Raw genomic sequence first — 57,671 nt, forward strand, 5'->3', positions numbered from 1 at the left:
ACGGGCCGTCGTCGACGGTGGTGTCGGGTGATCCGCGGGCGTTGGACGAGTTCCTGGCCGGTTGTGAAACGCAGGAGGTTCGGGTTCGGCGGATCGCGGTGGATTATGCGTCGCATTCGGCGCAGGTCGACGATGTCACGGACGAGTTGACGGCGGCTCTGGCCGATATCACCCCGCGGGTGCCGGAGATTCCGTTCTTCTCGACGGTGACCGGTGAGCCGGTGGACGCGGCGGTGTTGGATGCCGGTTACTGGGCGCGCAACCTGCGGGAGCCGGTTCTGTTCGAGCCGGTGGTGCGGGGCCTGGTCGAGGGCGGCCGTCGTGTTTTCGTCGAGGTCAGTCCGCATCCGGTGGTGACGGTCGGCATACAGGAGACCATCGACGCGGCGGATTCGGGTGCGGTGACCATCGGGACGCTGCGCCGTGATGACGGGGGTCCCCGTCGCTTCCTCGCGAGTGTGGCCGAGGCGTTCACGCACGGGGTTGCGGTGGACTGGGCGCCGGCGTTCGGGGCGTCGCCGCGGCGGGTCGATCTGCCCACCTATGCCTTCCAGGAACAGCGGTACTGGGTGGACGTGCCCAGCACCACCGCGGTGCCCGAGATCACGGCCGGGGCGCCGGCGGATCCGGCCACCGCCCGGTTCTGGGCCGCGGTGGACCAGGAGGACCTGACCGCGCTGACGGCCGCCCTCGACGCCGATGCCGCGATCGAACCACTGCGGGCGGCCCTGCCGGTGCTCTCGTCCTGGCGCCGTCGCGAGGCCCGGGCGTCCGTCATCGACACCTGGCGCTACCGGGTCACCTGGCGCCCGATCGAGGCCACGACGTCGGGCGCCCTCACCGGCTCCTGGCTGCTGGTACACCCCGTCGGTCACGGTACGGACCCGTGGGTGGTCGGCACCACCGACGGCCTGCGCCGGGCGGGCGTCGACGTCATCCCGGTGGAGCTCGCGGACGGCGCCGCCGACCGCGCCGCGGTCGTCGCCGCGCTGACGAACGTTCTGGCCGGCACCGACGTTCTGGCCGGCACCGACGTTCTGGCCGGCACCGTGCGACCCGTCGGAGTCCTGTCCACCTTGGCGTTCGCCGAGACCGCCCACCCGGCGCATCCGGGGTTGCCGGTGGGGCTGGCGCTGAACCTGGCGCTCGCCCAGGCCCTGGGCGACCTCGACGTGACGGCGCCGCTGTGGATGCTGACCCGGGGCGGTGTGTCCCTCGGCCGGTTCGAGCCGATCGATGCTCCCGTCCAGGCGGCGGTCTGGGGACTGGGCCGGGTCGTCGGCCTGGAACATCCCGACCGCTGGGGTGGTCTGGTCGACCTGCCGGAGGGGTGCGACGAACGCGCCGTGGCCCGGCTGCTCGCGATCGTCGCGGCCGACCCGGTGGACGGTGGCGAGGACCAGCTCGCGATCCGGCCCGCGGGAACGTTCGCCCGCCGGCTGGTCCGGGCGGCCCCCGGCCAGCGAGAGACCGCCCACCAGACCAACCAGACCAACCAGACCAACCAGACCGCGCGGGACGACCAGGGCGGCGGCACGGGCTGGCGGCCGCGCGGCACCGTCCTCGTCACCGGTGGCACCGGCGCGCTCGGTCCCAGGCTGGCCCGCTGGCTGGCCCACGCCGGCGCCGACCACGTCGTCCTGGTCTCGCGACGAGGCGCGCAGGTCGCCGGGATGACCGACGTCGCCGCCGACGTCATCGCCGCGGGCGCCCGGCTGACCGTGACGGCCTGCGACCTGCGGGACGCGGACGCCGTGGCCGGCCTCGTGGCCGATCTGGCCGCCGCGGGCTCGCCGGTGCGCGCGGTCGTGCACGCCGCCGCCGTCATCGAGCTGGCCCCGCTCGCCGGCCTCACCGCGGCCGATCTCGCCGCTGTCCTCACCGCGAAGGCGGTCGGCGCGCGCACCCTGCACGACGCGCTCGGAGACACCCCGCTGGACGCCTTCGTGCTGTTCTCCTCGATCGCGGGAGTGTGGGGCAGCGGTGACCACGGCGCCTACGCGGCCGCGAACGCCTATCTCGACGCGTTCGCCCAGTGGCGCCGCGACCAGGGCCTGGTCGCCACCTCGATCGCCTGGGGGGTCTGGGACAGCTCCGAGGTGTGGGCGAGCACCGCCACCCCGGACGGCCTCGATCTGGACCGGGTCCGCCGCCAGGGCCTGCCGTTCCTCGACCCGCAGCTGGCGATGACGGCCATGGCCAGGGTTCTCGCCGACGACGAGACGCACATCGCTGTCGCCGACGTCGAGTGGGAACGCTTCGCACCGGTGTTCACCTCGGCCCGTCCCAGCCCGCTGCTGAGCGAGATCCCGCAGGTCCGGCAGGCACTGGGTGCCGACGCCGCGGATGGTACCGGCGCCGACCGCCCGGCCGTGACGTCGTCGGCGTCGGCACTCGTCGACCGGGTGCGGGGCCTGCCCGCGGCCGAGGCCGGCCGGGTGCTGCTGGAGCTGGTCCGGACCGAGGCGGCCGCGGTGCTCGGGCATCGGGGCGCCGGATCGGTCGACGCCGCCCGCGCGTTCCGTGAGCTGGGGTTCGACTCGCTCACCTCGGTGGACCTGCGTAACCGGCTGGGCGCGGCCATCGGCCGGCGCCTGCCCACCACCCTGGTCTTCGACTACCCGAACCCGACGGCGCTGGCCGAATTCCTGCGCGTCGACCTCGTCGGTGCCACACCGACCGTTCCCTTTGCCGCCACGACCGGTTCCACACCCGGTGCCGCGGAGGAGCCGATCGCGATCCTCGCGCTCGGCCTGCGCTTCCCCGGTGGGGTGCGGACCCCGGAGGACCTGTGGCGGGTGCTGGCCGCCGGCGAGGACGTCATCGGCGACTTCCCGACCGATCGCAACTGGGACCTCGACGCGCTCTACGATCCCGACCCCGACCATCCCGGCACCTCGTACACCCGCCGGGGCGGTTTCCTGCGCGACGCCGGGCACTTCGACCCCGACTTCTTCGGCATCTCGCCCCGGGAGGCCCTGGCGATGGACCCGCAGCAGCGGCTCCTGCTCGCCACCTCGTGGGAGGCGTTCGAGCGGGCCGGGATCGAGCCGGGTTCGCTGCGCGGTGCCCCGGTCGGGGTGTTCGTCGGCGCGAACTACCAGGACTACGTCCTCGGTGCGGCGGCGTCCCCCGACAACGCCGAGGGGCATCTGCTCACCGGGGGCGCGCCCAGTGTGCTCTCCGGCCGGCTCGCCTACACCTTCGGCCTGGAGGGTCCGGCCGTCACGATCGACACCGCCTGTTCGTCGTCGCTGGTGGCCATGCACCTGGCGAGCCAGGCGCTGCGGCGCGGGGAGTGCTCGCTGGCGCTCGCCGGCGGTGTCGCGATCATGGCGACTCCGGGGGCGTTCGTCGGTTTCAGCCGCCAGCGGGGCCTGGCCGTCGACGGCCGCTGCAAGGCGTTCTCCGCCGCGGCGGACGGTATGGGCATGGCCGAGGGTGTCAGCATGCTGGTGCTGGCCCGGCTGTCCGACGCACGCAGCGCCGGGTATCCCGTCCTCGCCGTGATCCGGGGCTCGGCGGTCAACTCCGACGGGGCGAGCAACGGCCTGACCGCCCCCAACGGACCGTCCCAGCAGCGGGTGATCCGCCAGGCGCTGGCCACCTCCGGTCTGCGCGCCGACGAGATCGACGCGGTCGAGGCGCACGGAACCGGCACGACCCTCGGGGATCCGATCGAGGCCCAGGCCCTGCTCGCGACCTACGGCCAGGGACGGCCGGCGGACCGGCCGCTGTGGCTCGGATCGCTGAAGTCGAACATCGGGCACACCCAGGCGGCATCGGGTGTGGCCGGAGTCGCCAAGATGGTCCTCGCCCTGCACCACGGCGTGCTCCCGCGGACCCTGCACGCGGAGGAAGCGTCCCCGCACGTCGACTGGACGGCAGGCGCGGTCCGGCTGCTCACCGAGCCCGTCCCCTGGCCCGCCCGGCAGCGGCCACGCCGGGCCGGGGTGTCGTCGTTCGGCATGAGCGGCACCAACGCCCATCTCGTCCTCGAGGAGCCACCGGCACCAGGGCCTGGAGCAGCGGGTGGTGAGGTCGATCCCACGGCTGACCCGACCAGTGCCGTGGCCGATGGCTCTGTGGCCGGCGAACCTGTGGCCGGCGAACCTGTGGCCGGTGAGCAGGATCTGCCCGCGCTGCCGTGGCTGATCTCCGGCCGCACGCCGGTGGCGCTGCGCGCGTCGGCCGCCGCGCTGCGCACCCACCTCGCCGACCATCCCGAGCAGGCCCTCGCCGATGTCGGGGCGGCGCTGCGGCGGCGATCGGCCTTCGAACACCGGGCCGCGCTGCGACCGGGCGGCCGCGGGAGCCTGCTCGCTGGGCTGGACGCGCTGGCCGCGGGCGCTCCCACGGCCGAGGTCCGCGAGGGCGTCGCCCGCTCCGGCCGGTCGGTCGTGTTCGTCTTTCCCGGCCAGGGCACACAGTGGGCGGGGATGGCGACCGGCCTGTTCGCGGACTCGGCGGTCTTCCGCGAGCGCATCGAGCAGTGCGCCGAGGCGCTGGCCCCGCAGGTGGACTGGTCGCTGCCCGACGTGCTGCGCGGCACGGCAGGGGCGCCATCGCTGGACCGGGTGGACGTCGTCCAGCCGACCCTGTTCGCCGTGATGGTGTCGCTGGCGGCGCTGTGGCGTTCCCACGGGGTGGAACCGGCGGCGGTCGTCGGACACTCGCAGGGCGAGATCGCCGCCGCCTGCGTCGCGGGCGGACTGTCCCTGGCCGACGCCGCGCGGGTGGTGGCGCTGCGGGCGAAGGCGCTCGGGGCACTGGCCGGGCGGGGCGGCATGGTCGCGGTGGCGTTGCCGGTCGAGGAGGTCCAGGCGCGGCTGGCGCCGTGGGCGGCGGATCTGTCCGTCGCCGCGGTGAACGGCCCGCGCTCGACCGTGGTGGCCGGCTCCACCGACGCGCTCGCCGCGCTGTCGGCCGACTGCGTGGCCGAGGGGGTCCGCATCCGTCGCATCCCGGTCGACTACGCCTCGCACTCGGCCCAGGTCGACGAGATCGGGCCGCGGCTGCGCGAGCTGCTCGCGCCGGTGCGCCCGCGGACGGCCTCGGTGCCGTTGTACTCGACGGTCACCGGTGGCCTGCTCGACACCGCGACCATGGATGCCGAGTACTGGGTGACGAACCTGCGGCGGACGGTGCGCTTCGACGAGACCACCCGCGCCCTGCTCGCCGCCGGACACGATGTGTTCGTCGAGGTGAGCCCGCACCCCGTCCTGACGGTCGGCATCCAGGAGACGATCGACGGGACACCGGTGGAGCCGAACGCGGACGCCGGCGATCCGGTCACCGTCGCGACGCTGCGCCGCGACGAGGGTGGGGCACCCCGGATGCTCGACGCGCTGACGGAGGCCTACCTGCACGGGGTCGACGTGCGCTGGCCGGACGCCACCGGTGACGGTCCGCCACCGGTCGACCGGCCGGACCTCGCGGCGGTGACGACCAGCCTGCCCACCTATCCCTTCCAGGAACGGCGCTACTGGTGGGCGGCGACGTCCCCCGCCGCGGTCGGCGACGTCGCCGCCGCCGGGATCGCTCCCGCCGACCATCCGCTGCTGGGCGGGGTCGTCGAGCTCGCGGACGGCCACGGCCACATCCTGACCGGCCGGCTGTCCCGGCGAACGCATCCCTGGCTCGCCGACCACATGTTCGCCGGTTCCGTCCTGCTGCCGGGCACCGGGTTCGTCGAGCTGGCGCTGCGCGCGGCCGAACAGGTCGGCTGCGACCGGGTCGAGGAGTTCACCCTCGACTCCCCGCTGATCCTGCCCGAACGGGACGCGGTGGACCTTCAGCTGCGGATCGACGGTCCCGACGACCGTGGGAACCGTGCGCTGACCCTGCACGCCCGCCCCGCGGGCGACCCCGGCGCCGACTGGGTCAGGCATGCCGGAGGTCTGCTCGCCGGTGAGGCGACGGCCGGCGCGACGGCCGGGCCCGATCCGGCCGACGAACCCGCGTTCGCCGAGCTGGCGGGAAGCTGGCCGCCACCGGGCGCCTCGGCGGTGGATCTCGACGGCGTGTACGAGCGGTTCGCCGCCGCCGGCTACGCCTACGGGCCGGCCTTCCAGGGTCTGCGGTCGGTGTGGACCCGCGGTGCGGACGTCTTCACCGAGGTCGCGCTGGCATCGGACCTCCAGGGCACAGCCGGTTCGTTCGGGCTGCACCCGGCGCTGTTGGACGCCGCGTTGCAGAGCCTGTGGGTCGCCGCCGCGGCCGACGAGGGCGCCGACTCCGGTGGCCAGGCCGCCCGGCTGCCGTTCTCCTGGGACGGGGTGTCCCTGCTCGCGGCGGGCGCCGGCCGGCTGCGAGCCTGGCTGAGCCCGCTGGGTCCAGACCGGACCCGGATCGTCCTCGCCGATCAGGCCGGAAACCCGGTCGCCGTGGTGGACTCCCTGGTCACGCGGCCGGTGGGAGACCAGCCCGTGGGACTCACCGGTGTCGGTGACCGGCTGTTCGCGCTCGACTGGGCGGCGTCGGCCACCGGCCAGACACCGCGAACGGTCCAGCCCTGGGCTGCCCTTGATGTCGGGCAGCCGGCGACGGACGGGGGCCTGGGGCTGCCGACCCGCTCGTATCCCGACCTGGACGCGCTCGCGGCCGCCCACCCGATCGCCGCTCCGCCCGCGGTGGTGCTCCTACCCCTTCGCCCCGTCGCGGCCGAGGCGCGGGACGTGCCCGGCGACCCGCCGGGCGAGGTGCGGCGGGCGACCCACCGGGCGTTGGCCTGGTTGCAGACCTGGCTTGCGGACGAGCGTTTCGGGTCGTCCCGGCTGGTGCTGGTGACCCGGGGGGCGGTGGCGGCACGCCCCGGGGAGGACGTGCGCGATCTCGCGGGCGCCGCGGTATGGGGCCTGGCACTGTCGGCACTGGCGGAGGCTCCGGACCGCTTCGTGCTTCTCGACCTGGATCCCGGCGATGCCCCGGATGCCGACATCGCCGGCGGTATCGGGAGGGCTTCTGACGGTGCGGTGTCGACCGACGCCCTGGTCGCCGCGGCGCTGGCGAGCGGGGAGCCGCGGCTGGCGATCCGGGACGGCGCCACCCGGGTCGCCCGGCTCGTCCGGGTCCCGACCACAGCGCCGACCGACGAGACCGAACCCGCCCGCTGGCGGCGCGACGGAACGGTCCTCGTCACCGGTGGCACGGGTGTCCTCGGTGCACTGGTGGCCCGGCATCTGGCCCACGTCCACGGGGTGCGCCGGCTGCTGCTGGTCAGCCGGCGCGGCAGCGCCGCCGAGGGCGCGGCCGAGCTCGTCACCGACCTGGCGGCCTGCGGCGTCGAGGTGTCCGTGCGGGCCGGTGACGTGGCGGACCGGGCCCAGCTCAGCGATCTGCTCGCCGCCATCCCGGCGGACCATCCCCTGACCGGTGTCGTCCACTGCGCCGGTGTCCTCGACGACGCGGTGATCCCGGCGCTGACCCCCGAACGGCTGGACCCGGTGCTGCGCCCCAAGGTCGACAGTGCCTGGCACCTGCACGAACTCACCCGCCAGCTTGACCTGTCGGCGTTCGTGCTGTTCTCCTCGGCCTCGGGCGTCTTCGGCGGGCCCGGTCAGGGCAGCTACGCCGCGGCCAACGCCTTCCTCGACGCCCTCGCCCATCGGCGGCGGGCGGCGGGCCTGCCGGCGACGTCGCTGGCCTGGGGGCTGTGGGAGCAGCGCAGCGAGCTGACCGGACGGCTCGGCGACCCCGACCTGCGACGGCTGGAACGAGCGGGGGTGCGGGCCCTGACCTCGGCCGAGGGGCTGCGGCTGTTCGACGCGGCCCTGGCCGCGGACCGGGCCCTGCTGGTCCCGGTCCGCCTGGACCTCGCCGCCCTCGGTGGTCGGGCCGGACCGGGTGGTGTCCCGCCGCTGCTGCGCGGGCTCGTGCGGACCCGTCCGCGCCGCGCCGCGGCCGTGGACGCGGTGGGCGACGGCGGGCCCGACACCCTGCGGCGGCGGTTGCTCACGGTGTCCCCCGAGGAACGGGACGAGATCCTCGCCGAGCTGGTGCTCGGCCAGGTCGGGGCTGTCCTCGGGCACGACCCGGGGTCCGCGGCGGCAGGGGGGCGAGCGTTCCGTGACCTGGGCTTCGACTCGTTGACCGCGGTCGAGCTGCGTAACCGACTGGGCGTGGCCACCGGTCTGCGGCTGCCCGCGACCCTGGTCTTCGACTACCCGACCCCCACGGCACTGGTGGGTTACCTGCGTGACGAGCTCGCCCCTGCCCCGGGCGAGACGGCCGCTGCGGGCGGGCCGGCCGGACCTGGAGTACCAGGCCAGCGGGGGGCGACGTCCGGAGCGGGCGGGACGGCCGAGCCGGCGGATGCCGTCGGGTCGGCCGCCGCGCTCGGGCGCCAGGCGGCGATCGCGTCGATGGACCTCGATGATCTTGTGCAGCTCGTCCTCGGGGACCAGGGGGCGCCCGCCGCCGGCCGGCCCGAGGTTTCCGGATCGGACGGAGCCGGTGACGCCGATGTCGCGTCCCGGCCTGACGGGTGGAGTCAGTGATGGCCACGTCGACGGAGAAGGTCGTCCAGGCACTGCGGACGGCGTTGCTGGACAACGACGCGCTGCGCGAGCGCAACCGCGACCTCGCGGACGCCGCGGGTGAACCGATCGCGATCGTCGGCATGGGCTGCCGGTATCCGGGCGGGGTGCGGTCCCCCGAACAGCTGTGGCGCCTGGTCGCCGACGGCGTCGACGCGGTCGGGGCCTTTCCCGCCGACCGCGGCTGGGACGTCGACGCACTGTTCGACCCCGACCCGGACCAGCCGGGCACCCTGTACACGGCCGAGGGCGGCTTCCTCGACGACGCCGCCACCTTCGACCCCGACTTCTTCGGCATCTCGCCGCGGGAGGCACTCGCGATGGACCCCCAGCAGCGGGTCCTGCTGGAGATCGCCTGGGAGGCGGTCGAACGGGCGAACATCGATCCACGCGGTCTGCGGGGCTCCGCCACCGGAGTGTTCGTCGGCGTGATGGCGACCGACTACGCCGCGCGCCTGCCCGCCGTTCCCGCCGACGTCGAGGGTTTTCTCGGCACCGGCACGGCGTCGAGTGTGGCGTCCGGACGCATCGCCTACGAGCTGGGCCTGGAAGGTCCGGCGCTGACCCTGGACACGGCCTGCTCGTCGTCACTGGTGGCCCTGCACCTGGCCTGTCAGGCACTGCGCCGCCGGGAGTGCGGGCTCGCCCTCGCCGGGGGTGTCACGGTCATGGCGAGCCCGGGGCTGTTCATCGGGTTCAGCCGGCAGCGCGGGCTGTCCCGCGACGGCCGGTGCAGGTCGTTCGCCGACGCGGCGGACGGCGCCGGGTTCGGGGAGGGCGCCGGCCTGCTGCTGCTCGAACGGCTCTCGGACGCCCGCCGGGCCGGGCGGCCGGTGCTCGCGGTCCTGCGCGGCTCGGCGGTGAACTCCGACGGGGCCAGCAACGGGCTGACCGCGCCGAACGGCCCGTCCCAGCAGCGGGTGATCCGGGCCGCGCTCGCGGACGCCCGCCTCGACCCGGCGGAGGTCGACGCCGTCGAGGGACACGGCACCGGGACGACCCTCGGTGACCCGATCGAGGCCCAGGCGCTGCTGGCGACCTACGGGCGCGACCGGGATCCACGGCGACCGCTGTGGCTCGGGTCGCTGAAGTCCAACATCTCCCACACGCAGGCCGCCGCCGGGGTCGGTGGCGTCATCAAGATGGTCATGGCGATCCGCCGCGGACTGCTGCCGCGGACCCTGCACGTGGACGGGCCCAGCCGCACCGTCGACTGGTCCGCGGGCGCGGTCCGACTGCTCACCGAGGCGATGCCGTGGCCGGCCGAGGACCGTCCGCGCCGCGCCGGTGTCTCCTCGTTCGGAGTCAGCGGGACGAACGCCCATCTGATCGTCGAACAGGCACCGGTGGACACCCCGACGGACGGCCCGCCCGACCCGCCCCCCGTCCGCGGCACCGACGGGACCGGCAGCACCGACGTCGCGCCTCCCGTCCCGCTGGTCCTGTCGGCGAACGACCACGAGACGCTGCGGGCCCAGGCCGAGCGGCTACGGGCCCAACTGGCCGACGCGACGTCCTGGCGCCCGGCCGATGTCGGGCACACACTGGTGACGGCCCGGGCACGCCACCCACACCGGGCGGTCGCCGTCGGCGCGGACCCGGGCGGGCTGCTCACCGCGCTTGCCGCGCTCGCCGAGGGGCGGCCCACCCCCATGGTCGCCACCGGTGTGGCGGACGCCAGCCGTGCGCCGGTGTTCGTCTTCTCCGGCCAGGGCAGCCAGTGGGCCGGAATGGCGCTGGAGCTGGCGGAGTCCTCGGCGGTGTTCCGGTCCCGGCTCGACCTGTGCGCGCAGGCGCTCGCCCCGCACGTCGACTGGTCGCTGTGGGATGTCCTGCGCGGCGCTGCCGGCGCACCCGGTCTGGACCGGTCCGACGTCGTCCAGCCGGCGCTGTTCGCGGTGATGACGGCGACGGCCGAGCTGTGGCGGACGTTCGGGGTCCGACCGGCGGCGGTGGTCGGACACTCCCAGGGCGAGATCGCCGCGGCCTGCGTCGCCGGGGCGATCAGCCTGCCCGACGCGGCCCTCGCCATCGCGCGCCGCGGCGCGGCGTTGGCGGCGGAGCTCGGCGGACAGGGCGGGATGGTCACGGTGGCACTGCCCCGGGCCGAGGTCGAGACGCTGCTCAGGCCCTGGGACGGGCGGCTCGCCGTCGCCGCGGTCAACACGTCCGACTCGGTCGTCGTCTCGGGGGAAACCGCCGCCCTGGCCGAGCTGCTGGAACGCTGCGCGACGGAGGGGACGCGGACCCGGCGGATCGCCGTCGACATCGCCTCCCACTCCCCGGCGGTCGACCGGGTCCGCGACCGGCTGCTGGCCGGGCTCGGGCCCGTGCGGCCGGTCTCCGCCGCGACACCGTTCTACTCCACGGTGGACGGCGAACGGATCGACACCGCGACCCTCGACGCCCCCTACTGGCTGCGTAACACCCGCCAGACCGTGGAGTTCGAGCGGGCGGTGCGCGCCCTGCTGGCCGACGGGCACCGGACGTTCATCGAGGTCGGCCCGCATCCGGTGCTGACCGCCGCGATCGGACAGATCGCCCTGGACGCCGGACTCGACCTCGCGGGCGTGGCCGGAGCCGGTCCGGACGCCGTCCTGACCATCGCCTCGGGGCGGCGCGACACGGGTGGTCTCGACCAGTTCCTGCTCGGGGTGGCCGCCGCGCACGTCCACGGGGTACCGGTGGACTGGAGCGCCGCGTTCACCGGCACCGGTGCGCGGCTCGTCGACCTGCCGACCTACCCGTTCCGGCGGCGCCGCTTCTGGCTGGAGGCGGACCGCGGTGTCGGCGGCGACGCCCCGTCGGTCGGTCTGGCCGCGGCCGATCATCCCCTGCTGGGGGCGGCCGTCGACTGGCCGGACGCCGGCCCGGTGGCGCTCACCGGCCGCCTGTCCACCCGCAGCCACCCGTGGCTCGCCGACCACGCGGTCACCGGCGTCGTGCTGCTACCCGGGACGGCGCTGGTGGAACTCGCGATCCGCGCCGGTGACCAGGTCGGACTCGACCAGGTGGCGGAACTGACCCTGGCGGCACCACTGATCATCCCGGCCGATACGGCGATCCACCTGCAGGTTCTCGTCGGTGCGGCCGACCCGTCGGGGCGGCGCGGCATCGACATCCGGTCCCGGGTCGAACCGGCCCGCTCCAGGTCGGCGCCCGGCTCCGCCGACCTGGACGCGCAGGAGCACATCCCGTGGACGACGCACGCGACCGGGGTTCTGTCGAGCCGGGCCACCTCTCGACCAGGCACGGATCGACCGGGCCCGGACGAGATCGGGGTGTGGCCACCGACCGGCGCGCAGCAGATCGACCTCGACGGCTGCTACGAGCGGTTCGCGGAGTCCGGTTTCGGCTACGGTCCGGCCTTCCAGGGCCTGCGGGCGCTCTGGCGCCGGGACGAGGAGCTGTTCGCCGAAGTCGTCCTGCCCGCGGAGCAGCACCCCGACGCCGGCCGGTTCGGTGTGCATCCGGCGCTGCTCGACGCGGCGTTCCAGGCCGTCGGCTTCCTCGGTGGGCCGGTTCCCGCCGGGGCACTCGGCCGGCTGCCGTTCTCGTGGTCCGAGGTGCGGCTGCACGCCACCGGCGCCACCACCCTGCGGGTCCGGCTCACCCCGCAGGAAGGCGACGCGGTGTCCCTGCTCGCCGCCGACGTCGCCGGCCGGACGGTCGTCTCCGTCGGCGCGCTGACCCTGCGCCCGGTGCCCGCGGGGGCGCTGGCGCGGGCGGCGGACGACACCCGCGCCACCCGGTTCAGGGGAAGTGACTGCCTGTTCCGGATCTGGTGGGCGCCGGTGACGGCGGATCTCGCGGTCCGGGCTGGATCCGGCCCACCGTCCACCGCGGTGCTCGGCCCCGCGCAGGACAGCCTCGTCGAGGGCCTCCTCGCCGGGCTCGTCGCCACCGGCACGCCGGCCCGGCTGACCGAAACGCTCGCCGATGTGACGGCACCGGACGTTCCCGGCCCGGATCTGGTGTTCACCCTCGTGCCCGGCGGCGACCCGGACACGGATGTTCCGGGTGCCGTACGGGCGGCCACCGCCGCCGCGCTGGCGCTTGTCCAGCAGTGGCTGGCCGACGAACGGTTCTCGTCCAGCCGGCTGGTGTTCGTGACCCGGGAGCTGATCGCCGCGGACGGCGACCCCGGGACGTCGGGGCGGCCCGGGCGCGATCTTGCGGCCGCCGCGGTCCGCGGTCTGGTCCGCTCGGCCCAGTCGGAGCACCCGGACCGCTTCGTGCTGGTCGACCTGGACGATCACGTCGAGTCGTACGCGGTCCTCCCGGCGGCGCTGAGGACCGACGAACCGCGGCTCGCGGTGCACACCGGGATGGTCCGCGCCGAACGGCTGGTCCGGCTCACCACCCCGCCCGGTGTGGCGGACGACGCCGTGGCGGGGGACGACGCCGTGGCGGGGGACGGGACCGCGGGCAGCGCGCCGGTCTGGGCGACGCACGGAACGGTGCTGGTCACCGGGGCCACCGGCACGCTCGGTCGGCTGGTCACCCATCACCTCGCCACCGCCCACGGGGTGCGGCGACTGCTGCTGCTCAGCCGGCAGGGTGCCCAGGCGGCCGGCGCGGCGCAGCTGCTCGCGCAGCTTGGCGCCCTCGGGGTCAACGCCACGCTCACCGCCTGCGACGTCGCCGACCGGGAGGCACTCGCCGGCGCGCTGGCGTCCATCCCGGCCGAGTTCCCGCTGTCCGGTGTGGTGCACACGGCCGGTGCGGTCGACGACGGGGTCATCGCCGCGCTGACCCCGGCGCGTATCGACGCGGTGCTGCGACCGAAGGCGGACGCCGCCTGGCACCTGCACGAGCTGACCCGCGACGCCGACCTGACCGCCTTCGTCCTGTACTCGTCGGCGGCGGGGGTCTTCGGCAGCGCCGGGCAGGGCAACTACGCCGCGGCCAACGCCGTCCTCGACGCCCTGGCGGTCCAGCGCCGGGCGGCGGGCCAGCCGGCGACGTCACTGGCCTGGGGAATGTGGGAGCAGCGCAGCGCGCTGACCGCCCACCTGGGCGCCGCCGACCTGACCCGGATGTCGGCCAGCGGGTCACGACCACTGTCGAGCGAGCAGGGGCTGGCCCTGTTCGACGCGGCCCTGGCGACCGCCGTGCCGGTGGCCGTGCCGATCTGGCTGACCCCCGTGGCCCTGCGCGTACGGTCCGGCGGATCGGCCACCGGGAAGCGGGCCGTAGGGGCAGGTACTGTGCCGCCGTTGCTGCGTGGCCTCGTCGACGGCCCGGGACCCACCCGCCAGGGCTCCACCCGCCGGGTCGTCGACGCCGCCGTCGAACGCGATGCGTTCGCGCGCCGGCTTGCCGGGCTCGGCGGGCCCGAGCGGGAGGCGACGCTCGTCGAGCTGGTCCGCGCCGACGTGGCGTCGGTGCTCGGCCATGCCAGCACCGACGAGGTGGCGGCGCACCGCAGCTTCCTGGAGCTGGGATTCGACTCGCTGACCGGCATCGGCCTGCGCAACCGGCTGGCCGACGCCACCGGGCTGCGGCTGCGGCCCACCGTTGTGTTCGACCATCCGACCCCCGTCGAGCTCGCCCGGTACCTGTCCGCCGAGCTGGCCCGGGCGGCCGTGGACGACGAGCGGACCGCCGGGGTGAGCACGCCGTCGTCGGAGCTCACCGACCCCGGATCGTCCGATCCGGCGGCGCAGGCCAGCGCCGAACCAGCCACCGCGCTGTTTCGCCGGGCCACCGCCAGCGGCAAGATCAAGATTGGGCTGGACCTGCTGCGGGACGCGGCGCTGCTGCGGCCGATGTTCACCGGCGTCGACGACCTCCCCCGGATTCCCGCACCGGTGCGCATCGCCCGCGGGCCCGCCCGTCCGCCGATCATCTGCTTCTCGTCCTTCGTCGCGCTCGGTGGGGTCCACCAGTTCCTGCGGTTCGCGTCGTTCTTCCGCGGCGAACGGGACGTGTCCGTGGTGGCGCTGCCCGGCTTCGAGGACGCCGAGGCGCTACCGACCAGTGTCGACGCCCTGATCGACCTGCTGGCCGAGACCGTCGCCATCCACGGCGGCGGGGTACCGCCCGTCCTGCTGGGCGCGTCGTCCGGTGGCCTGCTCGCCGTCGCCGCGGCGCGGGCACTGGAGCGCCGGGGACTCGACCCGGCGGCTGTCGTCCTGCTCGACACCTACCTGGCCAACGACCAGGCCATCGCCCAGTTCCAGGACGTGCTGGTCGGTGGGATGTTCGAACGGGAGGGGGCGTTCGTCGCGATGAACGACACCCGACTGACGGCCATGGGCTGGTACTGCGACCTGTTCGCGGACTGGGCACCAGCGCCGATGTCGACGCCCGTCCTGCTGGTGCGGGCCGCCGAACCGCTGGTCGACGTCGCACCCGAGGACCTGGCGACGGACTGGCGTTCCTCCTGGCCGAGCGCCCACACCGTCCTCGACGTGCCGGGAAACCACTTCACCATCGGCGAACAGCACGCGGAGGTCACCTCCGGCGTCGTCCGGGACTGGCTCCAGAACATCCTCGGCGAGCAGGTGGGACACACCCGGGTCGAGTACTCGTGAACGGTGTCGACGACCGTTCTCCGACGACGACGAAAGGCCGACCATGACCGACATCGCTGTCCTCGAAAGCCTGTGGTTCCGGCGGTTCGCCGCCGCGCGGAACACCGGTATCCGCCTGGTCTGCTTTCCGCACGCCGGTGGATCGGCGACGTTCTACCAGCCTTTCGCCCGGGACCTGGAATCCGTCGCCGACCTGTGGGCGGTGCAGTATCCGGGCCGCCAGGACCGGCGGTCGGAGCCGCCCTTCGAGAGCATCGACGACGTCGCCGACCAGGTGGCCGGGCTGCTCGGATCCGCCGCCGGCCCGCCGCTGGCGTTCTTCGGCCACAGCATGGGCGCGGTCGTGGCCTTCGAGGTGGCCCGCCGGCTCGACCGGGCCGGCCGACCCGGCCCGGTCGCCCTGTTCGTCTCCGGCCGCCGTGCCCCCTCGGTGCCCCGGATCGAGCTGGTCCACCAGGGAACCGACGCCGACATCCTGCGTGCGCTGCACGAGCTCGCCGGAACGGACCCAAGGATTCTCGGCGACGAGGAGATCCAGCAGATGATCCTGCCCGTCGTGCGCGGCGACTACCGGGCCGTCGAGCGTCACCGCCACGTTCCCGGACCCCCACTGACCTGTCCCGTCGTCGCCTTCGGCGGGGACGACGACCCGCACGCCTCGGTCGCGGACCTGCGCGCCTGGGCCGACCACACCACCGGCCCCTTCGAAGCGCACATCCTCCCCGGCGGCCACTTCTATCTGGTGAACGAGCGCGAGGGTGTCACGGCCGCCATCGCGGAAAACCTGGCTGCCCTCACCGGTCCGGTCAGTGGTAGCCGGAAATAAGAACGGATCTTTCATTGACGCCGCCTCGGGTGGCGCCGAACGAAAGGATGGAAAGATGAGCATCGGTTACATTCTTGGTGGCGGAATCAGCCACGATCCGGGCGCCGGATCCGAGCTGTACGACGCCTTCGAGGTGATGCGCGCACTCTACGCGGACATCAGCGGATGGACCGGTCTGACACCGGCGCGGATCCGCACCGAGGAGCTGCCCGAGGAGCAGGAGGCCCGGCAGTCGATCGGCGCCATCCGCCAGGCGGCGCTCGCCCTGGGCATCCACGACATCCTCGCGGAGCAGGGAATCCATCCCAGCGCGGTGGGCGGGTTGAGCCTCGGCGCGATGAGCAGCAGCTGCCTGGCGGGTTCGATCGACCGGGAGGCGTTCTTCGGCCTGCTGTGGCAGACCCGGCTCACGCCGCCGCCGGCACCGGACGCCCCCGCCCAGGGCCTCGCGCTCGCCTTCGTGCCGATCGAAGAGGACACCCAGAGCTACCACGAACCGGCCCGACCCGGTGTCCATCTCGCCGGCGACTTCGGCACCGCCTTCGACGGCACGAAGGCCATGCTGATGCTCGCCGGCTACCGGGATGCCCTGGAGGCGTTGTCCGCGCAGGTTCCCCCCGGGACGGTGGTGGTCCTGCCCGGCGTGACGACGGCGGTGCACAGCCCGCTGCGGCAGGCGGCCAACGACTACCTGGCGCCGTACATCGAGGCGGTCGAGTTCCGCGCGCCCACGATCCCGCTGGCGTCCTGTCTGGAGGAGAAGGCACTGACCACCGGCGACCAGGTGCGTGACCTGTTCCTGCGCAACGCCGTCACCCCGATCAGCATGGTCCACCTGATCTCGGGCCTCGCGCTCGGTGGCACCCGGCTCGGCGTGGTGATCGGCCCGGCCGTGCCGGAAGGCGTCATCGCCTTTCCGTTCCCGGTCGTGCACGTGGAGAAGCCGGAGCACCTCACGGATCTGAGCACCGCCATCTACGACCTCGGCATCGACCTCACGCTCCCACAGGGAGCCTGACATGCCCGCGGCGCCGGGGTCGGCGGTGCGGTCGCGGTACGCGGCGCTGACCGAGCAGTGGCTGGCCGAGGACCTCGACGCCTGGACGGCGCGGGTCGTGCGGCGCCACTTCGACCCGCAGGGGGGCAGCCCCTACTGGCTCGCTCGCGCCACCGACCTGCCGTTCGACCCGCGTGACATCACCCGCTACGACGAACTGACCAGTTTCGGGCCGTTCCCCCTCGACGTCCTGCGCGAGGCGGATCCGACCGGGTTGGTGCCCCTATCCGTGCCCAGGCCGCTGAGCGGGCGGATCTGGGAGTCCGGCGGCACGACCGGCAGCCCGTGCCGGGTCTTCTACACCCCGCGGATGATCCTGCACCGGGGAGTGTGGCGGCGCTGGTCGTTCGTGACCGAGGGCTTCGAACCCGAGCGCCGCTGGCTGCACGCCACCCCGACCGGCCCCCACCTGATCGGCAACGGCGCCTGGGAGATCTCCGAGCTCTACGCCTCGCTGGTCTACGGCATCGACATGGATCCCCGCTGGATCAAACGCCTGATCCGCGCGGGACGGCTCAAGGACGCGGCCGACTACACCGATCACCTGCTCGAACAGATCAGTACGGTGCTGGCCACCCAGCCGGTCGACTACCTGAACACCACCCCGGCGCTGTTCGCGGCGCTGGCCCGCCGCCACCCCGACCTCGCGGGCCGTCTGGCCGGGGCCCGGCTCAGCGGCACCCAGCTCAGCGGGGACATGTACCGCGAGTTCGTCGCGGTTCTGGGCGGCGGTCCGTGCGGGGTCAGCTACGGCAACACCTTCGGCAACGCGGCCAGCCTTCCCGTCGAGCGCGACGGCGATCTGCTGCCCTACGTGCCCAACTATCCGCAGGTCACGATGGCGGTGGTCGACAAGGCCGACTGGCGGCGGACGGTCGGTTACGGCGAGGGCGGCCAGGTGCGCCTCACCGTCCTGCACGACGACCTGTTCCTGCCGAACGTGCTGGAACGCGACCAGGCCGTCCGCTACGACACCGGCGACGGCTGGCCCTGTGACGGCGTGGCCAACGTCCGTCCGTTGCAGATCGCCCAGTCGGCACCGGAGGGACTGTACTGACGAGTCCACGCAGCGCTGCCGCCGGCGGCATGATCCTCTCGCGTGCCATCGCCGGGACTCCTACAGTGACGTCGCACGGTGTCATCTTGTGGTGGCTCCGTGTCGTCGCGCCGAGGCCCGCGCGGATCCTGTTGTCCTGACGGAACATGGTGCTCTCCGGTGCCGGGTCGTGGCCACCGGGTAGCGCCTGTCCGGCCTGACAAGCTCCTTCGACCACCTCGGATGGTGCGATGAACGAGGTCGGCAGCACGGCACGGACCGCGTACCTGGACCGGGACCCGGTGCACGCGACGGTGCACGTCCGCGGAGCGCGGCTCGCGTACAGCGACGAGGGTTCGGGACCCGCGGTGGTCCACGCCCATGGGCTCCTCCAGAGCCGGGCCACCGAGCGGGCGTCGGGGATGTTCGACTGGACACCGGTCGTCGCCGCCGGACGGCGGTTGGTGCGCTACGACGCCCGCGGCCACGGCGCGTCGACCGGTACGCCGACCCCCGCGTCGTACACCTGGCCGCAGCTCGCCGGCGATCTCCTGGGCCTGCTCGACCACCTCGTCGGCCCGGAGCCGGTCAGTGGGATCGGCTGCTCGCTGGGCACCGCCACCCTTCTGCACGCCGCCGTGCGGGAACCGGGTCGCTTCGATCGGCTGGTCCTGACCGCTCCACCCACCGCCTGGGCCTCCCGGGCGGCCCAGGCCGACCTGTACCGGCTTGCGGCTGACCTCGTGGAAACACGCGGATCCGGCGCTCTCGCGAAGCTCGCCGCCCGGTCCCTCGCCGCTCCGGCGTTCGCCGATCTCCCTGATCTTCCCGGACCGGCGTCGGCCCCCGCCGTCGGCGAGGAGCTCCTCCCCGCGGTCCTGCGGGCCGCCGCGGCCTCCGATCTTCCCGCCGAGCAGGACCTGGCCACCCTCGACCTGCCCGTGCTGATCCTCGCCTGGGCCGGTGATCCCGGGCATCCGGTCTCCACGGCCGAACGACTCGCCGAACTGATGGCCGGCGCACGGCTGCACGTCGCCGAATCAGGGGCTCAACTGCGACAGTGGGGCGTGACGGCGGCCCGGTTCCTGACGCCCGCCGCCAGGCTGCGGGCACCTGTGGGGCGTCCGGCCCGGTAGGGCTCCAGAACCCCGTATGTGGATGATGACCTGCACGTCTGCCGGACGAGGCATGCGTCGGGCAGGCTGGATGGTTGCGTTGTGGCCGCTGCTCTACGTTCCGACACGGAGCGCTTTCAGGCGGATGTTGTCCGGGGTACATGGAAGGCTCTGTTGTATCCGTGCGGGCAGGGTCTTGTGCTGACGGCCGGGCATGAGCGCGGGCTACATGGTGAGGCGGACCGGCTCGGCATCGGGCATCTCGTCCAGAGCGGCGAGGTGTCCGACGATCAGGATGTCGGCGCTGAGCTTGCACGGGGACGGGACGGCCCGCGTTCGTCCGCGTTGGGCGCGGAGCTGGCGAGCTGATCGCGACCGTGGACGAAGGCCGGGCGTGAACGGCACTGGAACGTATGAGGAATATGATGAGAGGTGATTGCCGGACCGGGTTGGTGTCGGTCGTTGCGCGGCGGTGCATGTCACCTGCCCGGCTTGGGGCGCGGGTGCGTGGCTGATGTCCTGGGGGAGGAAGAGGCCGTAGATGGACCCGTATCAATGGTGGCAGGATCGGCTTACGGTGGAGTTCTTCGGACCGAGCGCGGCCGGACGGCCGGTCGTCCTCTACGTCGACAACGACAAGGCGAAGGCGCTACGCGGACCGGACGGCCCGGATCTCGTCGAAGCCGTCCAGTCGCGGCTTGACTGGTACCACCAGAACGACATCTTCGATGGTATCTTCCGTACCGTGCCGCCCTGGCGGCGGGGAACACGTGCACAGCCGCCGCCCTGCCTGCCGCTTCTCGCCGTCTGCGTGCTCGCCGGCACCCTGATGCGCCGCGAAGGTCGGGTCTGGTCCAGCAACTACTATCAGCGGCTCGTCGAATGTCTGCCCATGCCGCGCGGCACCGACCAGGAGAGCCTGCAGCGGCTGCAGACAAGCTATGAACAGATCCCCGCTCACTGGGAGATCCTCGGCGAGTGGATGCGCGAGCAGGACGGCGCGCGGGGCATCGTTACCTTTCCCGACGACGGGCGCCGTAAAGGCAACCAGTCGCGAATCGTGTTCGCGCTGTCCCAGGCCATCGTCCGGGAACGTGACCTGCCGGAGCTGGAACGTTTCTTCCGTTCACCGCTCGGGCGGTCCGCGGTGACGGCGGCGGAGCCGGTGGAACTCGTGTCGGCCCTGCGTCGCTGGGAGGGACTCGACACAAGGCGGCTCTCCCCACCGCTACAGGAAGCGCTCCTCACCGCCCGGTCAGACCAGGACAGGATTCTGGGCGGGATTCTCGTGGCGGTGGCGGGCTCATCGCACCGGCCGGCGGCTCTGGTCCAGATTCCCGGCCAGGCCGCGGCACAGGGACGACTCACACTGGTCCTGCAACCGAAGTTCGTCGACGCCGACTGGGGGAACTGGGAAGCCGGCTGGCATGCACCGATCGTCGACGGTGTCGACGGCGACGCCCTGACCGGTGCCGGTTGGAACCTCACTGTGCGCGCCGAGCCTGGTCTGACCTCCTACACCCTCACCGGCGATCCGCCTGCGGTGGAGACCGCGCTGGTCCAGGGCATGACGGCGACCGGCACCCGGCTGCGTGTCGCCCAAGGCCCCCGCAACCTGCTGGTCGCGGCTGAGGACGACGCGGCCGGCGCCTGGGTCGCTGGTGACGCGGTTGACACCGACGAACCGCTGCTGTTCGTCGTGCGAGACGATCGGCTTGGCCCCGTGGTGGACGCGGTGAGCGCCGCGGTGGGCGACGTCGACCCCGAGCCGGGCCCGTTCCCGGGTTGGCATGTGCTGCGGGACGTGTTGTTCACCGACGCCGTGGCGGCAACCGCCGTCTTCGACCGGCTCGGAATCGGCGTGGCGGTACGGTCCGCGCCGCCACTGCGCCTGGTCGGCGGGCTGCGCATCGGTCGGGACAGTGGCGAGGGCGCACGCGGATCCCGCTATCTGCTCGACGGCCCCCCCGACGTTGCGCTGCCCGCCGGGTTCGACACCGCGACTGCGGTTCTGCTCAACGGGCGACGCCTACGCCCGCCGCGGATCGGCCGCGTCATCCGGCTCCGGTCGCTTGGTCTCGCCGAGGGCACCTACACCGTGCGGGCTGGCGAATTCACCCGGCGGTTCACACTGCACCCGCCGCGACGTCCGACCACCGTCGGCGGCATCGAGGAGCTGCCGGCCGGCTCGGGCCGGTCCCTGCCGGTCCCGCACGGAGCGAAGGTGTATTTTTTCCGCGCTGATGGGCACGCCACCCCGGTCGGAGAACCGACCGCGCCCCGGTGGTGGAAACGGCGGGGCACCACCCTGCAGACGTTTAGCTACCGAGTCATCCCGCCGCGGGACGCGGTGTGGCTGGCGGCAACCGGACCGAGCACGATCGTCCACCAGTTACGTGACGACTCCCCGAAAATCGACCGCCTCACCGCCGCCGACACGCAGGCGTGGGCGCACTTCGTGCTGGCGAGCCAGGCCGGCCAGCCGCACGAAAAGGCCTGGCGTCGCTACCAGAAGGCGGTCCTCAACCATCAGAGCGTCCTCACCCACGAGGCTGGCTGGAAGACACGGTGACGTTCGATCCGGATGTTCTTCTCACCTGGTTGGCAGATCGTCGAGGCGGGTCGCTTGCCTCGCTCTACCGGACCATCGCCTGGTACGCGGACGACCGGTTCGACGCGGCGGACCTCATCCCCGCGCGCCGGCTGGTCCTGACCATGAACGAGCTGGGTGTTCTCACGATCGACTGGCATCGGCGGCAATGGGAGGCACAGCCGTCGGGGTTGGCCACACTTCCCGGTCGCGAGAGCGTCGCCCTGTTCACGGGAGTGGTCCGCGAGGAGCAGCTCGAGGCCACCACGGGAACGGGTGTACGAGTTGTCGTGCACCGCAACGACGACGGTCAGGAACGGCTCCCCGTACCGTCCACGTGGTGGCTGGTCTACGAGGACGACCGGCGACTGTCTGCGGCGGCAGCCCGTGGCGGTCTTCCTCTCGAGCCCGACGCGGCGCTCCGTCGCAGCGCGACCCTGCGCGCGGTGGAACCGGGGAAACCGGCGGAGCCGCCGGGACGCCAGGGACCACCGATGGCCCGCTGGAACCGTCGAGCGATGACCTTCCAGACGGTCGACCGTCGTCACTTCGGCGAGGGCCTCTACCGGCGGGAGACCCACGGCACAGCCAGGGAATACCTGCTCTGCCGCGGCGACCGGTGGTTCTGGACCACCCCGGCCGAAGGTCGGTATCTCGTGGGCGGCGAAACGATCCATCCACTGCGCTGGGAGCGCGACGAAGGCAAAGGCGACGGTGCGGTCGGAGTGCTGTCCGTCGACAGCAGGATGCCGCTGCCGCTCGCGCACCGGCGGATCGCCGTGCTGTGTACGGGGCTTCCGCCCGTCCACGAATCCGGCCAGACCAGGTATGACGGCGTGCCGCACCGCGTCGCCGACCGCATCGCGACCTCGCTCTCGTCGGCTCTGAAGGTGGATGCATGACCGGCGACCAGCCCGCAGGCCTTGACGTCCACGGCACGTTCGACGCGCTGCGCAACGCTTATCTGCGGTACTACGACACGCCGTTCGGTCTGGCCGACGACCGACTGACACGCGAGCGGCGGGCCCTGCTCGACCGGCCCGGCGGCGTGTACACCGAGCCGCTCATCGAGCTGCGGCCGGAATATGTGACGACCGGCTACTCGCCGGTGGAGTCGGGCCGTCGAGTCGGCGCGCCGCCGGAACTCGCCGAATTCGCTGCCTGCGGCCTGCTGCCGCCGGGCCGCAGCCTCTACACCCACCAGGAACAGGCGCTGGCGGCCGGGCTTGGACCAGACCGGAACATGGTTATCACCGCTGGTACCGGTTCCGGGAAGACGGAGTCCTTCCTGCTGCCGGTGATCGCGAGCCTGCTGGTCGAGTCGCGGGCCTGGACCGGCGGCCCGGTGCCGCTGGTGCCCTGGTGGCGGACCTCGGGGCCGTTCCAGGCTCAGCGACAGGGCGAGACCGGTCACCCGGCAGCGGTGCGTGCCCTTGTGCTCTACCCGATGAACGCTCTCGTCGACGACCAGCTGGTGCGGCTGCGGCGGGCGCTCGACAGCAACGAGGCCCGCGACTGGCTGGATCGCCACCGCGGCGGCCACCGGCTCTTCTTCGGCCGTTACACCGGCGCCACCCCCGTCACCGGCGAGCCCGGTGAAAATCGGCAGCTCTCCGAGCTGCGGGGATATCTGCGCGCCACCGAGCGACGTGCCCGGCAGGCCTGGCGCACCGACGGCGATGCCCGCCACTTCGTCCCCCGGCTCGACGGCGCCGAGATGCGTTCGCGCTGGGACATGGCGGCGGCGCCACCGGACATCCTCATCACCAACTACTCGATGCTCAACATCATGCTGGGCCGGGCGCGGGACCAGAACTTCTTCGACACCACCCGGGACTGGCTCACGCGACAACCCGAAAACCGCTTCACCCTGGTCGTCGACGAACTGCACCTCTACCGCGGCACCGCCGGCACCGAGGTCGCCTACCTGCTACGCAACCTCCGACATCGGTTGGGGATCGCCGGCCGGCCGGAGAAACTGCGGATCCTCGCCGCCTCGGCCTCGCTGGACCCGGAACGGGACCGTCGTTTCCTTTCCGAGTTCTTCGCCGTCGACGCGGACACCTTCGACTTCGTCGCCGGAACGGTGATCACGTCATCGCCCGGCACCATCAACCTCAGCGGTGCCGCCGCCGAGTTCGGCGTCGCGGCCGGTCCGGACGATCTCACCCCGCAGGACGCGTCTCAGTTGCTCGGACACACCGGCGCCCCGGCCGCACTGCGCGCCGCGTTGCAGGACCCGGACCACGGTGGGTCAGTAACCCGGACCGCATCCGATCTCGCCGCCCGGTTGTTTCCCGGGGTGGCCCTGTCGCAGGGTCGGACGGCGCTGCAGGGGCTGCTCGAGGCCCTGCGCACGGCGGGCGCCGCAGACGAGGCTGACGCGCTGCCGAAGATCCGCGCGCACCTGTTCTTCCGTAACGTCAGCGGCATCTGGGCATGCACCGACCCAGCCTGCTCCGCCGTCGATGACCCCACAGATTCGGCCGGCCCGGTCGACACGGCCCCCGTCACGGGCGGCGGGCGGGCACGCACCGTCGGCCGGCTCTACGGCCAGCCGCGGGACCGGTGTCGCTGCGGCGCTCGCGTGCTCGAACTCGTCTTCTGCCAGAGCTGCGGAGACGTCATGCTCGGCGGGTTCACTGTCGCGGCCGAGACCGAACGAGCCACCTTCCGTGGCGAGCTGTTCCCGGACGTCCCTGAACTCACCCGGCTGCCGGAGCAGGCCGCCGTTGATCGCACGGCGGCGAACTACATCGTCTACTGGCCCTCCACCCAGCCGCAGCAGGCCGACGACGATGCCTCCTGGAGGCGCGGAGAGCTGACCTTCACCTTCCGGCGTAGTGCGCTTGACCCGGCCACCGGCCGAGTGACCAATGGAGAGCACGGTTTCACCGGCTGGAGCTTCCACGTCTCGGCGAAGCGAGGATCGGGCGTCGACCGCGGCGCGATCCCGCCGTTTCCCACCCGCTGCCCGGCCTGCGGCGCCGACTGGGAGATCATGTACAGGAAGGGCGCGTCCCGAACACGTCCGCTCGCGCCCACCGACCCGCTGCGCTATCGGTCCCCGCTGCGACTGATGCGTACCGGCTTCGAAAAGATCAACCAGGTGCTCGTCACCGAGCTGGCCGGCCAGCTCGGTGAACGGGAGCGCAAGGTTCTGCTGTTCTCGGACAGCCGGCAGGACGCTGCCAAGATGGCTGCGGGCGTCGGGCTGCGCCATTACCAGGACCTGGTCCGATTGCTCCTCGTCGAGATCCTCGCGCAGGACGACAGCGCTGCGGTGGACATCGAGGCCGCTCGCCGGTGGACCCAGGGTGCAAGGACACCGGAGAACAAGGCGGCCTACGACCGCTTGAGCCAGCGTTTCGACGCCACCTTCCAGACGCTGGTCTTCGCGTGGATCAGCGGCGAGGAATCGGCGGCGGTGGAGGCCCAGCTCGTCGAGCCTCCGACGTTGCAGTCGCTGGTTCCGAAGATCCAACAGCGGCTCGTCCGCATGGGGGTGAATCCCGCCGGGCCGCAGCCGTCCCGGCACAGATACGGCGACGACGACTGGCACGAGTTCTACGACTGGTCGGGCACGGTTCCCACCGTCCGCGGGACGCTCACCGACTCGCAGCGCTCTGGTCTGGAAGGCGCGGAGACCGACCTGTTGGAAAACGTGATCGAGAACCTGCTCTCCGGTGCGGGCCGTGACTTCGAGTCGCTTGGCCTCGGTTGGCTGGACCTGCGGCTGGGAGCCCGCCCACTCACCCTCGACCCGACCGATCCCACCGCGATCGCCCGGGCCAGCATCCGCATCCTCGCAGAGCTGCGTCGCTTCGTCGGATACCGGGACGAGAGCGCCCGCCCGCCCGGACGGCTACGGGCCTTCTGGCGCGCGGTCGGCCGGGCCCACGGCCTTGACGCCGACGAGGTTGAGGCGCGGGCGGAACAGGGCTGGGACAAGGCGGTCCGCGGCTACCTCGTCGACCCGAAGGAAGTCGTGGTGCGCCGCCCGGCCCAGGCGGCCTGGACCTGTCCGGGCTGCCGCCGCCAGCATCTGCATCCAGGCAGCCTGATCTGTACACAGTGCCGAACCGGACTGCGGGAGGCGAGCAGCCCGCCCAGGGACTCCCGCGAGGACTACTACGGATGGAAGGCGTCGACCGGGCGCGGTCGCTTCCGGCTGGCCTGCGCGGAGCTGACCGGCCAGACCGGCCGCACCGAACGGCAGCGCCGCCAGGCGATCTTCCAGGACGTGTTCCTCGATGACGAGATCCCGCTGGCCGAGGGGCTCGACCTGCTCTCCGTCACGACGACGATGGAAGCCGGCGTGGACATCGGGGCGCTGACCAGCGTCGCCATGGCGAACATGCCGCCCACCCGCTACAACTACCAGCAGCGCGTCGGACGGGCCGGGCGGCGTGGCTCGCCCGTCGCCATCGCGTTGACCGTCTGCCGCGGCCGCAGCCACGACGAGCACTACTTCCAGAACCCGACGGCGATCACCAACGATCCGACACCCGCGCCGTACCTGGCGATGGGCCAACGTGAGATCTTCGAACGTTCGCTGAGCGCGACCGTTCTGCGCGAGGCGTTCCGCGAGCTCCCCGACGAGCTGAGGGTCGACGGTCGGCAGCCGAACGTCCACGGTGAGTACGGCACGGTCGGCGAATGGGTGTCGCGAAGCCAGCACATCCGGCGTTGGCTGGCGGCGAACACCGACGCCGTCGCGGCGGCCTTCCACGCTCTGTCGACCCATGCGGCCATCCCGCTGACGGTCGACGAGGCGGTCGATGGCGTCCGGCGACTGCCCGATGCGATCGACGAGGTGGCCGCGCGTCTGGTCGGCCACGAGGCGCTGAGCCAGCGGCTCGCCGAATCCGGCTGGCTGCCGATGTTCGGGTTCCCCACGCAGGTCCGACTGTTGTACCTGACCAGACCGACGAGGTCGTTCCCATGGCCGCCCGACGACGTCGTCGACCGTGATGTGTCGATCGCACTGTCCCAGTTCGCCCCTGGCAGCGAGATCGTCCGGGACGGATGGGTGCACACGGCGGTCGGCGTGACCGCCTTCCAACCGTCGTACCGCGGACCCTCGCCGCTGCCGGAACCACTCGTCCACCTGCGTCATCTCGGCCTGTGCATGGACTGCAACCATGTCGACGAGCCGGAGGACATCGATGCCGTGGCCCTCTGTCCGGCATGCGGCCGGGACGGCTATCGCGTGGTGCAGGTCCGCCAGCCGCTGGGATTCCGCGCCGACGCGGCCCGCGACTTCGACGGCGCGTTCACCTGGTCGCCACGCCGGATCGTCGCCCGCGTCACCAGCGACCTTGACCGGCTACGAGAGGAGACGACGGGGCGCAATCTCGTTGCTCTGTCCGGGCGGGGAGATCGCCACATCATCAACGACAACCTGGGACGGATGTTCACCTTCGTCCGCGCCGGCCACGACTGGGGCGGCTATCTCGAGACCTCGGTGGTCGACCATCTCGACGATCCGCGGATCCGGGTGCCCAGGGGGGAGGTCACCCGGACGGCGCTCGGTGCCGTCCTGCACACCGACCTGTTCTTCGTCGGCCCGCACACGCCCACCCCGCCGGCGGAGGGACTGCGGCTCAACCTGCGCAGGGTGGCGCCGCGGGCTGCGGCGGATCTCTCCCACGGGCTGCGGACGGCCTGGTACTCGTTGGCGTTCCTGCTGCGCAGCGCCGCCGCGGACCACCTCGACATCCAACCGCAGGAGATCACCGCCGGCATCCACTCCGCGTCCCGCGGCGACGAACAGGCTTTCTACGCCTTCCTGGCGGACACCCTGGAGAACGGAGCAGGCTTCAGCTCCCACCTGGGTGAGGCGGACGAGCTCGGCCGATTCCTCGACACTGTGCAGCGATACCTGGCCGGCATGGAAGGCGCCGGCCACGCGGACGACTGCATGTCGTCGTGCTATCAGTGCCTGCGGGACTACACGAACATGGCCTACCATCCGCTCCTCGACTGGCGAATCGCCCGCGACCTTCTCGGCGTGCTCCGCCACGGCCTGCTCACCCCGGGGCCAGACCGCGAGGAACGCGCGCTCGCCGGCTGGCTGAAGGCCCAACCGGCCATGCGGGAGGTCGCCACACCAACACCGTCCTGCCTGGTCGCGAGCGGGCCACGACGGGCGGCCCTGGTGGTCAAACACCCGCTGGAGGCGTTCGACCAGGCAGTGGCCAGCCCCCGCATCGCGAAGACCCTCGACGCGCTCGCCGCCGAGGGCATCGAGGCGGACCGTGTCGTCATCGCCGACTTCCACACCATGGAAGCAAGCCCGATGCTGGTCAAGGAGGCCCTCGTAGCCGTTCTCGCACCCGGACGTCCATAGTCGGGTGAGCTCCAGGTCAGAGACCGTGTTGATCTCATTAGGTTGTGCCCGAGGGGACGCGAGCCACTACCCCGCCACCCGAGCCGTCGCGTCGGGTGAACGCACTGGTGTGGGGGCCTGGAGGGGCAGAAGGAATCGGTGAGCGGATGACGCGTTGCGGTCAGTCCCGGATGGGCTGGAGGAACCCCAGTCGGTTCGCCAGCCCGTCCAGATCCTCGACGAGGACGCCGGGGTGGGCCTCGCGCGCCGGCCGGAAGTCTCCTCGACACCGAGGTGGATCTCCAGTCGGTCCGCGCGTAGCCACAGCCCGCCGCGCGTTGCCAGCACCGGCGGCTTCTGGCTCTCGGTCATGCCCAGCACGTCGACGTAGAACCTGCGGCAGAGTTCCTCGCTGCCGGGTGGGATCGCCAGCTGGACGTGGTGTGGGCCCAGGCCGTGCGGGGAGGTGGCGTCGATCGTGTCGTAGGGCAGTGCGGGACGGTGAACCCTGGGTCGCTGTCCTCTCGGGTGTCACGGCGGCCATCAGCCGGCCGCCCGGTCGAGTCGCGCGCAGACGAAAGGTGCTCTCGACAACGAGTCTGTCGGATCACCGGTCGGGCATTTTGCCCATAATGTTGGGGGACTAATGCCCCGTTCTGATAGACGCCTTGCAGGCGCGGATTCGTTCGTGATATGAATATCCGGTCAATTGAGGACTATGTGACTGGCCTTCGGAAGGATTTAATAAGAATGCGTCGGAATCGGATGTGCGTAGTTATTTTCGGAACGCTTCTCGCGTGTGGAGGTATGCTGCCTCTCGCGGGTGCGGCGGTTGCCCAGGCTCCGGATGGCAACATCGGTGACTTGGCCCACCAGAATCAGCAGCTCAACGCGAATCTGATCTCCCAGAATGAGACCTACCAAAATATCTACTACAACACCCGGGGGATGGCGCCGATCCGTTCCTGGTAAATGTTCGTCGCCATGTGTGGCATCAATGTGGGGCGGATTCCAACGGTCGGTGCACCGACGGTCCAAATTCTTTCAGATTGTGGGTCTCGGCGTAGGCCTCGTCGGGGTTTTCCAGTCGAGGAATTTCCGGGGTCTGCCGTTGAGTTCGGCGGCGATGGCGTCGAGTGAGCCGACACCACAGCTCGGCCAGTGTTGTCCGGGGCAGACCGAGGACCGTCGACAGCTCGACGTGGATCAGCTGTTCGCTGTGGGGTCAGTGACGGGTCCCACGGCGTTCTCGACGGGCAGGGCGCCGAGGTCCTGCGTTTCGCCCTTCATCGCATGTTCGTGTTGACGTGGCTCTCTGTGGTCGGGGACAATCGACTCTCGTTGATCATCCAGAGGATCTGAGGGACCTGGCCCGGTGACGGTCCGGCAACCTGTCCAGCGCGGGCAAGGTGCCAACGCCAGGAACGATGAGGAAACTCCGATGAGTGTTCAGCTCGATGTTCCTGTTCTCGCTGGTTCCCTGGTGCGGCTGGAGCCGTTGACGATGGAGCACGCGGTCGACCTGGCCGCGGCCGTCGAGGAGGACCGGGAGACCTACGGGTTCACGCTGGTTCCCCGTGGGAGCCAGACGCGGGGGTATGCGGCGGCGCTGTTGGCCAGGCCTGGGCTGACGCCGTTCGCCCAGGTCCGGGTGCGTGGCGGGAAAGCCGTGGGGTGCACCGGATTCCTGGATCCGCGGCCCTGGCCGGATCGGCCGGCCCTGCGAGCCGTCGAAATCGGCTCCACCTGGCTCGCGGCGTCCGCGCAGGGCAGCGGCATCAACGCCGAGGCGAAGCTTCTGCTGCTGGGGTATGCGTTCGAGACCCTGGGGGTCGCACGGGTCGATCTGAACACCGACGCCCGCAACCACCGGTGCCGGCGGGCGCTGACACGACTGGGTATCAGCTTCGAGGGCGTCCTTCGTAACTGGTCGATGTCCTGGGCGCCGGGGGAGGAGGGGACGGTGCGGGACTCGGCGATGTTCGCGGTGGTCGCTTCCGAATGGCCGGCTGTCCGACGAGCCCTCATGACCCGTCTGGCCTCGGCGGGCATGGCCGCAGGAGTGTCTGGCCCGCCGGCGTCGTGATCGACTCGATCCTTTGGTCTGCCTTGGGAAGGTCTTCTGTCAGATCCGGATCGGGTTGGCGGGCTGACCCGATCCGGGGTCGGTGGCCGCTCTGCCCGCCAAGATACTATGCACTACCTGTCTCATCCCATCTTGGCGGACAGGGCCCGGTGGGATGGGCACTGTGGCAGACAGGTGGTTCGCAGCGCCGGGTGCCCGCGTTCGGCGAGGGTCGCAACGATGATCTTTACCCGGACGACCTCGACGTGCCCGCCGCTACCTTCGCCGTGGCGCCGGGCCTACGCCAGCGCATCGCCCGCCGTTCTGGCCGAGCTCGACCTCGGCTGCCCAGGCTGACCAGGTGACGTAGACGCCGGCCGGGCGACCGAGGTCCGGCCAGGTGTGCCCCGGGGCGTACTCACGGCGCCCCCCAGGCGGTGTTGCGCAGGGTGAGGTTGTTGGCGTCGATGGCGTCGGTCGCGGTGGTGCCGGAGCCGTCGCGCAGTGGCCAGTAGGCGCCGAGGCCGTGCGGGATGAGGTCGCCCAGGCGTGGGCGCAGGTCCTGGCCGATGGTCGCGCTGATCTCCTCGGGTGGGCGCGGGCCCCTCCACACGCGGATCTCGCGCAGGTAGCCGCGGAAGTGGTCCTCGCCCGAGCGGCCGACCTCGTAGACGTCGAAACCGGGGTAGGTGGCGCTGTAGTAGCCGCGGGTGACCTCCTGGCCGTCGACGTGGAGGATGGTCGGGCCGCTGTAGGGCTGGGTCACCGCGAGGTGGGTCCACGTGCCGGTCGCGATCGGCTCCGGGGCGGCGATGACCTGGAAGCGTGGGTTGGACGGCACCCCGCTGTCCCAGGTGTAGCAGGTCATCCCGAAGGCGGCGTGGCCGTCGCGCAGGAACAGCAGGAGCGACGGGCCGTCCGCGAGGTACGGGCTGCCGTCGGCCTGGGCGACGCGCAGGATCGGGCGCTCGCCGGTCAGGTCGCCGACGTGGACCTCCGCCTCGAGGGTGAAGCCGTCGTTCATCAGGTTGTACAGGGTGTTCACCCCGATGTCGGGGCGGCGGGAGTCGCGGGTCCGGTAGCGCACCGAGCCCCAGCCCTCGCCGGGAAGCTCCAGGAACGGCTGGCCGCCCGCGACGGCGCCGGTGAGCTCCGTCCATGGTCCGGGCAGGAGGTCGCCGCGCGCGTTCTCCGCGCGGACACGCACCCGCGGATCCGTCTGCGATGTCGGCGTGGTCGTGGGCGTCGGCGCGAGGAGTGTCACCGACGTCGACGGGGTGACGAGCCTCGCCGGGGACGGCCCGGCGCCGTGCAGCTCGACCCGGTACAGGTCCGCGCCGGCCACCGGCTCCCAGCTCGCCGTGATCGAGTCCCCGAACCGGGTTACCGCGGTGAGGGGCGGCGGACCGCCGAGGCGGGTGATCCGGGCGTACTCGCTCCACGGCTCCCGCTGCGACTCGGCGGTCCCGTCCGGCTCGTTCCAGCGGTTGGCCCGCAGGCGCAGGCTGTACTCGCCGGCGGGCCACCTGTCGGCGACGTCCGGCGGCGGGAACTCCAGCGCGAGGGCGTCACCGGTGGCCTCGGTGGCGATCATGACGGTGCCGTCCGGGTCGGTGAGTTCCGCCTCGTACGAAGGGCCCTGCGGGTCGGCGGGCTGCCAGTTCGCCGTGATCCGGCTGCCGTCGTACCCGAGGTAGGTCAGCGACGCCGGGGTGTGCGCGGCGCGGCGGACCCTGATGGTTTCCGACGGTGGGCCGAACGAGCGTCCCACCCGGGCCTGGACGCACACCGCGTACGTCGCCCCGACCGTGAGATCGGTCAGCGGGCCGGCGCCCGGCTCGGCCGCCGCGGGAACGTCGTGGGACAGCGGCGGCTGGTTCTCGGCGTCGGTGTCGGTGAGGGTGAGCCGGTAGCCGTCGACCTCGGCGCTCACCGGCGTCCACCAGATCCGCACCCCGCTGGGCAGGTCGTCGGCGAAGGCGTAGCCGACCCCGGGCAGCAGACGCACCGTCAGCCAGGCCGCGGCGAGCGGGTCGAAGGCGCCGGGGTCGCTCCACGGGCCGGCGCAGACGTCGTTGCGGGCGCGCATCCGCGCGCCGCCCCGCTGGCCGTCCTCGAACGTGGCGCTCAGATGGGCGGTGGGCGGCCGGTCGTTGTCGGGGCCGGGGAGCTGGTCGACGTAGCCGTCGACCCACTGCGGCCAGGGCGCCCCGTCGCCGTCGACGAGCGACGCGTCGTAGTCCGTGGCGCCCGCGACCGACGTGGCGACCACAACGACGGCCGAGCGGTCGAAGCGCACCTCGCTGATCGTCGGGGCGTCGAGGGTGGGCAGCGTGAGGTCGCGCGGCTCGCCCCAGACCAGCCGGCCGTCGGCGGCGCGGGAACCGACCCGGGCGCGCACCGCGCCGCCCGGGGTGAACCCCGGGTCGGTGAACGTCGCGTCGCCGCGGCGTTCCCGGTCGAGCACCGTCGCCGCGTCGAGAACCAGCGGCGCCGCCGCGTCCGTGCCCGCGGCGGCGGTGCCGGCGGCGAGCAGCTCGAGGCGGTAGCCGCCGTCGGGATACCGCGGCGCGTCGGGCCAGGACAGGACGACGGCGTGCTCCGCCACGTCGAGGAAGAGCCGCAGGTCCGCCGGCGCCTGCGCGTCGAACAGGGTGACGGTCGTGGTGATCGGCGCGACGGGGTAGGCGGTGCCGGTGGCGGTGACCGTGATCTCGATGGGTGTCTCGGCTGCCAGCCCGTCCGGCGTCGACCACGCGGCCGGCCCGTCTCCCGGCAGCGTCACGACGATCGGCGTCATGAGGATCGGCATCGTGACCTGCGGTGCGGTGTCGTCGCCGCGCGCGTCCGGTTCGCCGGACTCCTCGTCGCCCGCGCCGGCCGGCGCCGTGGGGACGGGCCGGGCAGCGGGGGTGAGGGAGATCCGCCAGCCGCCGGGTGCCGTCGCACCCGAGTGCCACCACAGCGACAGCCCGGCGCCGACCTGCTCGACGCCGAGGTCGCGCAGGTCGTAGGAGGGCATCAGGTAGGTCGTCTCGGCGACGGCGCCGACATAGCGGTCGAACGGGTTCGTGGGCTTGGGGATGGAGGCGGTCACCCGCAGTGTCACGCGCCGGCCGGGGCCGAGACGGGCGTCGGTGACCTCGATCGAGGTGGCGTTCTGCCCTTGGGGACGGGACAGGACGGTGACGCGGTGCGCGCCGTCGCCGTCGCTGACGACGAGTTCCGGTTCGTAGCTCACCTGGTCACCGGGGACGTCGGGCCAGCTGGCCCGCAGGGTGCTCGCGGCGGTCGCGGTCAGGCTCACCTCGGTGATGCGCAGCTTGGCGCGGACCGCGGCGGCGGCCTGCGCGGCCAGGGCCTGCGCCCGTTCCCGTTTGTGTCGCGCGTCGCGCTCCTCGTCGGACTCGGCGCCGAAGAAGCGGGTGATGGCGGACAGCAGCGACCCGAAGAAACCGACCGCGACGGCGACGGAGGCGAACACCAGCTCCGCCGAGGTGGCCGCCGCCTGCGCGGTCGCCGCCTCGGCGGTCCGCGCGGTCAGCTGCGCCGCGCGGGCCAGCTCCGCCTCGCCGGAGTTCGGGTCGTCGGGGTTCTCGGCGCGGCGTTCGCTGTACTGCCGGCGCAGCGCGGGGTCGTCGGCGCCACGGCAGATCAGCGCGCCGATGGCCTTGCTCGACAGATGTTCGAGCGCGATCGCGCCGGTCAGCTCGACGAGCGCGGCGGGATCGTCGAGGATCGCGTGGACGATTCCCGCCACCCCGCCGAGCACGGTGTCGACGATCATGGCGGCGAGATCGCCAAGGTCAGCGGACGCCGGCGCCTCGATCGTCGTCGAGATCGTCAGCGGGTCCATGCCCGGGTTGAGCAGGACCGGGCCGGCCGGCGTCCGGACGGACACGTCGTAGTACACGTCGACGTCGAGGCGCGCGCGGGCGCGTTCGCGCGGCCCCGCCGGCTCCTCGCCTGACGCAGCGCCTGACGCGGTGGCCGACGCGGCGGGGACCGGCGAGAGGCGGATGTTGGTGCGGCACTGGCCGGTGACGATGTCCGGGCCGATCCCGAGCGCGCCGAGGGCGCCGCACGGGTCACCGGAGCCGATGCTCTCCAGCAGCCCGACCAGGTCGATGTCGGGCAGCGTCGGCAGCGCCGGCCAGTCCGTGACCCGGAACCCGCCCGCCTCGGTCCACTCCACGGCCAGGGTGAACGTCGAACCCAGCGGGGTCGACGTCCCGTCGTAGGTGATCTGGCCGGCGTAGACGGCCGCCCGGGTCGCCGTCGCCGCGGTGTAGCTGAGCCGGCCGTCCCGCAGACGCAGGCCGAACAGGTCCAGGCCGAAGCCGAGGGAGAGGATCGTCGGCGCGGTGCGGCGCATCTCGACGGCGGCCCGCGGGCCCGCGAGCCCGGTCGGCCCCAGAAGCGTCGCGAACCCGAGCTCCAGCGGGTCGCCCAGGCCGATGCTCCCCGTCAGACCCGTGCCTTCGGTCAGCTCGGCGGCCAGCGCGAAGTCGACGCCGAGGACCTCCACCGTCGCCGCGAGCCGCGTTCCCGGCCGTGCCGGCGTCCCGTCCGGACCGGGTGGCGCGCCCGCCGGGACGTGGACGAGCTCGCCGTCGCGCAGGATCAGATCCGGCAGCCCGGTGGAACTCCAGTCGCCGGCGCCGACACACTGGCTGAGCACCTCGCCGAGGCCGACGGACCCGGCGAGGCCGACCCGGGCCAGCGCGGCGACACCGTCGCGGAAACGCACCTCACCGGTCAGCTCGGCGACCGAGCCGACGGTGACCGCGCCGACGAGGGCGAACCGGGTCAGCCGCCGCGCCGGCGCGGTGCCCGCGGGGCTGCCCACCGGCGCCGGCTGGCTCGTCCATTCCAACTGGAGCGCGACCGAACGCAGTGCGATGCCGGGCATGCCCAGCGGCCGGCGCAGCGGCGCGGTCGCGCTCAGCGCGGCGCTGGCCCGCGTCGCGCTGACGACGAACGCGCCGGTGAGGTCGAGCAGGACGGTGCCGGGGTGGCCCGGGGTCGCCTCGCCGGGCACCGAGACGCTGCCCGCGCAGGTCACGTTCACCGGTGCGCCGTCGCGGGCGACATAGCTCAACCGCGTCCGCGCGACGGTGACCGTGCGCAGCAGGACGAACTCGCCGAGGTCGGCGGTCAGGACGGTGGCCGCCGGGTCGAGCGGGTCGACGGTGGCGTGCACGATCACCGCCGTGTCCGCCCGCGTCTCCAGGACGACGGTGAGCATCTCCCACACGTCCCCGCCGCCGCGCAGCACGAGCTCGCCGTCGACGTTCAACCCCCGTCCCCGGACCTGCGCGACGGGCACCGCCGGGATCGCCACCGGCGTTGGCAGCGCGGCGGCGGCCGCTCGCAGCCGGGCGACACTCGCGTAGGGACCCGGCGCGTCCGCACCGCCCACGGGCAGCGCGAACGAGGACACCGAGACGCTGGCGTGGCGGATCCCGACAAACGTGTCGATCGCCGCGAACGCCGCGCGCAGTGTCGCGGCCGGGCCGCCGGCGCCGTCGGGGACGAGATGGGCGAACCGGAAGCCGTCGGCGAGGTCGAGCACGAAGGTGACGCCGAAACCCGCCGCCGGCAGCGGCGACCCGGTCCGCTCATCCCCGCCGGGGGAAGTGCCGGCCTCGGCCGGCAGGCGCTGGACGATCAGTGCGGCGGTGCCGAGGCGGTTCGCCTGGCCGAAGACCATCAGCGCCTCGGCGGTGAGGTCGAGCAGGACACCGCCCGCCGCGCCGAGACCCGGCACGGTGAACCCGGCGGGCACGGGGATGGCGGACCAGGCGCCCGCGCCGGCGAAACCGTCGGAGACGGCGGCGACCTCGAGACCGCGGGCGTCGGCGGAACTGAGGACGCCGAGCAGGGCGGTGCCGTCCGGGCCGATCGTCGCGACCGCGTCCAGGGTGGGCAGCGGCGCGAGTGCCAGCGAGCCGGCGACGGTCAGCGTGGTGGCGCGCCGTCCGGAGCTGTCCGCGGCCGCGACCGCCAGCGCCATCGACAGGTTCGCCATGCTCCCGGTCGTGCCGGCGAACGACGGCCCCCAGGTCGCCTTCGTCGCCAGCGACGCGGTGGTCGCGAGCGTCGCGGGCACGACGCGGACCGAGGCACCCGTCAGAGCGATCTGGGGGAAGCCGCCCGGCAGCGACAGCGGACCCGCCGCCGCGGTGAGCAGATCCGTCATCATGATCTGTTCGCCGTCCGCCAACGCCAGACTCACCTGCCAGGCATCGGCGGAGCTCCCACCCACGCCGTCGCCGTCGCCCTCGGTGTCGGTGGGCTCGGCCGCGGCGTCGTTGACGGCGGAGATCCAGAACAGTGCGCCGCCGAGCAGCAGCTCCCCGTCGAGCGCGACGCGCACTGTCGTCGGGGCAGGCACTGTCGTCGGGGGAGGCACTGTCGTCGCGGGAGGCACTGTCGTCGCGGGAGGCACTGTCGTCGCGGGAGGCACAGTCGTCGCGGGAGGCACAGTGGACGCCGGGGCCGCGGAGCCGGACGGCGGGGGAGCCGGGCGCTCGACGTCGAGGGACAGGGACAGCTCGGGCAGCTCCAGGCGATCCTCGAGGAGCACCCAGGTGTCGGCGAGTTCGACCTCGCTGTGGACCGCCACGGCCCGCCGCGCGCTCAGGCTGTACACGATGTCGAGGCGTGACAGGCCCAGATCGGCGACCGGCGACAGACCCGGCGGCAGGGCGGCGGCGAAGGCGGCACCGTCCAGGCCGACCAGCGTCAGCAGCTCGGGCGTGCCGATCGGGTCGGAGGCGACCAGGCTGATCAGGCACTCGTCGGAGCCCGGTTCCCGCGCGAGGTCGACGGTGACGGCGCACTCCGCGACGGTCGTGCCGACGATGGCACGCCCGCCGATCGCGCGCCTGGCCTCGTCCAGTGGACGCGTCGCGACCAGCTCGACGCTCAGCGACTCGAGGCTGAGGCCGGGCAGGTAGGGCAGCGACCAGCTGACGTCGTCGGGGATGCTCAATGCGACCGAGACTCGTTCCAGCGTGCCGGCCGCCGGATCCACGGTCAGGGCGAGCTGGTCGACGGTGACGCCACCGATGGTGGTGATCCCCGGCGGCAGGTAGGAGCTGAGATCGTCCACGCCGAGCAGATGGGCGAGGCCGTCGCCGAGCTCACCGAAGGTGGGCAGGTCGACGCCGGGCCGGCAGGACAGCTCGAGCGGGCCGCCGCCGACGGGCACCTCGACGTCGATCGCCAGCCCGAACAGGGTGAGCGTCCCGTTCAGCGAACCGATCGTCGACCAGCCGGTGACCGCGCCGTCGATGTCGGTGCGCGGCTCCAGGCGCAGCCGGGCGCCGAGGGCGTCGACGCTGAGCACATCCGCGACCAGGACCCAGGGACGGGCCGTGGCGATCTCGAACGACGCCGACAGCGGGTCGCGTGCGGCGTTCGGCGCGAGCTCGGTCTCCAGCGCGGTCAGCCGGAAGGCCCCGGGCAACCCCGGCGGCAGCACGACGGCGACGCCGACACCGGTCACGGCGAGCAGGTCACCGGCCAGGTCGGCGAGGTCCGCGCCGACGGGATCCGCGCCGCGCACCCGCCAGGGCAGGCCGCCGCCGGGCAGGTCGATCGTGACCGGCAGCCCACCGCCGGCCCCCGCGGTGGCGGGGTCGGTGGCGGGCGGGGCGAGCAGCGCCGTGATCTCGGCTTCGGCGTAGCCGACGTCGGATCCGGCGCCCGGGACGAGCAGCATCCGCAGCTGGCCGGCGCGCAGCGGCAGCGGATCGGTGAGCAGTCCCGCCCGCGGCGGCAGGGGCGCGGTCGCGACGATGTTCCCGCGTTCCGGCTCGGTCCTCAGGGTGAGTGCCGCCAGGGTGAGTTCCGGCAGCGCGTCGACGTCGACCTCGGCGCCCAGCCAGCCGCGCGCGCCGAGAGCGCGCAACGTCGTCGGACCGGTCGCGACCGAGGAGGTGACCGTGAGGCCACCGGAGCCGTCCGGGCGGATCGTCGCCGTGACACTGCCGTCCCCGCCGAACACCCGAGCTGGCCCGATCACCGTCACCTCGCCGGCGGTGACGGTGATCGTCGCCGTCGCGAGCGTCAGCCCGTCGGCACTCAGCCCAGCCAGGTCCGCCAGCGTCTCGATGATCAAGATTTCGCCTTCGTCATGACCGGCAGGCCGGTGTATCCGGAGTAGGGGAGTTGCTGGGTGACGCGCAGCCGCCCGCGCAGCGTGCCGGTGAAGGTGTCGCAGAACAGTCTGTCGAGCTGGCCCTGCACGATCGGGTCCGGAAGGTCGGCCGCGTACAGGCGGTCCTCGAACACCGTCATCCAGACCGACCAGAAACCCAGCGTCGTCGCGATCGCCTTGATCTGTTCCGCCAGCAGCTGGGGGAAACGCTGGTCGAACCCTCCGGTCGCGGCCCCGGCCTGGATGTACCGGTCGGCCAGCGTGACGGCGGTGTCCCAGGTGTTCGTGCGGTTGCGGACCCGGCGGTCACTGGAGCGCCTGTCGTTCTCGGCGGGAACGTTGTTGAGGCCGAACAGGGCGATCGTCGCCGCGGCCCTGGTCGCAAGCGTCCCCGCGACGGGCTCGACCAGCACCAGGCCGTTCACCCTGCGGTACCGGAACGCGGTCGACGTGTCGATCCGCATGTCGCACGGCCACAGGAAATCGCCCAGGTTGATCGACGTTCCCTTGACAGCCTTACGGGAGTTGCAGTTCGTGCAGGCGAGCAACAGGTTGTTCCAGGCGTTCTCGAACTGCGGCTCGAAGCCCTTGCCGGCCAGGTGCTCGATCGCCGCGTTGCCGCACAGGGCGACCTCACAGTAGGAGCAGTACTCACCCAGGCGTTCCAGCAGCGCGCCGCCGTAGGCGTGGTAGTCGTAGACGACGGTGGACGCGCTGCGGCTGGCCCGGCCGTACAGCGACAGGATCGACGGCGCGGCGTTGCGGAAGACGGGACGCATCGGAGTCCTCGGGTGGGGGAGACGGGTGAGGGTCGCGCGTCCCGCGGACGGCGCGTGAGGACGGCGCGTGGGGACGGGCCGCGGGGACGGCGTGCGGGGACGGGCGGCGAGGACGGGCCGCGAGGGCGGCCCGGCGGGTGTCAGGTCCCGGGCACGTGGCTGGTGGTCGTCTGCGTCGACTGGCCCGTCTGCGCGGTCTGCTGGACCGGCGGCGGTGCGATCACGGGCGGCGGGGGTGGGGGCGGCAGCCGGGTGCCGAGGAACTGTCCGTCGAGGGCGGTGAGCAGGGCAGCCTTGAGCTCCCGCTGGGCGTCGGTGTCGCCGGGGAGGCTCCTGATCAGCGTTGTCCACACGGTGGCGCAGCCCGTCGCGCCGGCCGTCATGCCGATGGCGTCGATCAGCACCTGTCGCTGGGCGGTCGGGAGGTCCGCGGCCAGGGCGTCGAGGACGCGCCGCAGGCTCTCGACGGCGATCGTCCAGGCGAGGGTGCGCCGGTAGACCCGCCGGTCGAAGATCCGGTTCTCCTTTTTGCCCTTCGCGCCGCCGCCTTTGTCGTTGCGGTCGTCGTTGAGGTTGACCATGGAGATCGTCCTCGCGCTGGGATGTGGCTGCCCCAGCGCCGGCGCGGGTGCCACCGAGCGCACGGACAGCTCCAGCGGCATGTCGGAGATCTCCCCGGCCCGTAGCGTCGCCTCGCGCGGCGCCTCACTGCCTGGGTGGAGCTCCGTCAGCTCCACCCAGTGTCGCTGGGCGAACGTGATCTCGTAGTTCTCGGTGTCGATGACCTTCACGCCGGCCACCGGGGTCCAGTCCGGCAGGCCGAGCTGTCCGGTGACCGCGGGCGTGAAGGTCCGCGCGAGCAGCATCAGGCGCGCGTCGATGGCGTCGACGGTGATGGAGCGCGACGACGTGCCCAGCGTCACCCGGCACTGCTTCACCTGCCCGCGCCCCCTGGCCCCGGGGATGTTCATGGTGATGACGACCCGATGCTCCAGGTAGAAGGCGCACGCGTCGTCGGTCAGGCGCGTGCGGGCCGCGACCCGATAGGTGCCGGCCGTGCGGATGAACAACGGCGCGATCACACGCACGGCCGGGTGCACCTGGCTCCAGTCGGCCGCGGCGGTGGTGCCGGAGAAGGTCCTGATCGCGTCGAGCGCCGCCGCGTTCACCCGGGTCGCCCCCATCCGGTTCGGGGCGACGACCCGGGCGACGAGGACACCGACCGGCGACGTCGTCCGACTGAACGCGCCGCGGGTGAACCACTCGGTCACCCGGGCGCTGGGAATGTCCACGCGGTGCACGACCGCCGAACCGATCCGCACGACGTGCTGCAGGACATGGGTGTACTCCGCGCCGAAGTTCGTGTACGCCGGATCGCGGGGGCTGCGGAACGTCGCGCGGGCCCGCGTCGCGGCGGTGGCGAGGGTGAGCGCGGCGCCGGGGTCGACCGAGTCGTAGGCGGGATTCTCGCCTTTCGCGCTGTTACAGGCCGCGCAGGCGAGCAGGAAGTTGTCCCAGGCCGCCCCGTAGACGGGGAACGACGCCTTCGGCAGCACGTGTTCGGTGGCGAGCGAGGTGACGACGGGAAGCTCGCAGTAGCTGCAGAAGGCGCCGAGGCGCTCGATCAGTCCACGCCGTGCCCGTCGGTAGATCCTGAGTCGTTCGGCCCCGGCCGTCAGCGCGGGCTTCACCAGCGGGCTGAGCACGCGCCACAGCTCCGCGCAGATCTGAGCCTCGTCCCGGAGGTCCTCAAGCGCCCCCTGGCCGCGGCCGGTCAGGTCGGGAGTCCGTCCCTGACCTGCGACATCGCGCACGTCGTCGAGGCGGTCACCGAACTCCTTGAGCAGCTTCGCCGGGTCGCGGCCGCAGAGTTTCAGGATCTCGTCGGCGTCGACTTCCGCGAAGTCGTGCAGCGCCTCGTCCACGGCGGTGACGACCCGGCGGCAGAAGACCGCGTCCGTCGCCCCCCGCAGCGACGCGAGATACAGGTCCTGCAGGTAGGAGGCGAACGCGGCGATGTCCTCCTCGAGTTCCCGGTAATCGTCGACGACCGTGCCAGGATTGACCGGACGCACGCGCTCTCCCCACGACAGAAAAGCCGGCCCGACCGCGGGCGCGACGAAGAAAAGCCTGAACGGAAGCCTGTGTGGCACGCGTGCACGCGTGCGCGACCGCGCCGCAAGCGAGCGCTCACGAAACGATGTGAAGGTGTCGGCTCGTCCATCCCCCCATGACGACGGCGAACCTGGCAGACGTTATCGCGTGGTTCGAAGGACGACAAGTGCCCGTGGTGGCCGCCTGGCGACGCTCACGGAGTACCAAAAGGTACATTTTAGCGGGAATTTTACTAGTATGACTAAAAGGGTCCTAGTGTGTCGAAAGGGGATATATGTCTCAGGCGTCGATGCCTGAGCGTATGCCGCGGATCCACTGGCGGATAAAGCTCATTTAACTGGCACGGTGCTGTTATCCGAACTCGACCGCCAGCCGGCTGATCCCGCGGCGATGCCCGGGTGGACCGGGCCGACGTCCAGCGCCCTTGTCGGGCGTTACGATCGGCTGGAATTATTCAGAGGGTCGGTGTCGCGAGTGCGTGGCGGAGGGCGTCGATGGCGAGTCGGCGGTGGGAGATCGTGTTCTTCTGTTCGGTTGGCATCTGTGCGAGGGTGTGGATGCTGCCGGTGGGCGTGAAGATGCTGTCGTAGCCGTGGCCACCGTCGCCGCGGGGCTGTGTGGTCAGTGTTCCGTGCAGTGTGCCGGTGACGACGTGGACGCCACTGTCGTCGGCATATCCGAGGGCGGTCGTGGCGGTCGCGCGGCGGTCGGTCACGCCGGCGGCCATGTCCAGCAGGCCCTGAACGCCGACGGTGTTCAGGAACCAGGCGACGAGGGCGCCGGGTAGGCCGTTCCAGGCGGGTAGGGCCAGGCCGGTGTCGTCGACGAGCACCGGGCGTCGCAGCTTCGTGTAGGCGTCCTCGGCTTTGCGTTTCACCACGGTCGCGACGTCCAGGGACTGGATCTCGATGAGTTCCACCGTGGTGGTGGCCACGGGGACGCCCAGGAGGGTGGAGTACTCGCGAGCCTTGCCTTCGTTCCCGGTGACGATCGTGACACCGTCGATCATGGATGCTCCCTGACGTGGCTCGCAACGCTGTGACGTTCCCGTGGATGGCCGTGCTTCCCGGCGTCCTGCCTCGGTGAGGCCAGCGCCCCACGCCCTATGCGATCTTCGTTTTCCTTCGGTGCTTGCGAGGGGAACAGGAGTCCTCCCAAGCCCATGGGGTGATCCGAACCAGGCTGGGCGGATGCCTGCGATGTCTCTGCTGCTTTCCGTGCCTGCGGGTGATCCGCTCGCGTCGTCGAGCCGGCGGCGGCACCCGCGGCGGCGGGTTAGCGCCGCTCACCATGCTCCGGCGTCGAGGGGCGCGGTAATCGGCGCGGCGTCGGCGGCCGCTGCCCACAGCTCGGCGTAGCGGCCGCCGAGGGCGATCAGCTCGTCGTGCGAGCCATCCTCGGCGATGGTGCCGTTGTCGACGACGAGGATGCGGTGCGCGGCTCTGGCGGTGTGCAGGCGATGGGCGATGAGCAGGGTCGTGCGACCGCTGGACACCAGGCCCATCGCCTGCTGGACCCGCGCCTCGGTGGCGAGGTCGAGGTTGGCCGTGGCCTCGTCGAGCAGGAGGATCGCCGGGTCGACGAGCAGCGCCCGCGCGAGACTGAGCAGCTGGCGCTGCCCCGCGGACAGCGAACGCCCCTGCTCGGAGACCGGGGTCAGGTAGCCCCGCGGCAACCCGGCGACGAACTCGTGTGCGCCCACCGCCCGCGCCGCGCGTTCGACCTGGAGGTCGTTGGCGTCCGGGCGGCCGTAGGCGATGGTGGACCGGATCGTGCCGGAGAACAGGAACGGTTCCTGCGGGACGTAGCCCAGCTGGTGCCGGTAGGCGGCCAGGTCGAGCTCGGTCAGGGGGACACCGTCGACGCGGACGGTGCCCCGCGAGGCGTCGTGGAAGCGGGCCACCAGCTTGACCAGCGTGGACTTGCCGGCGCCCGTGGTGCCGACCAGTGCCACGACCTGGCCGGGCGGGATGGACAGGCTCACGTCGTTCAGGGCCACCAGGCCGGTCCCCTCGTAGGCGAAGGTGACATGCTCCAGGCTGATCTCGCCACGCAGCCGGCCGGGCGGCAGCACCGGGTGAGCGGCCTGCGGGGTGGCGGTGCGGGTCCGCAGCAGCTCGCCCAGCTGGCGCGCGGCCGCGTTCGCCTGCAGCCACTGGTCGAAGACGGTGGACAGCTGCTGGATGGGTGTGAAGAACTGGTCGAGGTAGAGCAGGAACGCGATCAGCAGGCCGGGGCTCAGGGACCCGTGGGCCACCTGGTGCGCGCCGACCACCAGCGCGACGGTCTTCGCGACGGTGCTGAGCAGCTGCAGGAACGGGAAGTAGCGGGCCTGGTACTCCGCCGCGAGACATCGGGCCTGGCAGTAGGACTCCGCGAGCGCCGCGAACCGGGCCTCGTTGGCCGGCTGTCGGCCGTAGGCCTGGCTGACCACGACGCCGGCCAGGCTCTCCTGCAGCTCGGCATAGAGCACCGAGATCCGCTCGCGGGCCACCTGGTAGGTGCGGCCCGACGCCCGCTGGAACCAGTACGTCGAGGCGACCAGCGGCACCAGCACCACGGCGACGGCCAGCGCCAGCGACGGGCTGAAGACGGCCAGCGCCACGGCGATACCCGCCATGCCCACCAGGCTGGTCATGGCGGCCAGCAGGCCCTGCTGCAGCAGCAGGGCGAACGCCTCGATATCGGAGGTCATCCGGGTCATGATCGCGCCGGCCGGGCTGCGCTCGTAGAAGCTCAGTGACAGCCTCTGCAGGTGCGCGAAGGTGCGCACCCGCAGGCCGAAGAGCATCCGCTCGGCGGTGCGCTGCGAGCGGTAGGTCATCGCCCGTGCGTTGAACCAGACGATCACCTGCACCACCAGCAGCGCGGCGCAGACGGCGGCGAGCACCCGCACGGAACCACGGGAGACGCCGTGGTCGACACCGAAGCGGATCAGTGCGGGGATCCCCGCACCCGCGGCGGCGTCCACCGCCACCAGCGCCGCGACCAGCGCCAGCGGCACCCGGAACCGGCCGAACTCGGCGCTCAGCGAGAACCCGTCCACGGGCCGCATCGCCTCGGCCACGTCGACGTCCGGTTCACCGCCGAGCGCCGGCAGTGCCGCCACGGCGGCGAGCAGCTCGGCCGAGCCGGTCGTGAGCCCCGCCAGCCGTGCGGTGTCGCCCGCGGGCCCGGCGCCCGGACCGCCACCGGCCGCGGCGATGACCTCACCCCCGTAGCTGCTTGTCTTCGGCGCGCCGGCCCGGTCGACGTCCACCGGCCACGCGGCCGGGTCGATCGCGTCCACCGGCCGGGCTGAGGCGCTCGGCCCGGCGCCGGGGCCCGGACCGGTGAGCAGTTCGCGGAACAGCGCGGACCGTGCCAGGAGCTCCTCGGTGGTGCCCTCGTCGACGATGCGCCCCGCGTCCAGGACGATGACGCGGTCGGCGAGGCGCAGCGTCGAGAAACGCTTGGCGATCAGCACGGCGGAGCGGGTGCCGAGAACCTCTGTCAGGGAGGTGTGGATCGCGTGCTCGGTGCGGGCGTCGATGGCCGAGGTGGCGTCGTCGAGAACCAGCATCCGCGGGCCGGCGAGCACGGCCCGGGCCAGGGCGAGGCGCTGGCGCTGGCCACCCGACAGGGTGAAACCGCGTTCGCCGACCACGGTCTGGTAGCCGTCCGGCAGCCCGGCGATGAAGCCGTGCGCGTGTGCGGCGACCGCGGCGTGCTCGATCTCGTCATCAGTGGCGTCGGGGCGCCCGAAGGCGATGTTGTCGCGGATGGTGCCGGAGAACAGGAATCCCTCCTCTGGCACGATCCCGATGCAGGCGCGCAGCGAGGCGAGGGTGTAGTCGCGAACGTCGCGGCCGTCGACCCGCACCGTGCCGCGGTCCGGGTCGTGGAAGCGGACCAGCAGCTGGGCCAGCGTCGACTTGCCCGATCCGGAGGCGCCGACGATCGCGATCCGTTCGCCCGGTGCCACCCGCAGGCTGACGTCGCGCAGGACCGGTTTCCCGTCGGCATGGGCGACGTCGACGTGGTCGAGTTCGAGCAGGCCGACCGGGTCGCGCAGCGGCACGGCGTCCGGTGCCTCCACGACGGCCGACTCGGTGGCGAGCAGCTCCACGAGCCGCGCTGCGCCGGCCCGCGCCTGCTGGCTGGTCGCCAGCATGCCGGACAGGAAGCGCACCGGCGTCACCAGCTGCAGGACGTAGCTGGAGAAGGCGAGGAAGACGCCGAGCGAGGCATGGCCGCGCAGCACCAGAAAGCCGCCGAGGGCGAGCACCGCGAGCTGGGTCAGGCCGGGGATCGTCTCCAGCGTCGCGCTGAAGAAGGCGGTGATCCGCGCGGTGCGCAGCCGGGACTGGAACAGCGCCCGGGCGGCGCGGCCCAGCTCCGCCTGCTCCTGCGCGTCCTGCCCGAACGCCTTGACGACCCGAACCCCGGTGACCGCCTCCTCGACGACCCCCGCGACCGCGCCCTTGTAGTACTGGTCGGCCCAGCTGGCGGGGAAGGAGCGGCGGCGGAAACAGACCGCGACGGCGAAGAACACCGGAACGGAGACCGCCATCACCAGCGCGAGCAGCGGCGCGAGGATCACCATCACCACCACGGCGACGACCAGCAGCGTCAGGCTGCCGAACGTGATGCCCAGCTGCTGCAGGAACATCTGGATGAGCGTGAGGTCGGACGTCGCGCGCGACATCACGTCGCCGGAACGGAACCGGTCGCGGCCGGTCGCGTCGAGGTACTGCAGGTGGTGGTGGACGCGGATCTGCAGGTCGCGCTGGCTGCGTACGGCCGCCTTGAAGCCGACGCGGCGGCGCAGGTAGTTAGCGAGGTAGCTCGCCGCGCCGGCGACCAGCAGGAGCGTGGTCCACACGGCGAGCGAGCGGTCGTGACGCAGGATCGTGTCATCCAGGATGACCTGCTGGATCAGCGGCAGCAGACCCAGCGTCGCCTGGCCGGCGACCGCGAGCGCGATGGCCCACCGGATCGAGCGGAGATTTCGCCCCAGCAAAGGGGCGAGCATACGCAGAGCACCCTTGCGCGCCATGCTCACGTCGACCTTTCCGAAGGGGCCGCCTGATGTCCGGCGTGCGCGGTCGAGGGGACGGGCGACACCACGTGTGTGGCGCGGCACCCGTCCGTCGGACGGCGCGGCTCAGACCCACCGCCACCGTTGTCTGCCGGCGGACATGGGCGGCTCGCCCGACCCGTCAGACGTTAACGCAGGGCGCAGGAATGTTTATTAAGTTTGTCTACAGTAACGATTTAGCATCAATTTGTTGATTGTCGATGCGCTCGACCCGGATCGTGAGGGACGGCCACCCGCGGCGGTCACCGTTGCGCGGAGAACCCGCGGAGGACTGCTGGAATGCCGAGGTTCGCGCACGCACCGCACCGCATCGACACCGCTGGCATCACGCGGTCACGAAGCGACGCTCAGCTGCGGCTCGCCCAGCGCCTGGGCGCCGATCACGCGCAGCGTGCGCAGGATGTGCGCGATGTTCGGGTCGGCGCGACGCCTGGTCCGCACGACCGCGCTGACCGTGCGATGCCCGACCGGGACACCCTCGACGATGAGGTGCTCCAGGTGTGGTGGCACCGACAGCCGGGGCACGATCGCCGGGACGACGCCGGTGGCGGCGAGGTCGCAGACGATCTGGGCGGTCACCAGCCGGTGCATGATCCGCGGGGTGAAACCGGCTCGCTCGGCGGCGCGCAGCAGGGCGATGTCCAGGCTCGAGTCGACCAGCCCTGTCACCCACGGCAGGTCCGCGAGGGCGGCGAGCCCTCGGCTGCGCACCCGCGGGTGCAGCCGGGTCGGTACCAGCAGCGCGAACGGCTCGACCAGCAGGGCCTCCTGGGTCAGCCCACTGAGCATGTCCTGAGCCTCGAAGTCGCAGCGGTAGATGATCGCGACATCCACCTCGTTCTGGCGCAGCAGGCGCAGCGCGTCGCCCGCGTCGGCCTGCTGCAGCCGGATCTGCAGGTGTGGCTTGTCCGTGCTCAGGCGATGCACGAGCGGCGCGGCGAAGGCGGGGATGCCCAGGTTGTAGGACGCGACGGCGACCTGGCCGGAGATCTGGTCACGCTCGGCCGCCAGCGCGCTCATCGCGTCGTCCATGGCGCCCAGCACGACGCGCGCGTGCTCGACGAGGACGCGGCCGCTGCGGGTGAGGCCCAGGGTTCGCCCGTCCCGGCGGAACAGGATGGCGCCAGTCTCCTGCTCAAGCACCCGCAGCTGTTGGGACACGGCGGAGCTGGTGATGTTGCGCCGCTCGGCGACGGCGGTGACGGTGCCGAAGTCGGCGAGATCGCGGAGCAACATCATGCGGCGCAGGTCGAGCATGCTCATGGTTACCTCGGGGGTGAGCGAGTTGACCGCCACGACGCCGGGCAGGGCCGGCCGGCGTCGACGATGAACGTCTGGAAAAAGCGTGACGGGCCCGACCGCCAGCGGGGCGGGCCACCATTCGGTTACCGGACGAAGCGGATCAACAACAGGCGGCGGCGCAGGCACGCATGAGATCCACATGCAGACGCGCGACGAGGTCCATCCTGCTGCTCACCCGCCGATGATGGCACAGACCTGCATGAACACACCACCTTGTCGATCGAACCGATCGACTTTCACGCGGCGTGGCCGGGCGGCGCGGGGCCACGGTTAAGCCCAATTCCACCTGTTTCCGTAGAGGAACTTGCTTGTTCGGCATGTCGTAGGCCCCGCACGCTGAGCCGGTCCCGGCAGCCGAACGCTGCCACCGTGCATTCGATCGGGGAAACCTGTGGGTCTCGAACTGGCTGGCAAGCGCGCGATCGTCACCGGCGGCGGCACCGGCATCGGCCGTGCCATCGCCGAGGAGTTGGCTCGCGAGGGCGTGCGGGTCGCGATAGCGGGGCGTCGCGAGGACGCGCTGGACCGGGCGGCCGCCGCGATCCGGGAGTCGACCGGCGCCGACGTTCTCGCCGTGCGGGCCGACACCGGCGACGACGACTCGGTGCGAGCCCTGGTCGACACCGTGCGGACGGCTTTCGGCGGCGTCGACATCCTCGTGAACAACGCCGCCGAGCAGCCCGCCCAGCACGGCCCGAGCCTGCACGACGCCGACGACGCGTGGTTCCAGCGGCAGCTCAACGTCAAGGTCATCGGCTACCTGCGGACGATCCGCGCAGTCGCCCCGCTGCTGGTCGAGAACGGCTGGGGCCGCATCATCAACATCAGCGGCACCGGCTCCCGGTCCACGGTCTCGGTCATCGGCTCGGTGCGCAACGCCTCGGTCACCGCGCTGACCAAGAACGTCGCCGACGAACTCGGCCCGCATGGCATCAACGTCACGGTCGTCCACCCCGGGCCCACCCGCACCGAGCGCTACACCGAACTGGTCGAAGCGAGGGCGCCCGGCACCGCGGCGGGGCCGGGCGCGAACACCGTCATCGGCCGGGTGATCGAGCCGCACGAGGTCGCCTGGGTCGTCGCCTTCCTTGCCTCCCCGCGCAGCGTCGCCATCACCGGGGACGGCGTCTTCGCCGGCGGCGGCGTGCCCGGGTCCATCCACTACTGAGCCCCGACACCAGCCCGGGAGAACCCCATGACCGACTTCACCACCTTCACCATCGACGCCACCGGACTGCGTGCGCTGCTCGGCGGCGGCGCGGAGTACGCGCTCGTCGACGTCCGCGAGCCGGGCGTCACCGCCGAGCAGGGCTCGATCCTGCTGGGCGTCTCGATCCCGCTCAGCGTCCTGGAGCGCCGGGTGGGGGCGCTCGTCCCCCGCCGGGACACGCCGGTCATCACCTACGACGGGGGCGACGGCGACGGCGGGCTCGCGGAGCGCGGCGCGGCCCGGCTGCGCGAGCTCGGCTACACCGATGTCCGCGTGCTTGAGGGCGGGCTCGCCGCGTGGGCCGAGGCCGGGTACAAGGTCCACAGCGGCGGAGACCACGTCATCGGGCAGGCCTTCGGCGAGTGGATCGAGGAGATCTACAAGACGCCGCACATCAGTGTGCCCGAGTTCCTCGAGCGCCGGGCCGCCGGTGAGGACATCGTGCTGCTGGACAGCCGGCCCATCGGCGAGTTCACGAACCACAGCCTGCCCGGCGGGACGTCGATCCCCGGCGCCGAGCTTGTCTACCGGGCCGCCGAGGTGGTGTCCTCGCCCGAGACCCTGGTCGTGGTCAACTGCGCCGGGCGCACGCGCAGCATCCTCGGCGCCCAGGTCCTGATCAACGCCGGCCTGCCGAACCGGGTCGTGTCGCTGGAGGGCGGCACCCAGTCGTGGGTGCTGGAGGGCCACGAGCTCGACCACGGCCAGCGGTCCGAGGCGCCGCTCCCGACGGGTGCGGCGCTGGACGCCGCGCGGGCGGCCGCGGACCGCTTCCGCGAGCGTTTCGGTATCCGGCACATTGACGCGGCGACGCTGGCGCGCTTCGCCGCGGACGACACCCGCTCGCTCTACGTCCTCGACGTGCGCACGCCCGAGGAGTTCGCGGCCGGCCACCGGCCCGGTTCGCGCTCGGCGCCGAGCTGGGACGTCGCGCCGTGGGTGTTCCGGCATGTCGGGACGCACGGTTCCCGCGTGGTCCTCGTCGACAACGACGGCGTGCGGGCCACCGTCGCCGCCTCCTGGATCGTCCAGCTCGGCTGGGCCGAGGTCTTCGTCCTCGATGGCGCGCTCGACGGCGTCGAGCTGGAGACCGGGCCGGTGGTGAGCCCGGACCTCGGCCTGCCGACCGGCGGCCCGCGCGCCGTCACCCCCGGCGAACTGGCCAGCGCGCCGGCAGGGGACACACTCGTGCTCGACGTCGCCCCCAGCCCCGACTACCGGGCCGGTCACCTGCCCGGGGCGTACTTCGCCATCCGCGCCCGGCTCACGGAGTCGCCCTCCGCCCTGCCCGCCACCGGGCCGACCGGCACCGGGCCGATCGTGGTGACCTCCCCCGACGGTGTGCTCGCCCGGTACGCCGCCGCCGACCTCACGGCCGTCACCGAGCGGGAGGTACGGGTGCTCGACGGCGGTACCGCCGCCTGGCGTGCCGCGGGCCTGCCCGTGGAGACCGACCAGGTCACGTGGCTGCACGAGCCGAACGACGTCGTCAGTTCCGGCTGGCGCGAGACCGATCCCGAGGCACGCAAAGCGGGATTTCGCCGCTACCTGGCCTGGGAACTCGGTCTTGTCGCCGAGCTGGAGCAGGACGACACCGTCCCGTTCACGACGTTCGCCTGACCGCATCAGGTCCGCCCAACCGCATCAGCCAGTAAGGACCGGTTCATGAGCACACTCGCCTCAGGCCCACGATTTCGGCGGCTGAACGCCCACTTCGGCGCCGAGGTCACCGGCGTCGACCTGGCGGCGGACCTCGACCCGGCGACCATCGCCGAGCTGCGGGCCGCCCGGCTGGAACACCAGGTGCTCCTCTTCCCCGGCCAGCCCCTCGACCCCGCCGGGCAGGCTCGGTTCGCCGCGGGGATCGGCGAGCTCACCGCCGGCAGCGCCGTGCTGCGCCCGATCGACGCCGACAGCCCCGTCGTCGCCTTCGACTCCCGCAGCTTCCGCAGCGACGACGGCTACCACCGTGTGCAGCTGCGCGGAACCCGTCCCGTGGGCACCGGCACCGGCACCGGCGACAGCGTCGGGGTCGGGGTCGGGGTCGGAGTGGCGTGATGGCGATCATGGAACTCGTCGCCGACACCGCGCCAGCGCCGGACCGCGACAACGCCGCGAAGGCCACCCTCGACCGGGCGCTGGTCGATCTCAGCCCGGACGGCCACGGCCGCGGGGTGGAGATCCGGCGGCGGATCCGTTTCTGGAGCGGCTGGACGCTGCGCATCGGCGTCCCCGTTTTCCTGGTCGTTTTCTGGCAGCTGGCGCTGAACTGGAAATGGACCTCTGAGGACACGCTGCCCTCACCGAAGACGATCCTGGAAGCCTACAAGTACCTGTGGAACAACGGATCGCTGCAGGACGCCATCCCGGTGTCGCTACGCCGTGCCGGCACGGGCCTGCTGATCGGCGGTTTCGCCGGCCTGCTCCTCGGCATCTTCGCCGGCCTGTGGAAGATCGGTGAGGAGATCTTCGACGCCACCCTGCAGATGCTGCGGACGGTGCCCTTCATCGCCCTGGTGCCGCTGTTCGTCACCTGGTTCGGCATCGACGAGTCGTCCAAGCTCGCGCTCATCACCGCGGCCGCGCTGTTCCCGCTCTACCTGAACACGTTCCAGGCGGTGAAGAACACCGACCAGAAGCTCATCGAGGCCGGGAGGACCTTCGGGCTCAGCGGTTTCCAGATAGCCCGCCGCATCATCTTCCCGACGGCGCTGCCCGGCATCCTCACCGGCCTTCGCTTCGCCTGTTCGTTCTCGCTGCTGTCGCTGGTACTGGCCGAGCAGGTCAACTCCACCGCCGGCATCGGTTTCCTGATCATCAACGCCCAGAACAACCAGCGCCCGGACATCGTCATCGCCGGTATCTGGATCTACGCGGTGCTGGGCATCCTCATCGACCTGCTCATGCGAGGCGTGGAGCGCCTCGCCCTGCCCTGGAGGGCCCGTGTCGGCATCGGCTGAGATCCTGGACAACGCGACCGTCGCCGGGGCGCCGCCCGCCGCGGCGCCGGCGGACGGCGCGGGCCACGTGGTCGACGTGCTGGGCGTGCGGCGGGTCTTCAACGGCCGGGCGGTGCTCGACGGTGTCGACCTCCAGCTGCGCAAGGGGGACTTCGTCGCGCTGCTCGGCCCGTCCGGGACGGGCAAGACGACCCTGCTGCGCATCCTCGGCGGCCTCGACACCGCCGACGGGGGACGCGTGATCGTTCCCCGGGCGCGCTCGACCGTCTTCCAGGAACCGCGTCTGATCCCCGCCCAGAAGGTGTGGCGCAATGTCGTGCTCAGCGCTCCCCGGCCGCGGGCCGCGCGCCGCCGGGCGACAAACGCCCTGGCCGAGGTCGGCATCGCGGGGCACGGAGACGCCTGGCCGCGCACGCTCTCCGGCGGAGAGGCCCAGCGGGTGGCACTCGCCCGCGCCCTGGTCACCGAGCCGGACCTGCTGCTGCTCGACGAGCCGTTCGCGGCCCTCGACGCGCTGACCCGGATCCGGATGCATGACCTGTTGGCGGCGCTGTGCGCGCGGCACGAGCCGGCTGTCGTCCTGGTCACCCACGATGTCGACGAGGCGATCCTGCTCGCGGACCGGGTCCTGGTGCTCTCGAACGGCTCGATCGCCCTGGACCAGGCCGTCACCATCGACAAGCCCCGCAACCGCGACGATCCGCGATTCCTGGAGTTGCGGGCGACGCTGCTCGAGCAGCTCGGCGTCGCCCGCACCGTCGGTGGCGGCGATGCGGGCGCCCTCATCCCCGCCGGCGGCGACTCCGCAGGCATCCATTCCGCCAGTCACCATTCCGCCGACCAGACATCCGCAACGGACCCTCAGTGACCAACCCACGAGAAAGACCGCCTTTCATGTTCACCAGAAAGAAGCCCTGGCGCCTCCTCCAACGCGCGTCCGCCGCCACCGCGACCATCGCCCTGGCCGCGGTGGTCGCCGCCTGCGGGAGCGATGGCGGGTCCTCCACCGGGAGCGGGGCTTCGCCGGCCGCGGGCGGTGCGACGAGTGGGTCCTCCGTCGACCTCTCCGGTGTCAGCCTCAAGATCGGCTATCAGACCGCGGACTTCCCCGCGCTGCTCAAGGCGTCCGGCCTGTTCGAGGACACGCCGTACAAGTTCCAGATACCGATCATCGCCGGGCCGGCGAACCAGCTCGCCGCGCTCTACGGCAAGCAGATCGACGTCGGCCAGACCGGTGAGAACACCGCCGCGTTCGAAGCCGCCAACGCCGCCACCCCCTGGGCCGAGAACGCCGCGCCGATCCAGGGCTTCGCCGTGACGTGGACGCCCGACGCGCCCTACCTGTCGGCCGTGTACGCGACCAGGAGCTCCGGCATCAGATCGCTGGCCGACCTGCGGGGCAAGAAGATCGGCTTCAACTACGGCGGCAACATCTACGCCGAGTACGTCATCGCGCTGCAGAAGAGCGGTCTCGGCCTCAAGGATGTGCGCGGCGTGCAGTTCCCGAGCAACCAGGCCGCGGCCAACGCCTTTCTCGCCGGCAGTCTGGACGCCGTCGTCACCAGCTACAGCCTCGTGAAGAAGCTGGTCGATTCCAAGGACGCGGTCGAGATCGCCGACATGGCCTCGCTCGGCCTCATCGGCGGCAGCGGTTGGATCGCTCGGACCGACGTACTGAAGAACCCGACCAAGCTTGCCGCGATCAAGGATTTCTACGGGCGGCTACGGACCTTCTACGAGAAGTGGATCCCGACCCACGAGGCGGAGTACGTGAAGGTTCTGGTGGACCAGGTGGGCCAGAAGCCCGACGTGGCCCAGGTGAACTGGGAGAACGCCAGGCACTCGACCTTCTACCGGATCGGCGATCCGAAGTTCCTGCGGATCCAGCAGGTGACCGTGGACGCCGCGTTCGAGTACGGCGGGCTCAAGACCGATGTCGCGCCGAAGCTCGGGTTCAACTACACGACGGTCCTGGACAGCGTCACGACCGGCCCGGCCAGCTGATCCGCCGCTGGCCACCGCCCGGCCGGGCCTGCGCTCGCGGCAGGCCCGGCCGGGCTTTCGCATGACCGGATGAGCCGCCTACAGCGGATCCGTGCGACCGAGGGAGACAACGACGGTGACAGGCACCATTGCTCGACGCAGGCTCGGCGCCCACGGCCCGGAGGTCTCCGCGCTCGGCCTGGGCTTCATGAGCTTCGTGCGGTCCGCCGCCGCCGACGAGCAGAGGCTCGCGACGGCGCTGCTCGACGAGGCGATCGAGGCCGGCATCACCTTCTTCGACACCGCCGACGTCTACGGCCCGGACGTCAGCGAGACGCTGCTCGGCCGCGCCGTCGCCGGGCGCCGGGACGATCTCGTGATCGCCACGAAGTTCGGTAACGCACGCGACCGCGACACCAACCCGGACGCCCGCGGGGTGGACGGACGCCCGGAGTACGTCCGCGCGGCGGTGGAAGGTTCGCTGCGGCGCCTGGGCATCGACCACATCGACCTCTACTACCAACATCGCGTCGACCCGACGGTCCCCATCGAGGAGACCGTCGGTGCGCTGGGGGAGCTGGTCGAGGCAGGCAAGGTCCGTTACATCGGCCTGTCCGAGCCGGGGCCGCGAACCCTGCGCCGCGCGCATGCCACCCATCCGGTCACCGCGATCCAGAACGAGTGGTCGATCTTCAGCCGGGACATCGAGGCCGGGACGCTGCCGATCGCCCGGGAGCTGGGCATCGGCATCGTCCCCTACTCGCCGCTCGGACGGGGATGGCTGACCGGACGGGTGCGCAGCCGCGAGGACCTGCAGGGGCGTCGGCTGGCGCATCCCCGGTTCGCGGCGGAGGTCTTCGACGCCAACCGGGCGCTCGCCGACGAGGTCGCGGCGATCGCCGCCGAGGTCGGCGCCCTGCCCAGCCAGGTGGCACTCGCCTGGGTGCTCTCGCGCGGCGAGGACGTCGTCCCGATCCCCGGCACCCGCCACGCCGCGTACCTGCGCGAGAACGTCGGGGCGCTGGGCGTCACCCTCGCGCCGGAGCAGGCCGAGCGACTGACGGGGATCGCCGAGCGGGTCCGGGGAGAGCGGGCCCTGCGCCCGGCCGCGATCGGGGTGGAGGCACCCCCGCTCACGGGCGCCGTGTCCTGATTCGGCGCGGCGGCGCCGGGGCCGGGCCAGCTCCGGCGCCGCTGGTCAGCGAGACGACGATGTCGGGATGCGCAGGCCGAGGTGTCCGCGCAGCGTCGTGGACTCGTACTCCCTGCGGAAGATGCCGCGGCGCTGCAGCTCCGGTACCAGCTGGTCGACGATGAGATCGAGACCGTCGGGGTAGAAGTCGTGGTTGAGGTTGAAGCCGTCGGCGGCGCCCGCGGTGAAGAACGCCTCGATCTCGTCGGCGACCTGTTCCGGGGTGCCGACCACCATGCGGTGCCCACCGCCGGCGATGTGCCGCTCGAGGAGGTCGCGGACCGTCAGGTTCTCGTTGCGGGCGGTCTGGAGCACGGAGGTGGCGAAGCCGTGGCTGGACGGCTTCCAGTCCGGTGAGTCGATCAGATCCCACGGCGGCTGCCGGTCCGGTCGCAGGCTGTCCACCGGCAGGCCGAGCTGGGCGGCGAGTGAGGCCAGCGCGTCGGTGTCGTCGGTGGACAGGCTGGCCAGCAGGTCGCGGCGCTCGCGCGCCTCGGCCTCGGTGCTGCCCAGCACCGGCCACAGCCCTGGCAGGATGAGAACCTCGTCCGGGTCGCGGCCATAGACATCACGCGCCCGGGACCTGACCCTGCGTGCGAAGTCCCGGCCCTGCTGGAGGCTGTGTTCGGCGCAGAACACCGCGTCGGCGTACTTCGCGGCCAGGTCGATGCCCTGCGGCGACGCCCCGGCCTGCAGCACGACGGGGTGGCCCTGCGGCGAGCGCGGTACCTGGTACCAGGTCCGCAGCCGCAGATGTTCGCCGGTGTGCTCGACCTCCCGGACCCTGGCCAGGTCGGTCAGCTCGCCGGAGTCCTGGTCGCCGACGAGGGCGTCCGGGTCCCAGGACTGCCACAGCGCTTTGATCACCGAGATCGCCTCGTCGGCCCGGCCGTAGCGGGCGTCGCGGTCGGGGTGGGCGTCCAGCCCGAACTGGGCGCCGGCCCGCGTCGACTGCGTGGTGACGACGTTGATGGCGGCCCGGCCGCCGGAGACCAGGTCGAGGGAGGAGGCGAGGCGGGCGATGTGGTAGGGGTGCCGGTAGGTGGACGACACCGTCGCCACCAGCCCGACATGCGTGGTCGCGCGCGCGATCGCGGTCAGCACGACGAAGGGGTCGAGCGCGTTCCACGGCCGGGTGAAGTCCTGCTGGGCGAAACCGTGTGTTTCGGCGAGGAACACCGCGTCGAGCAGGCCCCGCTCGGCGGTCCGACCGAGCTTCTCCCATTCGGCGATGTCGACGAAGCCGAGCGGGTCGTCGCGCAGACGCCACCCACCCGGCGCGCGCCCCAGCGCGTTCGCGTTGACGTTCAGATGCAGCTGGCGGGTGCTCACGGTCGGTGGTCTCCTGATCAGGCGACGGGCGTGACCGCCGCGGTGGCGGCGGGAGAGGCGTCGGGTGCGAGCGGCGGGAGGCCGTAGTGGCCGCGCAGGGTGGTGGAGGTGTACTCGCGGCGGAAGATCCCCCGTCGCTGCAGCTGCGGGATCAGCTGGTCGGCCACCTGCTCCAGGCCGGACGGGAAGATGTCGAAATTGATGTTGAAGCCGTCGGCGGCTCGCTGGGTGAACCACACCTCGATCTCGTCGGCGACCTGCTCCGGCGTCCCGACCAGGGCGTTCTGCGCGTGCACACGCCGCTCCAGCAGCTGGCGGACGGTGAGGCCCTCCCGGCGCGCCACCGACAGCACCGCGGTCGCGGCGCCCACGCTGCGCGGCCGCCACTCGGGAGAGTCGACGACGTCCCAGGGCAGTGTCCTGTCCACGACCAGCAGATCCACCGGGATGCCGAGCTGCGTCGACAACGCGCTCAGACTGGCGGCGTCGACGGTGGCCGGACCGTCCAGGTCGGCGCGGCGTGCCTTCGCCTCGGCCTCGGTGCCGCCGAGCGTGATGTTCAGGCCGGGCAGGATCAGCAGCTCGTCCGGATTGCGGCCGTGGGCGGCGGCGCGTGCCTTCAGCGTGCGGTAGAACTCCTGCGCGGTCGGGATGGTGTTGGCCGCGCAGAACACCGCGTCGGCATGCTGGGCGGCCAGGTCGATGCCCCGCGGTGACGCGCCGGCCTGAACGATCACCGGCTGCCCCTGGGCGGAGCGTGGGAACTGGAAACGCCCGGTGAAGCCGACGTGCGCGCCGTCGTAGTCCACTGTCGGCACCAGGTGCTCGTGCACCAGCTCACCGGCCTCGGCATCGGCGACGAGGGCCGCCGGGTCCCACGAGTTCCACAGCCGCTTGACGGCGATCAGCACCTCCTCGGCGCGGGCGTAGCGGACGTCCCGCTCGGGCAGCACGCCCCGGCCGTACAGCGCCGCCGCCGCGTCCTCACCCGAGGTGACGATGTTGACCGCCGCCCGACCGCCGGAGGCGAGGTCGAGTGTCGCGGCGCGGCGGGCGACGTCCCATGGCTGGTAGAAGGTCGCCGACAGCGTCGCGACCAGGCCGATGTGGCGGGTCGCGCGGGCCACGGCCGTCTGGAGCATGAACGGGTCGAAGGCATGCCAGGGGCTGCTGAAATCGGTGGCTCCCAGATGGTCGGCGAGGAACACCGCGTCGAGCAGGCCGCGCTCGGCGATCCGCCCGAGCTGCTCCCACCGGGCGAAATCCAGAAACCAGGTCGGCGGATCGCTGCGCCGCCAGCTGTTCGGCGGCTTCGCGAGCCCGTTGCCGTTGACGTTCAGATGCAGGAGTCGTTCGGCCACCCCTGCATCGTTCGGGGCAGCCGCCCCCCGAGGAAGGAGAAACGGCTACAGGTTCGGTGAAGCCCGTCTTCGCGGTCGGCGGCGGCGCGGCCGG

At 72.3% G+C, this 57,671-nt stretch carries 27 protein-coding genes, 1 pseudogene and 1 riboswitch; of the genes and pseudogenes, 19 read left to right on the forward strand and 9 right to left on the reverse strand.

The features are described 5' to 3' along the window. The 10 genes from MXD61_RS10435 to MXD61_RS10485 all read left to right on the forward strand — a co-directional run. On the forward strand, nt 1-8,498 hold an 8,498-nt coding region (locus tag MXD61_RS10435; RefSeq protein ID WP_285223220.1), incomplete at its 5' end, for a type I polyketide synthase. Then, nucleotides 8,498-15,076 (forward strand): type I polyketide synthase, encoded by a 6,579-nt coding sequence (locus tag MXD61_RS10445; RefSeq protein ID WP_248812633.1) that lies wholly within the window; start codon nt 8,498-8,500, stop codon nt 15,074-15,076. The genes MXD61_RS10435 and MXD61_RS10445, both read left to right, overlap by 1 nt. A gap of 43 nt (nt 15,077-15,119) precedes the next feature. Further along, the gene (locus MXD61_RS10450; protein ID WP_248812634.1) at nt 15,120-15,902 is read left to right on the forward strand and encodes a thioesterase II family protein; all 783 of its coding nucleotides are present in this window, start codon (nt 15,120-15,122) and stop codon (nt 15,900-15,902) included. Nucleotides 15,903-15,957: 55 nt separating this feature from the next. Next, nucleotides 15,958-16,920: a hypothetical protein gene (locus MXD61_RS10455; protein WP_248812635.1), complete on the forward strand. Its 963-nt coding sequence runs from the start codon at nt 15,958-15,960 to the stop codon at nt 16,918-16,920. A gap of 1 nt (nt 16,921) precedes the next feature. Then, a complete protein-coding gene (locus MXD61_RS10460; protein ID WP_248812636.1) occupies nt 16,922-18,016 on the forward strand; it encodes a hypothetical protein in 1,095 nt (364 codons plus the stop codon). A gap of 230 nt (nt 18,017-18,246) precedes the next feature. Then, entirely contained in the window at nt 18,247-19,131 is an 885-nt protein-coding gene (locus tag MXD61_RS10465; RefSeq protein WP_248812637.1) for an alpha/beta fold hydrolase, read from the forward strand. A gap of 177 nt (nt 19,132-19,308) precedes the next feature. Then, the gene (locus tag MXD61_RS10470) at nt 19,309-19,479 is read left to right on the forward strand and encodes a hypothetical protein (protein WP_248812638.1); all 171 of its coding nucleotides are present in this window, start codon (nt 19,309-19,311) and stop codon (nt 19,477-19,479) included. A 172-nt stretch (nt 19,480-19,651) separates the two neighbouring features. Continuing rightward, on the forward strand, nt 19,652-21,682 hold the full coding sequence (locus MXD61_RS10475; RefSeq protein ID WP_248812639.1) for a hypothetical protein: 2,031 nt from the start codon (nt 19,652-19,654) through the stop codon (nt 21,680-21,682). Beyond that, on the forward strand, nt 21,679-22,602 hold the full coding sequence (locus MXD61_RS10480) for a hypothetical protein (RefSeq protein WP_248812640.1): 924 nt from the start codon (nt 21,679-21,681) through the stop codon (nt 22,600-22,602). The genes MXD61_RS10475 and MXD61_RS10480 overlap by 4 nt, the downstream gene beginning before the upstream one ends. Continuing rightward, on the forward strand, nt 22,599-28,052 hold the full coding sequence (locus MXD61_RS10485; protein WP_248812641.1) for a DEAD/DEAH box helicase: 5,454 nt from the start codon (nt 22,599-22,601) through the stop codon (nt 28,050-28,052). The genes MXD61_RS10480 and MXD61_RS10485 overlap by 4 nt, the downstream gene beginning before the upstream one ends. A gap of 184 nt (nt 28,053-28,236) precedes the next feature. On the opposite strand, the pseudogene MXD61_RS28810 reads toward MXD61_RS10485, so the two are convergent. Further along, nucleotides 28,237-28,508 (reverse strand): annotated as a pseudogene (locus tag MXD61_RS28810) (glyoxalase); the annotation flags it as partial. An 865-nt stretch (nt 28,509-29,373) separates the two neighbouring features. After that, a riboswitch (SAM riboswitch) is annotated at nt 29,374-29,465 on the forward strand. Nucleotides 29,466-29,472: 7 nt separating this feature from the next. On the opposite strand from MXD61_RS28810, the gene MXD61_RS10490 reads away from it, so the two are divergent. Both MXD61_RS10490 and MXD61_RS10495 read left to right on the forward strand, forming a co-directional pair. Further along, entirely contained in the window at nt 29,473-30,117 is a 645-nt protein-coding gene (locus MXD61_RS10490) for a GNAT family N-acetyltransferase (protein ID WP_248812642.1), read from the forward strand. Nucleotides 30,118-30,266: 149 nt separating this feature from the next. Continuing rightward, entirely contained in the window at nt 30,267-30,461 is a 195-nt protein-coding gene (locus tag MXD61_RS10495) for a hypothetical protein (RefSeq protein WP_248812643.1), read from the forward strand. A gap of 53 nt (nt 30,462-30,514) precedes the next feature. Here the strand turns inward: MXD61_RS10495 and MXD61_RS10500 are convergent, their stop codons facing one another. The 6 genes from MXD61_RS10500 to MXD61_RS10525 all read right to left on the reverse strand — a co-directional run bounded on the left by MXD61_RS10500 (nt 30,515) and on the right by MXD61_RS10525 (nt 47,500). After that, nucleotides 30,515-38,224 carry a LamG-like jellyroll fold domain-containing protein gene (locus tag MXD61_RS10500; RefSeq protein ID WP_248812644.1) on the reverse strand — a complete coding sequence of 2,570 codons (7,710 nt, stop codon included), beginning with the start codon at nt 38,222-38,224 and terminating at the stop codon, nt 30,515-30,517. Further along, entirely contained in the window at nt 38,221-39,042 is an 822-nt protein-coding gene (locus MXD61_RS10505; RefSeq protein WP_248812645.1) for a hypothetical protein, read from the reverse strand. The genes MXD61_RS10500 and MXD61_RS10505 overlap by 4 nt, the downstream gene beginning before the upstream one ends. 140 nt (nt 39,043-39,182) lie before the next feature. Next, nucleotides 39,183-41,117, reverse strand: a complete 1,935-nt coding sequence (locus MXD61_RS10510; protein ID WP_248812646.1) for an HNH endonuclease — start codon at nt 41,115-41,117, stop codon at nt 39,183-39,185. A 494-nt stretch (nt 41,118-41,611) separates the two neighbouring features. Next, nucleotides 41,612-42,166: a non-canonical purine NTP pyrophosphatase gene (locus tag MXD61_RS10515; RefSeq protein ID WP_248812647.1), complete on the reverse strand. Its 555-nt coding sequence runs from the start codon at nt 42,164-42,166 to the stop codon at nt 41,612-41,614. Nucleotides 42,167-42,442: 276 nt separating this feature from the next. Then, nucleotides 42,443-46,195 (reverse strand): ABC transporter ATP-binding protein, encoded by a 3,753-nt coding sequence (locus MXD61_RS10520; protein WP_248812679.1) that lies wholly within the window; start codon nt 46,193-46,195, stop codon nt 42,443-42,445. A gap of 375 nt (nt 46,196-46,570) precedes the next feature. Next, on the reverse strand, nt 46,571-47,500 hold the full coding sequence (locus MXD61_RS10525) for a LysR family transcriptional regulator (protein ID WP_248812648.1): 930 nt from the start codon (nt 47,498-47,500) through the stop codon (nt 46,571-46,573). Between the two features lie 430 nt (nt 47,501-47,930). On the opposite strand from MXD61_RS10525, the gene MXD61_RS10530 reads away from it, so the two are divergent. The 7 genes from MXD61_RS10530 (at nt 47,931) to MXD61_RS10560 (ending at nt 54,845) form a co-directional block, all read left to right on the forward strand. Then, entirely contained in the window at nt 47,931-48,707 is a 777-nt protein-coding gene (locus tag MXD61_RS10530) for an SDR family NAD(P)-dependent oxidoreductase (RefSeq protein WP_248812649.1), read from the forward strand. A 27-nt stretch (nt 48,708-48,734) separates the two neighbouring features. After that, entirely contained in the window at nt 48,735-50,369 is a 1,635-nt protein-coding gene (locus MXD61_RS10535; RefSeq protein ID WP_248812650.1) for a rhodanese-like domain-containing protein, read from the forward strand. A gap of 45 nt (nt 50,370-50,414) precedes the next feature. Then, nucleotides 50,415-50,807 carry a TauD/TfdA family dioxygenase gene (locus tag MXD61_RS28010; RefSeq protein ID WP_285223221.1) on the forward strand — a complete coding sequence of 131 codons (393 nt, stop codon included), beginning with the start codon at nt 50,415-50,417 and terminating at the stop codon, nt 50,805-50,807. Then, nucleotides 50,807-51,709 (forward strand): ABC transporter permease, encoded by a 903-nt coding sequence (locus tag MXD61_RS10545; protein WP_248812651.1) that lies wholly within the window; start codon nt 50,807-50,809, stop codon nt 51,707-51,709. Before MXD61_RS28010 ends, MXD61_RS10545 begins: the two co-directional genes overlap by 1 nt. Continuing rightward, nucleotides 51,693-52,577, forward strand: a complete 885-nt coding sequence (locus tag MXD61_RS10550; protein ID WP_374628761.1) for an ABC transporter ATP-binding protein — start codon at nt 51,693-51,695, stop codon at nt 52,575-52,577. Before MXD61_RS10545 ends, MXD61_RS10550 begins: the two co-directional genes overlap by 17 nt. Before the next feature lie 26 nt (nt 52,578-52,603). Further along, on the forward strand, nt 52,604-53,713 hold the full coding sequence (locus MXD61_RS10555; protein WP_248812652.1) for an ABC transporter substrate-binding protein: 1,110 nt from the start codon (nt 52,604-52,606) through the stop codon (nt 53,711-53,713). Nucleotides 53,714-53,828: 115 nt separating this feature from the next. Next, nucleotides 53,829-54,845 (forward strand): aldo/keto reductase, encoded by a 1,017-nt coding sequence (locus MXD61_RS10560; protein ID WP_248812653.1) that lies wholly within the window; start codon nt 53,829-53,831, stop codon nt 54,843-54,845. 45 nt (nt 54,846-54,890) lie between these two features. On the opposite strand, the gene MXD61_RS10565 is transcribed toward MXD61_RS10560, so the two are convergent. Together MXD61_RS10565 and MXD61_RS10570 are read right to left on the reverse strand one after the other, a co-directional pair. Continuing rightward, complete coding sequence (locus MXD61_RS10565) at nt 54,891-56,216, reverse strand: NtaA/DmoA family FMN-dependent monooxygenase (RefSeq protein ID WP_248812654.1); 1,326 nt, start codon at nt 56,214-56,216, stop codon at nt 54,891-54,893. 17 nt (nt 56,217-56,233) lie between these two features. Continuing rightward, entirely contained in the window at nt 56,234-57,577 is a 1,344-nt protein-coding gene (locus MXD61_RS10570) for an NtaA/DmoA family FMN-dependent monooxygenase (protein WP_248812655.1), read from the reverse strand. Between the last annotated feature and the right edge of the window lie 94 nt (nt 57,578-57,671).

This window comes from Frankia sp. AgPm24 (assembly GCF_023243055.1).
GTDB classification, from domain to species: Bacteria; Actinomycetota; Actinomycetes; order Frankiales; family Frankiaceae; genus Frankia; species Frankia umida.

Bases quoted from the DNA above. Each gene is read 5' to 3' on its own strand.
- MXD61_RS10445 (WP_248812633.1), top strand. From the start codon at position 8,498: ATGGCCACGTCGACGGAGAAGGTCGTCCAGGCACTGCGGACGGCGTTG.
- MXD61_RS10450 (WP_248812634.1), top strand. From the start codon at position 15,120: ATGACCGACATCGCTGTCCTCGAAAGCCTGTGGTTCCGGCGGTTCGCC.
- MXD61_RS10455 (WP_248812635.1), top strand. From the start codon at position 15,958: ATGAGCATCGGTTACATTCTTGGTGGCGGAATCAGCCACGATCCGGGC.
- MXD61_RS10460 (WP_248812636.1), top strand. From the start codon at position 16,922: ATGCCCGCGGCGCCGGGGTCGGCGGTGCGGTCGCGGTACGCGGCGCTG.
- MXD61_RS10465 (WP_248812637.1), top strand. From the start codon at position 18,247: ATGAACGAGGTCGGCAGCACGGCACGGACCGCGTACCTGGACCGGGAC.
- MXD61_RS10475 (WP_248812639.1), top strand. From the start codon at position 19,652: ATGGACCCGTATCAATGGTGGCAGGATCGGCTTACGGTGGAGTTCTTC.
- MXD61_RS10485 (WP_248812641.1), top strand. From the start codon at position 22,599: ATGACCGGCGACCAGCCCGCAGGCCTTGACGTCCACGGCACGTTCGAC.
- MXD61_RS10490 (WP_248812642.1), top strand. From the start codon at position 29,473: ATGAGTGTTCAGCTCGATGTTCCTGTTCTCGCTGGTTCCCTGGTGCGG.
- MXD61_RS10505 (WP_248812645.1), bottom strand. From the start codon at position 39,042: ATGCGTCCCGTCTTCCGCAACGCCGCGCCGTCGATCCTGTCGCTGTAC.
- MXD61_RS10515 (WP_248812647.1), bottom strand. From the start codon at position 42,166: ATGATCGACGGTGTCACGATCGTCACCGGGAACGAAGGCAAGGCTCGC.
- MXD61_RS10520 (WP_248812679.1), bottom strand. From the start codon at position 46,195: ATGGCGCGCAAGGGTGCTCTGCGTATGCTCGCCCCTTTGCTGGGGCGA.
- MXD61_RS10525 (WP_248812648.1), bottom strand. From the start codon at position 47,500: ATGAGCATGCTCGACCTGCGCCGCATGATGTTGCTCCGCGATCTCGCC.
- MXD61_RS10535 (WP_248812650.1), top strand. From the start codon at position 48,735: ATGACCGACTTCACCACCTTCACCATCGACGCCACCGGACTGCGTGCG.
- MXD61_RS28010 (WP_285223221.1), top strand. From the start codon at position 50,415: ATGAGCACACTCGCCTCAGGCCCACGATTTCGGCGGCTGAACGCCCAC.
- MXD61_RS10545 (WP_248812651.1), top strand. From the start codon at position 50,807: ATGGCGATCATGGAACTCGTCGCCGACACCGCGCCAGCGCCGGACCGC.
- MXD61_RS10555 (WP_248812652.1), top strand. From the start codon at position 52,604: ATGTTCACCAGAAAGAAGCCCTGGCGCCTCCTCCAACGCGCGTCCGCC.